The 57671-nt window shown below is 36.0% G+C and carries 48 protein-coding genes (1 of these 48 running past the window's edge); 13 read left to right on the top strand and 35 right to left on the bottom strand.

Annotated features, from left to right (window positions below; translation table 11 throughout):
* On the top strand, positions 1-297 hold the final stretch of the coding sequence (locus PFY10_00240; GenBank protein WBV56867.1) for a S8 family peptidase. The gene continues 1308 nt to the left of window position 1, outside the view; the window shows 297 of its 1605 coding nt (coding positions 1309-1605); its start codon lies beyond the left edge, outside the window; the stop codon is at positions 295-297.
* A gap of 69 nt (positions 298-366) precedes the next feature.
* On the opposite strand, the gene PFY10_00235 is transcribed toward PFY10_00240, so the two are convergent.
* Complete coding sequence (locus PFY10_00235; protein WBV56866.1) at positions 367-2901, bottom strand: phosphoenolpyruvate carboxylase; 2535 nt, start codon at positions 2899-2901, stop codon at positions 367-369.
* Positions 2902-3377: 476 nt separating this feature from the next.
* On the opposite strand from PFY10_00235, the gene PFY10_00230 reads away from it, so the two are divergent.
* The 3 genes from PFY10_00230 to PFY10_00220 are packed head-to-tail and all read left to right on the top strand — an operon-like array spanning position 3378 to position 5145.
* Complete coding sequence (locus PFY10_00230) at positions 3378-4043, top strand: hypothetical protein (protein WBV56865.1); 666 nt, start codon at positions 3378-3380, stop codon at positions 4041-4043.
* 54 nt (positions 4044-4097) lie between these two features.
* Entirely contained in the window at positions 4098-4502 is a 405-nt protein-coding gene (locus PFY10_00225; protein WBV56864.1) for a hypothetical protein, read from the top strand.
* 37 nt (positions 4503-4539) lie between these two features.
* Positions 4540-5145, top strand: a complete 606-nt coding sequence (locus tag PFY10_00220; GenBank protein WBV56863.1) for a hypothetical protein — start codon at positions 4540-4542, stop codon at positions 5143-5145.
* Between the two features lie 249 nt (positions 5146-5394).
* On the opposite strand, the gene lpdA is transcribed toward PFY10_00220, so the two are convergent.
* Positions 5395-6795: a dihydrolipoyl dehydrogenase gene (lpdA, locus tag PFY10_00215; GenBank protein WBV56862.1), complete on the bottom strand. Its 1401-nt coding sequence runs from the start codon at positions 6793-6795 to the stop codon at positions 5395-5397.
* A gap of 95 nt (positions 6796-6890) precedes the next feature.
* On the opposite strand from lpdA, the gene PFY10_00210 reads away from it, so the two are divergent.
* The 4 genes from PFY10_00210 (at position 6891) to PFY10_00195 (ending at position 9958) form a co-directional block, all read left to right on the top strand.
* The gene (locus PFY10_00210) at positions 6891-7295 is read left to right on the top strand and encodes a helix-turn-helix domain-containing protein (protein ID WBV56861.1); all 405 of its coding nucleotides are present in this window, start codon (positions 6891-6893) and stop codon (positions 7293-7295) included.
* Between the two features lie 115 nt (positions 7296-7410).
* Positions 7411-8574, top strand: a complete 1164-nt coding sequence (locus PFY10_00205) for an iron-containing alcohol dehydrogenase (GenBank protein ID WBV56860.1) — start codon at positions 7411-7413, stop codon at positions 8572-8574.
* A 195-nt stretch (positions 8575-8769) separates the two neighbouring features.
* Positions 8770-9231, top strand: coding sequence for a lipocalin family protein (locus PFY10_00200; GenBank protein ID WBV56859.1), 462 nt, complete (start codon positions 8770-8772; stop codon positions 9229-9231).
* 70 nt (positions 9232-9301) lie between these two features.
* Positions 9302-9958: a GDSL-type esterase/lipase family protein gene (locus tag PFY10_00195; GenBank protein WBV56858.1), complete on the top strand. Its 657-nt coding sequence runs from the start codon at positions 9302-9304 to the stop codon at positions 9956-9958.
* Between the two features lie 76 nt (positions 9959-10034).
* Here PFY10_00195 and PFY10_00190 read toward each other — a convergent pair whose 3' ends face one another.
* From PFY10_00190 to PFY10_00180, 3 genes are all read right to left on the bottom strand, one after another.
* Complete coding sequence (locus PFY10_00190) at positions 10035-11387, bottom strand: DEAD/DEAH box helicase (protein WBV56857.1); 1353 nt, start codon at positions 11385-11387, stop codon at positions 10035-10037.
* A 67-nt stretch (positions 11388-11454) separates the two neighbouring features.
* A complete protein-coding gene (locus tag PFY10_00185; GenBank protein ID WBV56856.1) occupies positions 11455-11964 on the bottom strand; it encodes a hypothetical protein in 510 nt (169 codons plus the stop codon).
* Between the two features lie 42 nt (positions 11965-12006).
* The gene (locus tag PFY10_00180; protein ID WBV56855.1) at positions 12007-13656 is read right to left on the bottom strand and encodes an AarF/UbiB family protein; all 1650 of its coding nucleotides are present in this window, start codon (positions 13654-13656) and stop codon (positions 12007-12009) included.
* A gap of 157 nt (positions 13657-13813) precedes the next feature.
* On the opposite strand from PFY10_00180, the gene PFY10_00175 reads away from it, so the two are divergent.
* Positions 13814-13975: a hypothetical protein gene (locus PFY10_00175; GenBank protein ID WBV56854.1), complete on the top strand. Its 162-nt coding sequence runs from the start codon at positions 13814-13816 to the stop codon at positions 13973-13975.
* A 66-nt stretch (positions 13976-14041) separates the two neighbouring features.
* Here PFY10_00175 and PFY10_00170 read toward each other — a convergent pair whose 3' ends face one another.
* From PFY10_00170 to PFY10_00125, 10 genes are all read right to left on the bottom strand, one after another.
* Positions 14042-15550: a bifunctional GNAT family N-acetyltransferase/carbon-nitrogen hydrolase family protein gene (locus PFY10_00170; GenBank protein WBV56853.1), complete on the bottom strand. Its 1509-nt coding sequence runs from the start codon at positions 15548-15550 to the stop codon at positions 14042-14044.
* An 82-nt stretch (positions 15551-15632) separates the two neighbouring features.
* Positions 15633-18608 (bottom strand): DUF6067 family protein, encoded by a 2976-nt coding sequence (locus PFY10_00165; GenBank protein WBV56852.1) that lies wholly within the window; start codon positions 18606-18608, stop codon positions 15633-15635.
* Between the two features lie 321 nt (positions 18609-18929).
* Positions 18930-20459, bottom strand: coding sequence for a glutamine-hydrolyzing GMP synthase (gene guaA, locus PFY10_00160; GenBank protein ID WBV56851.1), 1530 nt, complete (start codon positions 20457-20459; stop codon positions 18930-18932).
* Between the two features lie 160 nt (positions 20460-20619).
* A complete protein-coding gene (purD, locus tag PFY10_00155) occupies positions 20620-21858 on the bottom strand; it encodes a phosphoribosylamine--glycine ligase (GenBank protein ID WBV56850.1) in 1239 nt (412 codons plus the stop codon).
* Between the two features lie 92 nt (positions 21859-21950).
* On the bottom strand, positions 21951-23468 hold the full coding sequence (gene purH, locus PFY10_00150; GenBank protein ID WBV56849.1) for a bifunctional phosphoribosylaminoimidazolecarboxamide formyltransferase/IMP cyclohydrolase: 1518 nt from the start codon (positions 23466-23468) through the stop codon (positions 21951-21953).
* A gap of 149 nt (positions 23469-23617) precedes the next feature.
* Positions 23618-24181: a phosphoribosylglycinamide formyltransferase gene (purN, locus tag PFY10_00145; GenBank protein WBV56848.1), complete on the bottom strand. Its 564-nt coding sequence runs from the start codon at positions 24179-24181 to the stop codon at positions 23618-23620.
* A gap of 76 nt (positions 24182-24257) precedes the next feature.
* A complete protein-coding gene (purM, locus tag PFY10_00140; GenBank protein WBV56847.1) occupies positions 24258-25250 on the bottom strand; it encodes a phosphoribosylformylglycinamidine cyclo-ligase in 993 nt (330 codons plus the stop codon).
* Between the two features lie 278 nt (positions 25251-25528).
* Positions 25529-26083, bottom strand: coding sequence for an NAD(P)H-dependent oxidoreductase (locus PFY10_00135; protein WBV56846.1), 555 nt, complete (start codon positions 26081-26083; stop codon positions 25529-25531).
* Positions 26084-26119: 36 nt separating this feature from the next.
* Positions 26120-26848 (bottom strand): pirin family protein, encoded by a 729-nt coding sequence (locus PFY10_00130; GenBank protein WBV56845.1) that lies wholly within the window; start codon positions 26846-26848, stop codon positions 26120-26122.
* 261 nt (positions 26849-27109) lie between these two features.
* Positions 27110-27496 (bottom strand): helix-turn-helix domain-containing protein, encoded by a 387-nt coding sequence (locus PFY10_00125; GenBank protein WBV56844.1) that lies wholly within the window; start codon positions 27494-27496, stop codon positions 27110-27112.
* 91 nt (positions 27497-27587) lie between these two features.
* Here PFY10_00125 and PFY10_00120 point away from each other — a divergent pair, with 91 nt between their 5' ends.
* Positions 27588-28184, top strand: coding sequence for an NAD(P)H-dependent oxidoreductase (locus tag PFY10_00120; protein WBV56843.1), 597 nt, complete (start codon positions 27588-27590; stop codon positions 28182-28184).
* Between the two features lie 120 nt (positions 28185-28304).
* Here the strand turns inward: PFY10_00120 and PFY10_00115 are convergent, their stop codons facing one another.
* From PFY10_00115 to PFY10_00075, 9 genes are all read right to left on the bottom strand, one after another.
* The gene (locus PFY10_00115; protein ID WBV56842.1) at positions 28305-29471 is read right to left on the bottom strand and encodes an MFS transporter; all 1167 of its coding nucleotides are present in this window, start codon (positions 29469-29471) and stop codon (positions 28305-28307) included.
* Positions 29471-30997: a GMC family oxidoreductase gene (locus PFY10_00110; GenBank protein WBV56841.1), complete on the bottom strand. Its 1527-nt coding sequence runs from the start codon at positions 30995-30997 to the stop codon at positions 29471-29473. Before PFY10_00110 ends, PFY10_00115 begins: the two co-directional genes overlap by 1 nt.
* Positions 30998-31321: 324 nt before the next feature.
* Positions 31322-32704 (bottom strand): MFS transporter, encoded by a 1383-nt coding sequence (locus PFY10_00105; GenBank protein ID WBV56840.1) that lies wholly within the window; start codon positions 32702-32704, stop codon positions 31322-31324.
* A gap of 6 nt (positions 32705-32710) precedes the next feature.
* Entirely contained in the window at positions 32711-33226 is a 516-nt protein-coding gene (locus PFY10_00100) for a nuclear transport factor 2 family protein (GenBank protein WBV56839.1), read from the bottom strand.
* A gap of 26 nt (positions 33227-33252) precedes the next feature.
* Positions 33253-35115, bottom strand: coding sequence for a glycoside hydrolase family 13 protein (locus PFY10_00095; protein ID WBV56838.1), 1863 nt, complete (start codon positions 35113-35115; stop codon positions 33253-33255).
* Between the two features lie 74 nt (positions 35116-35189).
* On the bottom strand, positions 35190-37346 hold the full coding sequence (locus PFY10_00090) for a glycoside hydrolase family 97 protein (GenBank protein ID WBV56837.1): 2157 nt from the start codon (positions 37344-37346) through the stop codon (positions 35190-35192).
* Between the two features lie 109 nt (positions 37347-37455).
* Positions 37456-38526 carry a SusE domain-containing protein gene (locus tag PFY10_00085; GenBank protein ID WBV56836.1) on the bottom strand — a complete coding sequence of 357 codons (1071 nt, stop codon included), beginning with the start codon at positions 38524-38526 and terminating at the stop codon, positions 37456-37458.
* A gap of 19 nt (positions 38527-38545) precedes the next feature.
* Positions 38546-40138: a RagB/SusD family nutrient uptake outer membrane protein gene (locus PFY10_00080; protein WBV56835.1), complete on the bottom strand. Its 1593-nt coding sequence runs from the start codon at positions 40136-40138 to the stop codon at positions 38546-38548.
* Positions 40139-40149: 11 nt separating this feature from the next.
* Positions 40150-42870 (bottom strand): SusC/RagA family TonB-linked outer membrane protein, encoded by a 2721-nt coding sequence (locus PFY10_00075; protein WBV56834.1) that lies wholly within the window; start codon positions 42868-42870, stop codon positions 40150-40152.
* A 335-nt stretch (positions 42871-43205) separates the two neighbouring features.
* On the opposite strand from PFY10_00075, the gene metG reads away from it, so the two are divergent.
* Entirely contained in the window at positions 43206-45242 is a 2037-nt protein-coding gene (gene metG, locus PFY10_00070; protein ID WBV56833.1) for a methionine--tRNA ligase, read from the top strand.
* Between the two features lie 91 nt (positions 45243-45333).
* Here the strand turns inward: metG and PFY10_00065 are convergent, their stop codons facing one another.
* The 6 genes from PFY10_00065 to PFY10_00040 all read right to left on the bottom strand — a co-directional run bounded on the left by PFY10_00065 (position 45334) and on the right by PFY10_00040 (position 52434).
* Positions 45334-46038, bottom strand: coding sequence for a class I SAM-dependent methyltransferase (locus PFY10_00065; protein ID WBV56832.1), 705 nt, complete (start codon positions 46036-46038; stop codon positions 45334-45336).
* A gap of 252 nt (positions 46039-46290) precedes the next feature.
* On the bottom strand, positions 46291-47103 hold the full coding sequence (locus PFY10_00060) for a siderophore-interacting protein (GenBank protein ID WBV56831.1): 813 nt from the start codon (positions 47101-47103) through the stop codon (positions 46291-46293).
* 261 nt (positions 47104-47364) lie between these two features.
* Positions 47365-48957 (bottom strand): MFS transporter, encoded by a 1593-nt coding sequence (locus PFY10_00055; protein ID WBV56830.1) that lies wholly within the window; start codon positions 48955-48957, stop codon positions 47365-47367.
* Between the two features lie 91 nt (positions 48958-49048).
* Positions 49049-50164, bottom strand: coding sequence for an HlyD family secretion protein (locus PFY10_00050; protein WBV56829.1), 1116 nt, complete (start codon positions 50162-50164; stop codon positions 49049-49051).
* Positions 50165-50188: 24 nt separating this feature from the next.
* Positions 50189-51499: a TolC family protein gene (locus tag PFY10_00045; protein ID WBV56828.1), complete on the bottom strand. Its 1311-nt coding sequence runs from the start codon at positions 51497-51499 to the stop codon at positions 50189-50191.
* Positions 51500-51588: 89 nt separating this feature from the next.
* Complete coding sequence (locus PFY10_00040) at positions 51589-52434, bottom strand: AraC family transcriptional regulator (protein ID WBV56827.1); 846 nt, start codon at positions 52432-52434, stop codon at positions 51589-51591.
* A gap of 71 nt (positions 52435-52505) precedes the next feature.
* Here PFY10_00040 and PFY10_00035 point away from each other — a divergent pair, with 71 nt between their 5' ends.
* Both PFY10_00035 and PFY10_00030 read left to right on the top strand, forming a co-directional pair.
* Positions 52506-52979 (top strand): DUF962 domain-containing protein, encoded by a 474-nt coding sequence (locus tag PFY10_00035; protein WBV56826.1) that lies wholly within the window; start codon positions 52506-52508, stop codon positions 52977-52979.
* Positions 52980-53032: 53 nt separating this feature from the next.
* Positions 53033-53893, top strand: a complete 861-nt coding sequence (locus PFY10_00030) for a DUF4349 domain-containing protein (GenBank protein WBV56825.1) — start codon at positions 53033-53035, stop codon at positions 53891-53893.
* Between the two features lie 40 nt (positions 53894-53933).
* Here PFY10_00030 and PFY10_00025 read toward each other — a convergent pair whose 3' ends face one another.
* The 5 genes from PFY10_00025 to dnaA form a co-directional block, all read right to left on the bottom strand.
* Entirely contained in the window at positions 53934-54311 is a 378-nt protein-coding gene (locus tag PFY10_00025) for a hypothetical protein (GenBank protein ID WBV56824.1), read from the bottom strand.
* 149 nt (positions 54312-54460) lie between these two features.
* Positions 54461-55159 (bottom strand): SAM-dependent methyltransferase, encoded by a 699-nt coding sequence (locus PFY10_00020; protein ID WBV56823.1) that lies wholly within the window; start codon positions 55157-55159, stop codon positions 54461-54463.
* A 4-nt stretch (positions 55160-55163) separates the two neighbouring features.
* Entirely contained in the window at positions 55164-55664 is a 501-nt protein-coding gene (locus tag PFY10_00015) for a nuclear transport factor 2 family protein (GenBank protein ID WBV56822.1), read from the bottom strand.
* The gene (locus tag PFY10_00010; protein ID WBV56821.1) at positions 55665-56114 is read right to left on the bottom strand and encodes a low molecular weight phosphotyrosine protein phosphatase; all 450 of its coding nucleotides are present in this window, start codon (positions 56112-56114) and stop codon (positions 55665-55667) included.
* Positions 56115-56216: 102 nt separating this feature from the next.
* Positions 56217-57671 carry a chromosomal replication initiator protein DnaA gene (gene dnaA / locus PFY10_00005; protein ID WBV56820.1) on the bottom strand — a complete coding sequence of 485 codons (1455 nt, stop codon included), beginning with the start codon at positions 57669-57671 and terminating at the stop codon, positions 56217-56219.

Here is a 57671-nt window from a genome sequence, read left to right as displayed (position 1 = left end):
GATCAGATGGGTTATGGGGTTCTTAATTTCGGAAACTTCTATAATGGAACTTTAAACACTTCCGAAGCAGTAAAAAAGCACAAAGTTGCTATATTTCCAAATCCTGTTAAAAGCATTCTGAATGTCGCATCAGAAGCAGATGTTATTGCATTGGAAGTTTATGATAACCTGGGTAGGCTCATCATCCGGAGTAACCAGCAAAAATCGATTAAAGTTGAACATTTTCCGAAAGGTACCTATTACCTTAAGATTCAGACAAAAGATAAATCATATTATGAGAAATTTATAAAAGAATAAACAAAGGCCACTCAAATTGAGTGGCCTTTGTTATAACTAGATTAATTATTATAGTTTTGAGATCCTTTGCTAAGCTGAGTTTCTACTCGCATTAATATTTCCAAACAATGATCTTGTTACCAGCTTTTCATAAGCTTCTTTGTTCCCTTCTCCTTTCTGGATCTTCATTAAAGCATATTGCTGGATGCTTAACAAAGGTAATACAATCTTTTCGCGGATCTTTACAGATTTTCTTGACAATGGATCTTCTTCCTGAAGCATGGTAAATCCGGTAAGTTCAAGCATGATATCTTTTGAAAGGTTATATTCTTCAAAGAGCACATTCCAGAATGCTCCGAATTTCGGATTGTTTTTAATATAGTAAGTAAGCGGGAAATAAGATTTATTCATACTCATCATAGAGTTTAAAACTAAAGTTTTAAAGAAGTCCGAACCTTTGTATAATTCTCTTACTTCTTCAAACCTTCCCTGCTTTTTCATTTCCTCCATGGCAAAACCAAAACCAAAAAATCCCGGCACATTCTGCTTCAGCTGGGACCACGAACCCACAAATGGAATAGCCCTTAGGTCTTCGAATTTCAATTCGTTCCCGTTTCCTCGTTTTGATGGACGGCTTCCAATATTCGTTTTACCATAGTATTCCAATGTACTCATTTCCTGCAAGTACGGAACGAACATCGGATGTGCTTTCAGATCGGAATATTTTTTATAACTGATCTCTGCCAGCTCACTGATCAGCTTTCTTTCTTTTTCAGTAAGGTCTTTTTTAGAGTTTTTAAATACATCATTTTCCACTCCCGCGGTTAATAGCTGCTCAAAATTGTATTTTGCCTGCTCTTTATTTCCAAAAATACTGGTTATAGTTTGTCCCTGAATGGTTAGCTCAATTTTATTATTGGCAATGGTATTTCCCTGAGAAGCATAAAAATCATGGGTCTTGCCCCCTCCTCTGGCCGGAGGTCCTCCCCTTCCATCAAAAAATACTACTTTGATCCCTCTTTGTTCGGAAAGTTTAGTAAGAACTTCTTTAGCCTTGTAAATCTCCCAGTTGGCCTTCAAATACCCACCGTCCTTTGTTCCATCGGAAAAGCCCAGCATAATGGTCTGCTGATTACCTCTTTTTTCAAGATGTTTTTTATAAACCGGATTTTCGTAAAGTTCTTTCATTACCTTTTCAGCATTATCAAGCCCTTCCATGGTTTCAAACAAAGGAACAATGTCCATATTGATATTTTCTTCCTGATAACCGCAAATTTTGAAAAATGCATATACATTCATCACATCTTTCACAGCATCGGAGTTGGATATAATATAACGGTTCATTCCCCTCATACCATTCAATTGCTGAATTTCAGCAACTTCTGAAACCGTAAGCAAAGTATCCTTTACAATGCCTTCAAAATCATCAGCCTTAACTGTTTTAGAATCCTGAATTAATCGGTTGAATTTTTCATTATGATCGGCTTCCTGATCTCCATATAATTTTGCAAAAACTTCATCTATAACCTGCTGATGAATCCTGCTGTCCTGACGAATATCTAATGTGGCGAAATGGGTCCCGAAAATTTTAACCCGGTCTTTGAAATTCACGAGAAGATCTAAAAATAATGAGTTATGTTCCCGTATAAGAATATGTTCTGCTTCATCTGCCCTTTTCAGAATATCTTCAGTGGTAATTTTGTGGTTATTAAAAATAGCCGCATACAATTCATCATTAAGCTGTTGTAAAACTTCCGACACGCCTCTGAAACTTAAACGTCTTCTGATAAATTTTAAATGGCTGTAATAAGATTTTAAAATTGCAGAACGAAGTTCTTCAGCGACTCTTTTGGTAACATCAGCCGTTACAAAAGGGTTACCATCCCGGTCTCCTCCCGGCCAAAAACCAAGCTGTATGATATCTTCATGCAAATGAAAATGTCCGTTTCCGAATGTTTTTCTGATCTTGGTAAACAATTCACCGATGGTATCGTAATACACATAGCGTAAATAGGAAATGATACTCAATGCCTCATCAATAGGAGTCGGTTTTTCTTTATTAACAAAAGGAGTTTTTCCCAGCTGCTGAAGAAGCATATCAATATTGGTAACAGAATCAGTGGTAATCGCTGACCTTAAATCCTGAATGATCCTCTGTACAGAACTTGGATAAAATTGTGTAGGGTGAGCGGTGAACACAACCTTTACTGTAAAATCCCTCAACTTTTCACGAACTTTTTCAAGTTTATGATCCTGCTGGGAGCGCTCAAAAAGATTGGTTACCGTTCCATTATCGCTCTCCGAATGTAGATTCGGAAAGGCAGCATCTTCAATACTGTCAAATAAAACTACCTGCCTTTCGATATATTGTATGATTTTAAAAAGCAATTCCAGTTTCTGTTCCTCAGTATGCAGGTCGGTATGGCTTTTAAAAAACTCCTCTACGATTTCTTCAGGGGTCTTTCCGGCCTCGTAACCGTTTTTGCTTTCTTCGTATAAAAATGGGAGTAACATCCCGATATTGGTCATTTTATCATAAGGCAAACTCATAAATAATGAATTGTAGATCTGGAATTTATTTTCTACAATCTGCCTGAATTTCTCTGCGCGTTGGTCATGTATCATATAACAAATGTAAGCGATTTTGAAATTAATTTAATTGACAAATGACAAAAATTAAGACCAAAATGCAAAAAAATAATATTAATTTTATAAATACTTTTCCAGAATAAACACATAAATTAACCATGAACTATCTTTGGAAAAGATTCAACTTAATTATTCTTATTTTTTTAATTATTATTTCTTTATTAGGAACATTTTACAAACACATTTCTTTTGGTTGGGGATTGGGAGATCTAATAGGATATGCTATTTTATACTTAACAACAATTATCCATTTAATTTTTACTTTAATTTTTAGAAAAAAAAGCAATTCATTTCATGCTATTCTCACTTTGATTTTTTTAATTCAAACTATTATAATTGTTTTAAAAGCTACTATTTGGCGCGGTTCTGAATATCCTTGGAACGGAAATGTTTTTTATGAATCTCGTGTAAATTGAGTTTAAAATGTATATTCCCAAAAAATTTAACCAGAAATGAAATTCGGAATTATTTTTTATGCAATTTTAGGAAGTTTAGCTTTATTCATAGGTATTTATTTACTACAATATTTTATTCCTCTTTCTATTATTTTTTTCATTGCTTCATTCATCAATGGCGTTTTCATTTATAAAGAATATTCTTTTCATAAAAGTGATAAAATTGAATATGATGAAAATTCAGTTCCTGATGAAATTATAATCAAATATTCGCGTTCGGGTAGAATTATTGCTATTGCCACTTACGGTATATTTGTGATTCTAGGTTTGTTTTTTCTTTTAGGTTTTAAATTCAAATTTAACGGAGCTGCAATATTTATATTATGTATACTTCTTGGATTTTCCGGCTATTTTATGTTCAAAATAATTTCAGAGATCAAAAAAATATCACAAATTATCATTTCTATTAATGGAAAAGGGATTCAGGTAAAAAATAATACTAGGTATTTGTGGAGTGAAATTCAACTTGAAAAGATTATTGTAAAGCGTTTGGTGAGCCGTGAATCTAAACATGATTATAAGCCTGAAATAAATTATTTATACTTTTTCCACAACAATGAAAAAATAGAAATCAACATTGATGATTTTGATATTACAGATGGTCAGCTTGCACAAGTTTTGAAAATATTCAGAGGTCGTTTTAATAATTCGAGTATAGTATAGTTTTGATTACCAAATATTAATACCTAAATTTACTCTTCACACTATCCATCATCCATGAAAAAAATATTTACTTTTTTACTCGTAGCCCTTCTCTTCATCTCATGTGAAAAAGATTGTTATAATGCTCCTCTGCCGATTCTTTTTAAGTTTGTGGATTCTAATGATGAAAATCTTATTGCCAATGGAACATTGACAACTTATTCAGTTCAGGACGAAGATAACAATAGCGTACAACTATCCAAAACATCTGACAATATGATCATTGTAGAAAATGTAGGTGCTTATAATGGAACAAAAAAGTATAAATTCTTTTCTAATATTAAAGACTTAGATTTTTCAATACAGTCATCAGAATTTAATGGAGGGTGTGATGGCTATCAAATCAATAAATTAACGTTTACAGGTATAGATATTGATGTAACTGCTGAAAAAGGATATTATAAAATTGTATTGGAATAATTCTCTTTCTTAAATTTGCACCGGAAACACATTCTCTATGAAAGTAATCATCGCATTTTCCCTGATTCTCTCCAATCTGCTTTACAGCCAGATCAAGGTTCCTGATGATTATAAAAAAATTCCTGATATTCTCGATACGGTAGAATACCTTTACCCGTTCATTGTTCCTGATAAAGACTATGCTTACTGGCGCGTTCTGAGCAATGATATGGACTATGAAAAATCAGTACTCTATGAAAGCCAGGCTCCTGACTTTATGACCATCAATGAACCTGTTCCTGAAAAAGGTTTTTTCCAGAAATGTATTGGGAACAACTGCTTTTCATATATTCTTGCGTGCAAAAACGAAAGGTCTGTTTATTTTTCCAATGAACAGCAACTGAGAGATTTTCTCGGAACAGTAGACAATCTTCCGGAGGCTATTTTACTGGCAAAAACGTATGGGTATTCTGTGGATACAAGTAACCGATTTACCGGATCATATAAAATTGAAGACCGCCATATTTCAATGTACCTTATGCAATCAAAGGGTTGTCCGGCTGTGAAAGAATCTTTTTGGGTTAAAATCAATAGAAAAACCGGAAAACTGGAGGCAAAAAGCAATGGAGTATACGCGAAGGATGAAAACTGTACTTCTTTGTAACTGAATTTTAAAAAACGCCAAGTCGCAAACTAATTTAACAAGATACAGCTTTAAGGCGCGAGGATTTTATCTTCGATAAAATTTATAAACTGCTATTTTAAACCATTAAGATTTTTTAAGTTGATGAGGATAGTTAAGGGAATAGCTAAAGCTATTTTTTTGCAAGATGCTTTTTTTCATCTAAGATGAATCTTAATTATTCTTATGCCCTTCACAGATCTTAATGGTTAAAATTTTAGCATGATTACTTTATATATTAATTGCTCCTTGTCCTGAAGCAATCAGGTAAGCCTCTTTTAAAGTTTCAGAATAGGTAGGATGTGCATAGGAAATACGGAACATATCCTCTGCTGTCACTTCATATTCCTGGGCTATAACCCCCTGGGCAATTAAATCCGCAGCCCTTGCTCCAATAATGTGAACTCCTAAGATCTCACCATATTTAGGATCTACCAGTACTTTTGCAAAACCTTCCGTATCCATTGATGCTCTGGCCCTGGCACTGGCCGAGAAAGGAAACGATCCTGACCTGTATTCGATCTGATTTTTTTTAAGGTATTCTTCTGTAAATCCAACAGATGCCACTTCCGGCCAGGTATACACCACTGAAGGAATACGGTCATAATGGATATGGCGATTCTGGCCATTGATTGTTTCTGCAACAAGAACACCTTCTTCCTCCGCTTTGTGGGCCAACATTGCACCACCGATAACATCACCTATTGCATAAATAGTAGAAACTGCTGTGCGGCATTTTTCATCTACTTCAATAAAACCACGGTTATTAACCTGCACCCCTGTATTTTCAAGTCCTAACCCTTCTGTATAAGGTCTTCTTCCCACCGCCATCAATACATAATCTCCTTCCAGCTCATTTTCTTTTCCGCCTTGATCACGAAAAAAAACTTTTGCCGAAGCTCCCAAATTTTCCGCTTTATAAACAGACTGGTTAAGATGTATTTCAATTCCTTCTTTTTTAAGAATCTTTTGAAGGCTCCTGCCCAGCCCGTGATCCATTGTGGAAATAAGATGATCTGCGTATTCAAGAATGGTAACTTTAGTCCCTATTCTGCTAAAAATAGAGGCCATTTCAACACCGATTACCCCACCACCGATGATTATCATCGTTTTAGGCTTTTCCTGAAGAGAAAGAGCTTCGGTAGAAGTGATTATTCTTTTCTTATCAATTTCAATCCCGGAAATAGTTGAAGGCTTGGAACCTGTTGCAATGATATAATGTTTAGCCACAACAGTTTGTTCACCATCTTTTCCGCTGATCTGTATAGTGGAATCATTAATAAATCGGGCCATCCCTTGAATATGGGTGATTTTATTTTTATTCATTAAAAATTCAAGCCCGGAAGTATTTTTAGTTACGACCTCCGATTTCCTTTTATACATCTGGCTAAAATCAAGATTAATTTCATTGAGCATAATTCCATGGCTACCAAACCCGTGCTGTGCTTCTGCGTAGTGATGCGTACTATCCAGTAATGCTTTTGTAGGAATACAGCCAACGTTTGTACATGTACCTCCCAATGTTGTATATTTTTCTATGATTACAGTTTTATAACCCAGTTGTGCACTTCTGATTGCAGCTACATATCCACCAGGGCCAGAGCCTATTACAGCAACGTCATAATTTTCCATTGATTTATTAATTTATTTATAATTAAATTTGCTTGCAAAATAAAAGTAAAATTAAACAAAAACTTTCATTTTGCAAGTATTTTTTAATTAAAATTATGAGTAAAAAAAGATCCGACTGCCCTATCAGCTCTTCCCTTGAAATATGGGGAGATAAATGGTCCCTGCTTATCATCCGTGACCTTATGCTTCATAAAGAATGTACTTACGGAGCTTTTTTGAAAGCAGAGGAAAAAATAGCCACCAATATATTAGCCTCGAGGTTACAACATTTACTGGAAAACGGTATTATTGATAAAAAAGATCATCCTGAAAATAAATTAAAAGTCATTTATTCTCTCACTGAGAAAGGAATTGACCTCGTCCCTATCATCGTAGAGATCAATCTTTGGGGTGATAAATATTTATCAACACCTCCTGATAAAGTAGAGATGCTGAAAAGAATAAAAAAAGATAAAGAAAAGTTTATAGAAACTGCCAAAGCGTACCTGAAGGGAAAATGATACAATTCCCCTACACTAATAGTTTTCATAAAACAGAATCATAATAATTTTAAAACTCCATTAACTCAGTTTTCACTTTGTATTCCGTAAATTTGGGTAAAATAAATTTACACTAATGCTCAATTTCGAATTTAAAAATCCAACCAAAATACTTTTTGGAAAAGGTGAAATCACTAAAATTTCAAAAGAAATTCCTGCTGATGCCAAAATATTAATGATTTACGGAGGTGGAAGCATTAAAAGTAACGGCGTTTATGATCAAGTAAAAGAAGCTTTAAAAGATTATGAAGTGCATGAATTCGGGGGTGTTCCAGCTAATCCGGAATACGAGGTACTTATCAATGCACTGCAGGTGATCAAAGAGAAAGGAATTACTTTTCTCCTGGCAGTAGGTGGCGGTTCGGTTATTGACGGAACGAAATTTCTTTCCGCGGCAGCCAACTACCATGGTGAGCCTTGGGAAATCCTCACCAAACCGGTGAGAACCTTTGAAGGAGAAGGGATGCCTTTCGGAAGTATTCTGACTCTTCCTGCAACAGGTTCCGAAATGAACTCAGGATATGTTATTTCAAGAAGAGAAACTAACGAAAAATTATCCACAGGAGGTCCCGGTCTTTTCCCGCAATTTTCAGTTTTAGATCCGGAGGTTGTACGATCGATCCCTAAAAGACAAATCGTTAATGGAATTACCGATGCATACACGCACGTTCTTGAACAATATATGACGGCTCCATCTTCTGCAGACCTGCAGGAAAGAATTGCAGAAAGTATTTTGATCAGTCTTCAGGAAACGGCTCCAAAAGTAATGGCCGACAATTTTGATTATGATGCTGCCGGAAACTTTATGTGGTGCTGTACAATGGCCCTGAATGGTCTGATCCAGAAAGGAGTGATCACAGACTGGGCTGTTCATGCTATGGGTCATGAATTAACAGCTTATTATGGCATTGATCACGCGAGAACTTTAGCCATTATTGCCCCTTCTCATTACCGATATAATTTTGATTCCAAAAAAGGAAAACTGGCACAATATGCTGAAAGAGTTTGGGGAATTAAAGAAGGAAGTATTGAGGAAAAAGCAGAAGCTGGTATTAAGAAGCTGGAAGAATTTTTCCACAGCTTAGATATCCAGACTAAACTCTCAGAATATACCCAAGAATTTAAAGGTACTGCTGAAAGAGTGGAAAAAGCTTTTACAGACAGGAACTGGCTAGGTCTGGGAGAATACAAAAAGTTAACTCCTCAGGATGCTTATAAGATCGTAGAAATGAGTTACTAAACAGATTTGAGGCTGGAAGTCAGATAATAGAAGTTATTTGAATGATCAATTACTTCATTTTAAAATATATAAATTCTGACTTCCAACTTTTAATATAAAATTATTTTATTTGTAAACATTTGTTTAAAAAACCTTAATTTCATTATCTATATTTCAAATTTATTTATATTTTAGCATATTCTTAAATTTGTGAAAATGAAAAAACAACTACTTTTATTTGCCTTTTCAGCGCTAGCGCTTACTTCGTGTGAAGATGACAACATGCAGGCTTATGAACTGGATATGATGAAAGGAGAATGGAAGACAAGTAAAACAGAAATTATCTCCGGAAAAGACAATAAAACTGTACTTGCCTCTGATACTCCCAGCGGATGTAGTACCAAAAATACTACCGTGTTCAGAACCGATTATTTTACTTCATATACTTCTTACGCCGGAGTTGGTGCAGATTGTCAGCAGAATGGATTAAGTGAAGGAACCTTTAAATATGATACAGACTCTAAAGACCTTACCATAACATATGGAAATAGTGGGGAACTAAAATACAGAGTTGCGATTTTAAATAGTACGGAACTTAAGCTCCAACAGCTTTTTGGCAATATAGATATTAATGGAGACCAGGTTGTAGATATCGCCTACATTACCTACAAAAGATAAAACCACACTCCCGAAAAGTTCGGGAGTTTTTTTTGAGATGGGTTTTCAATAACTAAAAATTATTAAAAAAATGAAGAAGATTTTATCAGCATTCTTATTGCTGTCATTTGCCATTTTCTTTTCACAGGAAAAAAAACCGATGTTCTGGCAGGACATTCAAAATTTCAAAAAATTAGATAAGGAAACTCCACCCCCCAAAGATGCTATTCTTTTAATCGGCAGCTCATCTTTTACAAGATGGACAGATGTGGCGAGTTATTTTCCTGGTAAGGTAATCATCAACAGAGGATTTGGTGGCTCAAGGTTAACAGACCTGAATGCCTATGCTGATGATCTTCTCGCTCCTTATCAACCCAAACAAATCATCATTTATTGCGGGGATAATGATTTTGCAGACAATCACGATTTAAAAGCAGATGTGGTTGTCAAGCGTTTTAAAACTTTCTATAAAAAGATTCGTCAAAGGTTTCCTAACATAGAAGTCGATTACATTTCAATTAAATTTTCGCCAAGCCGGGAAATTCTCTGGCCACAAATGAGAGAAACCAACAAACAGATTGCCGCCTTTTTGAAAAAGGAAAAAAATGCTGAATATATTGATATCACTAAGGCAATGGAAGATGCGAATGGAAATGTAAGAAGAGATATTTTCCTTGAAGATATGCTTCATTTAACTCCGGAAGGAAATAAGATCTGGGCACATGTGATAAGACCTTATATGAAATAGCAGTTGTTAACAGAAGATACCTTCTCCACATCCGCAAACAAAAAGCTTCATCTTAACCGATGAAGCTTTTTGTTTATTATTTCTTTCTTTTTGATTTCGAAATTGCTTTCTGCTGTGCCCTGTTAGCCCCAAATTTCTTTGGTGCTTTTCTTTTAGAAGGTCCACCCCAGTTTTCCTTTTTATTCTTATCTTTTTTCTCATGGAAAGCTCCACCTCCTTCGTAAAGCTTCACCTGTGCCGGATTCTTCATTATAATCTGATCTTCTTCAGATGCAATCTTCTTAGGGTTGATTTTTACTTCTTCAGGGAAATCTATAAATTTCAGCTCTTTATCCATCAAAAGCTCGATATCCAGTACCAACGGTTCTTCTTTTTTAGTAACAAAAGTAACAGCTTTACCGTTTTTATCCGCTCTACCTGTTCTACCAATTCTATGGATATACTGTTCAGGAACTTCAGGAGTCTCAAAGTTGATGACATGGGTAATATCTGAGATATCAAGCCCCCTTGCCATAACGTCTGTAGTGATCAGGCCTCTGATTTCTTCATTTTCAAAGCGTTTCATCGCTTTCAATCTATAGTTTTGAGATTTATTGGAGTGGATAACATCAAATTGTCCGGGGAAAAGTTCCTCAATCTTTGTAAATAACAAATCGGAGTTCTTCTTATTATTGGTAAAGATCAGAACTTTAGAGATTTCGGCGTCATTTTTAAGTAAATGCTCCAGTAGATTGATCTTCGTATTGAAATTTTCAACTTTATATCCTGTCTGTTCTATCTTTTCCAGAGGAGTTCCGGACTTTGCTAATGAAATTTCTATAGGATGGGCAAAATATTCATCCAGCATTTCATCTACAGCTTCCGTCATTGTAGCAGAGAAAAGAATATTCTGTCTTTTCTCTTTCATCATTTCAAAAATATGAGTCAGTTGTGGTCTGAAACCTAAATTAAGCATTTCATCAAACTCATCAATGATCAGCTTCTGAACTTCTTTAAGAGAAATTGCGTTATCAATTGCCAGATCCATTACCCTTCCCGGAGTTCCTACCAAAATATCACATCCGTTATCAAATAAAAGCTTCTGTGTATTGATATTTTTTCCTCCGTAAATTCCGATAACTCTTGCGGTAATATTGGCGGTTAACTTTTCAAGAATTTCAGTTACCTGTACCACCAGCTCCCTGGTAGGAACCAATACCAATACCGTTGGATTTCCACTTTTGTTATACTTCCAGGTCTTAAGAACCGGTAAAAGATATGCTAAAGTTTTTCCTGTTCCGGTTTGGGCAATTCCCATTACATCCCTACCCGAAAGTATCGGGCTGATACTCTTTTCCTGAATAGGAGTAGGTTCAAACAGTTCCAAATCTGCTAAAACATCAAGAATTTTTACCGGCAGGCCAAAATCTGCAAAAGTGAGTTTTTCCATTTTGCAAAGATAGGTATTAAAATGTACAATGTGAAATGATAGTTGAATGGTTGATGAATAGCAGGTTTTAATTTACTTTAACGCTTTGACTCACTATCCTAATATCATCATCTTTCCATTGGCTTGACGTAATAATTACATGTCCTTTCTTTCGAGGATCTTTTTTGATCGGAAATTTATCGGCTTCCCATTGCGAGCAATGGGTTGAAATAGGTTTAACTAAAGGCTTCCAATCTGTTTTACTGTTGGTATATACATAAAACGGAGCCCAGCAGCTTGTACACCAAAGCGTATAAGCCCCGATATCATCTTTTCCATCACCATTAAGGTCTCCGAGGTTGTACAGTTCAACACCATTTGCTTTTGAAACGGTAAAAGATTTTATTTTTTTGTCACTAAAATAAATTACCGTTTCGCACGCTCCATCACATTCTTCAGTGCAGTCATTTATTTTAAAATAAGCATACTCCTTTGTTCCATTTCCATCGTAATCACCCAGGATTCCTTTTTCTTCTTTATTTTGAGCTGACAGGACAGAACCTCCGAATGTCAGAACAGCTAAAATCATTAGTTTCATATGGTTATTTTTTATTTTAAATGAATATTTCTTCTAAAAAAATTACTTTCTGGTTATCCTCAGTAACAGAATCAAAACCAATATCACTGAAAAGATAAACCCCAATACCGCTATCAGTGACATTTCTCCGATCCTCGGAGGAGCCTCTGACACAAAAACAATTGCCGTTGCAATCATGTTTGCTCCCAATATGAGCGCTAAAATCATATTAACCGCACTGGATTTGATGATCTGATTCGTTTTGTCAATATTTTTAATTTCACTGGAAATGCTAAACTTATTTTCATCCAGCTTTTGTAAAACAGAACGGAGTTCTCTGGGAATTTCATCTACATTATCCGTGAAATTCATCATTTTATCCATTCCGGTTTTAAGTATATTTTTCGGACTTATTTTTTTGGCAAATATCTTTTTGGTATAAGGATTAAGACTTTTAACAATGTCCAGATCCGGATTAATATTCCTTCCTACTCCCTCTATAAGGCTGATTCCTTTAAACAACAGATAAAAATAGTCCGGCATATGAAGGCGGTTATCTTTCAAAATGTCTTTCATTTTATTGATTACCGTCTGAACATTGATATCCTGTAAAGAAGAACTATGAACAAAATTCAGAATATCATTTACATCATTTTCAAATCTTCTTTCGTCCGGAATTTCATAACTGACAGCCATCTTCTTCAGATACCTCACTATTTTGTGTGAGTTTTTCGCTACAAAACTTACAATAAGATCCTCAAGGATTTCTTTATCATTAGGCTGAATCTGCCCTACTGCTCCAAAGTCAATAAAAACAACTTTTCCATCCTTCTTTACCAGGATATTTCCGGCATGCGGATCTGCGTGAAAGAAACCATAGTCGAGGATCTGAGATACAAACAACCTTAATCCCACTTCAGAAACCTTTACAGGATCAATATTATGAGCTAAAAGTCCTGCTTTATCTGTGACCTTTATTCCATCAATAAATTCCATACAGAGAATGTTATTATTGGAAAATTCCTCATAGACTTTTGGAACGTAGGTTTCCTTATTATTTTTAAAGTTCCGCGTAAACTGTAAAATGTTATCTTTTTCATTGATCAGAGAAACTTCCTCAAGCAACGATTTCTCAAATGTGTATATAGCCTGTTTTAAGTTCAGCTTCTCTCCAATTTCAGAATAAGAAGAAACAAGCCTTTCCAGATCTTTGATCAAAAGCAAATCATCCTCAATAACGGTCTGTACATCGGCTTTTTTTATCTTTAGGATTACACTGGTCCCATCTGCTAAAGTAGCCTTATACACCTGTGCAATGGATGCGGTTGCTAAGGGTTGGGATTGAATTTCCAGAAAATGATCCTTCACTGAAATATTGAATTCATTTTCCAGGATTTCAGTTACATTCATTTCTACAGTATCCACCTTATCCTGTAGTTTCTGTAATTCCTGAATCAGTTCCGGGGGAAGTAAATCTTCCCTGTTGCTAAATGTTTGTCCCAATTTCACGAATGTTGGTCCCAACTCTTCCAAAACCAATCTGATCCTTTCGTAAACAGTTCCTTTTGAAATAATTTCATCAGAACGTTCAGAATCCTCCTCTTCCTGCTTATTCCCATTCATCCGGGCCAGCATATCTTTAAAACCATATTTGCTTAATACGGAAATCAGCCTGGCAGATCTTTTCAGTTTTCTCTGTTGCTTATCAAACATAATTGTGAATAATAAGTGCAAATTACTCCAAAAACCATTCCTAATACAATATCCAAAGAACTATAGAAGAAAAAAAATCCATCTTTATTGTTATTTGCAGGATTTTTTTATCTTTATAGGGTACAAAAATTATTACTAACCCGTAAAATATTACAAAATGAAAAATTTACCGATCAAAAAATTATCAAGAGAAGAATTAAGAACTGTTTCAGGAGCTGGAATTATCGTAGGATGCTCAAATCAATGTTGTCCTACAGACGGAAGACCTAGATGTCCAAAATTGATTTGCCCGGCTGTAGTTTGTCCACAGCTTCAATAAGATAGAGGTAACAAAAATTATTTATAAAAAAACAGAATGCTTTTGCATTCTGTTTTTATTTGTTAACTATTTAAGATAAGTTTCATAGAGATCATTTCTCCTGTCTTTTAGAATCTGAACAGAACCATTGTAGTGAAGGTCTTTTAAAAGATTTAGATCTACATCCACAATCAAGGTCATCTCCGTATTAGGGGTAGCTTCCCCTTTTACGGCATTAGATGGGAAAGCAAAATCAGAAGGGGTAAATACAGCTGCCTGGCCGAATTGAATATCCATATTATTCACCCCCGGTAAATTCCCCACACAGCCAGCTATGGCAACATAACATTCATTTTCAATGGCTCTTGCTGCTGCACAATGGCGAACCCTCATATAAGCGTTTTGAGTATCTGTAAGGTAAGGGACAAAAAGGACCTTCATTCCCTGGTCTGCCAGAATTCTAGGCAGTTCCGGAAACTCTACATCATAGCAAATTACAAGACCTATTTTTCCGCAATCGGTATCGAATACTTTAATTTCACTCCCACCTTTCATTCCGTAGTATTTTCTTTCATTAGGCGTAATATGAATTTTCCTGTATTCATCAATGCGTCCGTCACGGTGCAACAGATAGCTGACGTTATAAAGGTCATTATTTTCAGGATCAAAAACCGGCATGCTTCCTGAAATAATATTCACATTATAACTAATAGCCAATTCCGAGATTCTCTCTTTGATCTGGTCAGTTAATTTTGCCAACTCAATCATGCTATCTCTTTCCGATAGTTTGTTAAAGGGTGCCAGCAAAGGAGTATTGAATAGTTCCGGAAACAAAACGAAATCAGATTTATAATCTCCCATTACATTAACAAAAAACTCCACCTGCTCATAAAAGGCATCAATATTCTTAAAGTGCCTCATTTGCCATTGTACAAGGCCAAGCCGGATAATACTATCCTGCATCGTGTTTGGCTTTTTACTGTAATAGATATTATTCCATTGCAGCAAAACTGCATTTTCCTTTGAAGATTCATCTTCCGGAAGATATTTTTTTAAAACACGGATGGGTAAAAAGTTATTGGAAAGCTGAAAAGATAAAACAGGATCATAAATTTCCTTATCCCTCACTTTCCGTATATAATCCCTCGTCGATAATTCGTCACTGTATTTGTGGTAATTCGGAATTCTTCCACCCAACACAATCGATTTCAGATTCAATTGTTCGCATAATTCTTTTCTTGCATCATACAATCTTCTTCCCAATCTCAGTTCACGGTATTCCGGATCTACAAAAACTTCGATCCCATACAGTACATTTCCTGTTGACGAATGGGTATTGAAAGTATAATTTCCGGTAATATCACTATAAGTATGATCATCTCCGAATTCATCATAATTTACGATGATGGAAAGCGCCACAGCAGCTAATTTGCCATCTACTGTAATACAGATCTGTCCCTTTGGGAATATTTTCGTTAATTTTTCGATGCTTTTTTTAGACCATACATATTCTGACATCTGAGGGTAGGCACGCCTCATTGTTTCTACCAGTTCATCATAATCCTGTACACTTAAGGTCCTTGTATCTACTTGCATTTTATATAAATTTTATTAAATTTAAGTAAAATAAATCAGATTATGTGCCAGATTTCCTTGTATCCGGGGCGAGTTCTTTAATCTATTGAATAATTATTAAACATCCTTTGTTTTTCTCCACACTAATTTCATCATTGATATTAAATGTCTTTGCTTCCTGAAAATCTTTAATTGCAGGAGTACTTATTTTCACATTCTTCGGGTCTATGCCTAAACCTTTCCAATCTATTTTCAGCTTCACTCGAATATCCTGAGGAGCCCAGCTTGCAAGGGAAACCATGATCTTTTTTTCCTGTTTATAAATTGTAGCCAGTACTGCTGGATTATCTGTTTTCACAGGATTGTCAGGAACCCAATAGCCAATCATCTTTGAGCCTTTAATTCCGAAATCATCCCAGGCTTTCCACAGATGAGTTGGATTACTTTTTGCCGACCATCCCAGACGACTTGTCATGCCATAAAGCATTCCCCGCCAAGGATTGCCATCATCCTGAAGCATTTCTCCCATTAGCCCGAAAGGAATACCACTCACCTCAGTTAATAAAAATTCAGGATTATTGTTGTTATAATCAAAATATTCCCCAAACCATAAACGGTTGATATAAGGAAAATGCTCAAGATAAAGATTGGCACTGTTATTAAAACCATCCTTATCATTATACTGATTTGCAGAATGCAGATCAATGATACCGGGATGTCCATTCTGGGTCATTACTCTTTTAATCCTCTTCATGGTTACCCTGTCAAATGCTACATCGTCGAGATAAATTCCGTCAATCCCTAAATTATTGACCAGCCAATTCATCCCTTCCACATAATAATTATGCCAACGGTTCATCCCACTATTAATAATTGCAGCATCTTTAAATTCCGGCACATACCAGGCTGCGATATAGTGATCATGAAGATGCTCCTGCAGCCATGAATAGCCTCCACCCTTTCCTGCGGAAAAAACTTCCTGACCCAAACTTTTCACGGGGTACAGCTCATACATCCGGTTAGAAACTTCCCTGATCGTATTGTAAATTTTCACCTTTAAACCTTTCTCGTGCGCTTTCATAATGTAGTCCTTCATCTCTTTCGTCGCTACAAACGGATAATTGATATAAGGATTGATCTCATTTCCGTGATGAATGTTGATTACATTAGCTCCACTGGCTTTTATCGTATCAACCGGCTTATAAGCATGATAAAAACGGTTATTCCATTGTTCCTCTGTATTGATCGGATGGAACGGAGTAATCAACAGATGAAAGTTATAATATAGTTCATCTCCTTTTTTCATGCTGCGGGCCCCACTAAAATTATTGACAACAATTTTTCCTCCGGCTTCTTTTATCGTGATCCCTCCTTTATTTTCATTACCCCATGAAGATGGCAGAATCAATGGTTTTTGAAGGTAAAAATTGGTATTAAGCGGACGTGAATAATTCTGGTCCCTTAAAGAAAATTGTATTCCGGCATTTACGTTGCCCAACCATGCTCCATCCTGGTTTTTTTTGGCAACATTCCATTTCCAGTTAAAATGATCCGGTCTGTAACCTCCTTTCTGTCCTAATCCCATCATATAGGTTGCTTTATCTTTCTCAAAAGGAATCTGCAAGGCAATATCATCAATCTGCATATCTTTTAATGCAGTAATCTTCACACTGTATTCCATAAATCCGTCAAATTCTATGGAACCTTCTACCTTCATTTGTAAGTTCCCTGAAGTATTTGTGCTTATCCAGGATATTTTACCTTCTTCTTTTCCTATAAACTTAATTCCTGAATTTTTGAAGTTCTCAGGTTTTGCCCCTGGTCCTTTTACTACAAAATGTATAGGTTCACTTAGTATTGAATTGGCCCTTTCTCCGATTGATGTCATTTCCGGAGTAAAAAAAGTCTGAATCTGCTTAGGAAATCCTGAAGCATCTAATTGTACCTTCCTTCCCAGTAAGGAAATTTCCTGTCCTTTGAGCTGTAATGGTGTATATGGTTTGATTACGGTATTAGCCTGCGCCAAGGTAGAATTAAGCCATGGCAACCTGGTCATTTTCCAGGGTTCATCAAAACCTTTATTAACAGGTTTTTCCCCACTTATGTTTAATACAATTTTCACTGTTTGTACAGCAGCATTTTCTGGACGAATGGTAATTGTCCCTTCATAGATTCCCGGAGAAGTATTTTCAGGGATATCAAAGCCACACCAGAAAGCCTGTAAATCATCTTTTTTTACATTTGCGTTTAACTCCAGCTTTTCTCCTTTATAATCTGTACCGTTTGTATTGATACAATTAAAATATCGGGAATCTATTGTCGCTCCTGAAGTACTTTTTAATGAAGAAGCTGTTATTTTTACTTTTTCAAGATTAATTTTTACTGGTAAAACCCCAATCTGAAAAGCATAAAATAGGCCTCTTTCAGTATTTCCATGAAGAACAGATGAGTCCTTTTTATCATCCACCCAACGTTGAGGGATTATATTCATTTTAACAGGGGTTTCTCTAGTTTCCGGGAATACAAAATAAGACTGACCTTCATGTTTTTTCATGTATTCTGCAATCTCTTTTTTAGTCGCAATTACTTCCATCGGATCATTGGAGTTGAACTTATCCACCGACTCTATTCTTATCACACTGGCCAATGGTACGGCTCCAACATCTTTAGCAGTCGCTGTATTGGTCCTCTTAAGGTAAGTCGCTTTGGGATAATTCGTTCTTTCATCCAACTTATAGGAAAGAAAATAGACATAGTAAATTCCCTTTCCTGAAACCGGATTAAAAACAAATGAACCTTCTTCTTCATTCATACTCAGGTACGCATCCGGCTCATACTGTTTTTGAGTAAGGCTGTCTATAATTATGACCTTCTGATCAGCTTTTACATTTATATTTCGCCAGGGAATGACGGCCTTCGCCTGCTTTGAAGATTCATTCCACTGCAATACTGCCCGTTGATTACCCAATTCATCGGCATTCCATTTCTGGATTTGAGGAGGATAGACATGTTGTGCATTACTAAAATTTGGAATAAGGCTTCCTGTCAGAATCAGTGGGAAAAGTTTTTTTAAAAGCATATTAAATGAGATAAAGTGGTCAATGATTTACTATTTTTCAAATTTAAGATAAATCACAATACATAGAAAATATTAAATAACTCTTAACACATTACAGGCAAATAAAGAAAGAATATCTCCTCAGAAATAAAAAAACCTCCCATAAGGGAGGTTCAAAAACACAAATGATGAAAAAAAAATTATTATATCTATTAGAATATAAATCATGTAATTCTTATACAAATGTACGGCCTAAAAATAAAATAAATCATGAGCTTAATCATAAAATACAAAATCCTACTAAAAAAGTAGGATTCTCTATTTTTATGTTTATAAGTAAGATTATTCCCACTCAATAGTTGCAGGTGGTTTACTTGAAATATCATAAGCTACCCTGTTAATTCCTCTTACTTCATTAATGATCCTGCTGGAAACAGTATCTAAAAATTCATAAGGAAGTCTGCTCCAGGTTGCCGTCATAAAGTCGATTGTATTGGCAGAACGAACTACCGCAGTGTATTCATAGGTTCTTTCGTCTCCCATTACTCCAACAGACTTAACCGGAAGCAATACTACAAAAGCCTGAGAAACTTTTTCGTAAAGATCATTTTTGTATAATTCTTCAATAAAGATGTCATCAGCTTCCTGAAGAATTCTTACTTTTTCTGCATCTACAGCTCCTAAAATTCTGATTCCTAAACCAGGACCAGGGAAAGGGTGTCTGTATACCAAATGATGAGGAATCCCCAACTCTTCCCCTACTTTCCTTACTTCGTCTTTGAAAAGCTCTCTAAGAGGCTCTAAAAGCTCAAATTCCATTTCCTCAGGAAGCCCTCCTACATTGTGGTGAGATTTGATCACTGCTGATGGTCCGTTTACAGACTGACTTTCGATTACATCAGGATAAATTGTTCCTTGTGCTAAAAACTTAGCTCCTTCAATTTTATGAGATTCTTCATCAAAAACATGGATAAATTCGTTTCCGATGATCTTTCTTTTTTGTTCAGGATCATCTACTCCAGCCAATTTTGATAAAAATCTTTCTGAAGCATCAACCAATTTAATGTTCATATGGAAGTGCTCTCCATAATTCTCCATCACTTTTACATCTTCATTTTTTCTCAAAAGACCAGTATCCACAAAGATACAAGTCAGCTGATCGCCAATTGCCTTATGAATCAAAACTGCAGCAACAGAAGAGTCAACACCTCCTGAAAGCCCAAGGATTACTTTATTATCTCCTACTTTTTCTTTGATATCAGCAACTGTTCTTTCAATATAATTGGTAAGCTTCCAATTTTTCTCAGCATTACAGATCGAGAAAACAAAGTTTTCAAGCATTTTACCACCTTCTTCTGTATGAGAAACTTCTGGGTGGAACTGAACGCAATAGATTTTTCTTTCAGAATTTGAAATAGCAGCGATAACTCCCGATTTTGCATTTAATTCAAAACCTGCCGGCAAATCACCTACTTCATCAAAGTGGCTCATCCAAACCACAGAATTCTGACTCACCCCTTCTAATAGAGCATTTTCTTTAATAATATCAAGGTGAGCCTTTCCGTACTCCCCTTTTTCTCCTTTATTTACTTTTCCTCCTAAAACATGTGCCGTAAGCTGCATTCCGTAGCAAATACCCAGTACAGGAATTCCCTGTTCGTATAATGCTTTCTCAACCAGGTGAGCATTTTCTGCATTTACAGAACTTGGCCCTCCAGAAAGGATAATTCCTTTAGGCTGGCGCTCAAGAATTTCTTGTAATGGTGTATTGTAAGGTAAGATTTCCGAATATACTCCCATTTCACGGATTCTTCTTCCGATAAGCTGGTTGTACTGAGATCCGAAATCTAATATGATAATACCGTTGTTCATTTTATAATTGATTTGTTTGAAAGATATCAGATTTCAGACATCAGATTTCAGATTTTTAGGTCTGAAGTCTTGAATCTAGCATCTGACTTCTTATTTCTAATATTAACTGTTTTACAAAAAAAGACTTGGAAACGTTCCAAATCTTTTTTTATGATTTTTATTAAAACTTTCCGATGTCTTCTCTGTAGAAACTGTAATCGAAGTGAACCGGAAGTGCATCTTCGTATACTTTCTTGCGAGCTTCTTCATAAGTAGCACCCGTTGCAACCAGGTTAAGAACTCTACCCCCGTTGGAAACCACTTTGTCTCCTTTTCGGATCGCTCCGGCGTGTAGCAACTGACTGTGTTTTACTTTATCTTCTCCTTTGATCTCGAAGCCTATTTCTATATTTCTCGGGTAACCTCCTGAACACATTACCAGACATACGGCTTTCTCGTCTTTAAACTTAAGCTCGATGTCTTTTCCGCTCATACAGTCATTGATTACATCCAAAAGATTGTTTTCCATAAGAGCCATCAATACCTGAGTTTCAGGATCTCCGAATCTCATGTTGTACTCAAGCAGGTAAGTCCCGTTTTTAGTAACCATTAATCCGAAGAAGATAATCCCTTTAAAGCTGAATCCTTCTTCTTTAAGACCGCGAACAGTAGGCTCCAAAATATTTTTTTCAAAATCAGCCTGATGTTCAGCAGTAAATTCCGGGCTTGGTGCCACAGATCCCATACCACCTGTATTAGGTCCTGTATCTCCGTTTCCGGCTTTTTTATAATCTTTAGCAGCAATACAAGGGAATAGTTTTTCTCCGTTTGAGAAAGCAATGATTGAAGCTTCAAAACCCTGTAAAAATTCTTCGATAACCAAACGGATACCTGCATCTCCATAAATTCTGCGAATCATGAAATCGTGGATTGTAGCTTCAGCTTCTTCCAGAGTATCACAAATTACAACCCCTTTTCCGCCTGCTAAACCACTTGCTTTGATCACTAAAGGGTATTCCTGAGTCTGAACGTATTCTTTAGCTTCGTTATATGAATCAAATACTACAGCTTTTGCTGTTTTAATATCATAGGTCTGCATAAATTTCTTAGAGAAAGCCTTGCTTCCTTCAAGACTTGCCACTTTCTGGTTCGGACCAAAAACTTTAAGATCATGTTTCTTAAACTCATCTTTCAAACCAGCTACAAGTGGAGCTTCAGGACCTACAATCGTTAGATCCACCTTTTCCTTGATAGCAAAGTCTCTAAGTTCTTTAATTTCTGATAAATGAACATTTTTCCCTATTACATCCGTACTTGCATTTCCATTAGCAAAAAACATTTTAGTAACTCTGGAGTCTTTATGAAGTTTCGCTGCCAATGCAGACTCTCTTCCACCTTCACCTATGATTAAGATTCTCATACTTTATTTAATTATCTAGTCTATATTATACAAATATATAATTTTGAAAGCGATAAATGCCACCTCAAAACTACTTTTTAATTCTAATTTAATTAATGTAAAAAATGTCTAACTCCTGTAAACATCATCGGAATTCCGTGCTCATTTGCAGCTTCGATGCTTTCCTGATCTTTTACACTTCCTCCCGGTTGGATGATCGCTTTGATACCTTCCTTAGCGCAGAAATCTACAACATCACGGAAAGGGAAAAAAGCGTCTGAAGCTAATACAAGATTTCCGGAGAATTTCTCTTTAGCTCTTTCGATTGCCTGCTGAGTTGCCCAGATTCTGTTAACCTGGCCTCCTCCGATTCCAAAAGCCTGAATACCGTTAGAAACTACTATCGCATTAGATTTTACATATTTTACAACCCTTTGAGAGAAAAGCAATGCTTTTTTCTGCTCTTCAGTAGGTTGTACATCGGTAACTACTTTAATATCTTCAGAGAAATAAGTATCGTTATCCTGAACCAGCATTCCTCCATCAATTTTCACCCATGTCTGCTTATCGGAAACCGGATTTACGATCTTTATAATTCTTAGGTTTTTCTTTTTTCTTAAAATTTCAAGAGCCTCCTCATCAAAATCAGGAGCCATAACAATTTCAAGGAAAGTTTTGTTTAATTCTTCAGCAGTAGCCGCATCGATCTTATAGTTCATTGCAACAATTCCGCCAAAAATTGAAATAGGATCACATTCAAAAGTTTTTTGATACGTTTCCAATGCTGAAGTCCCGATCGCCACGCCACAAGGTGTAGAGTGTTTCACTGCACAACAAGCCATCTCTTCTTTAAATTCAGTAACCACTTTCCAGCAAAGATCCATATCACGAAGATTGTTGAAGGAAAGTTCTTTTCCTCCAAGTTGTTCGAAATCTTTCATCGCTCCGTTTTCGAAAGTGGAAACATAGTAAGCAGCAGTCTGATGAGGGTTTTCACCGTATCTCAGATCAGCAGCTTTTTTATAAGATGCACTTAAATAAGTAGGATATTCCTCTTCTAAAAGCATTCTTGAAATAGCAGCATCGTAAGCAGAAGTAAGATTGAACACTTTACCGGCCAACTTTTTACGGGTTTCGATATACGTGTCTCCATTCTGTTCCATTTCAATTTTTACGGTTGTATAATCTTCAACATCAGTAATTACAGTAACAGAGTCAAAATTTTTGGCTGCTGAACGAAGCATTGAAGGACCACCGATATCGATAAATTCTACCTTTTCATGTAGAGAAATATCTTTGTTTACGTTTTCAAAGAAAGGATAAAGGTTTACAATAACCATATCGATCAAACCAATTCCGTGTTCCTGAACCGTCTTCATGTGTTCTTCATTGGAACGGACAGCAAGGAGCCCGCCATGAACTTTTGGATGCAGGGTTTTTACTCTGCCATCCAGCATCTCAGGGAAATTGGTCACCTCATCAATCTGAATCGGATTCAGACCGGCTTCCTTCAAATGTTTGAAGGTACCTCCGGTAGAAATCAATTCGTAGTTTTGAGCTTCCAAAAACTGAGCGAATTCTATTAATCCACTTTTGTCAGAAACACTAATTAAAACTCTCTTTTTACTCATCTTACTTTCAATTTTTTACTTTTCACAGCTATCTCAAACTGTATTCCCGGTCTTTCACCCCCGGATTTACTTTTATTTTACTTAGATTTTTTTTAATTGTAACAATGTCCCTTTCCAGCAATGTAATATTATCAAACAGGTATATTGTATTAATTCCCTAATACTTTATTGATCGCTATCGGAAAAATTTCGTACTCAATCTTGTGTACTTTTTCAGCCAATGTTTCCGGAGTATCATTTTCTGCAACGTCAAATGCTTTCTGAAGGATAGCCTGGCCTTCGTCAATTCCCGGAGTTACAAAATGAACTGTTGCCCCACTTTCTTTTTCTTTAGCTTCAATAACGGCATTATGAACATTCATTCCCCACATTCCTTTTCCACCAAATTTGGGGAGCAAAGCAGGATGAATATTAATTATTTTACCATTCCAGTTTTCGCAGAATTCAGGTTTCAGAATAGATAAGAACCCTGCCAATACAATTAAATCAGTATTTTCAGGAATTACTTTGCTCAATTCACTGCTGAAATTTTTCCCTCTTGGAATGAGTATATTTTTTATATGATGATTTTTTGCTCTTTCCAGCCCGTAGCATTCTCTGTCTGCAACAACCAAGGACACTCTTGCATTTTGGATTTCTCCACTTTCAATGGTATCTAAGATTCTCTGAAGATTGGTCCCGGAACCAGAAACGAGTACAACGATGTTTTTCATTAATTTAGATACTAGATGTCGGATATCAGATTTCAGACTATTCCGTCTTGTATCTGATATCTGACATTTGAGTCTTTTAAAATGTTAATTTTATTTTCTCACTTCCTTCCGTGATTTCTCCTATTTCGTAAGCATCATCCAGCAGGTGTAAAACTTTCTCGGCATGTTCAGCATCTACAACAACGATCATTCCCACTCCCATATTGAAAGTTCCGAACATTTCTTCGCGCGCTACTCCACCTCTTTTTTCAAGTTCAAGCATTATGCTTGGGATCTGTATTTTTGAAGCATCGATAGAAGCACACAAACCTTCAGGAATAATTCTTGGGATATTTTCATACAACCCACCTCCCGTGATGTGAGCGATTCCTGCAACTTTTACTTCTCCGATTACTTTATGAATATCTTTATAGTACAATCTTGTAGGAACCAATAATGTTTCATACAAAGGTTTTCCTTCAAATTCTTCTTCAAAATTCGGGAATACTTTTCTTACCAGTGAAAATCCATTGGAATGGAATCCTGAACTCGGTAATGCAATGATCTTATTTCCCGGTTTTATTTTAGAACCATCAATAATCTGATCTTTTTCAACAATTCCTACACAGAATCCTGCAACATCATAGTCTCCAGGCTGATACATCCCCGGCATTTCAGCGGTCTCACCACCTATCAATGCACAGTTGTTATCTTTACAGGCTTCTACCATTCCTAAAACAATTTCTGCTGCAATTTCAGAGTCTAATTTTCCACAAGCCAGATAATCCAGGAAGAACAATGGCTTGGCACCGTGACATAAAATATCATTGGCACACATTGCGAAGCAATCTACACCGATAGAGTCATATTTTTTAGAATCTAAAGCTACTTTAAGCTTAGTTCCTACTCCATCCGTACCGGAAACCAGTACCGGATTTTTATATCCACCGATTTCATAGAAAGCCCCAAAACTTCCCAAATGGTTCAGTACATTGGAATTGTGGGTCTCACCAACCGCTTTTTTGATCTTATCAACGGTTTTGTATCCTTCTTCTTTGTCTACTCCTGCAGATTTGTAAGTATTGCTCATGTTATTATTTAGATTTTAGATGCCAGATTTCAGATTGCAGACTATTGAAAATCTAATATCTTACATCTGAAGTATTCCTACCTTTTTATTATAATTTTATTTAAAATTTAGAAAATAAAAAAGCCGACAATCTTAGTAGATTATCGGCCAGTATTTTATCTGAGAATTTTAGAGCCCACAGTTTTCCCTTTTATGGAAAAACATTCTTTGAAAGTGGACTGAATTTTCATCTCTTTTTCTTTTTGCAAAAATAGTAATTTTAAATTAAAATTCAAATTCTATTTTTCAAGGATTGTTTCAATGGCAGAAATCTTAATAATTTTCTCTCTCAACTCATTATCTTTTTCTTCATTAGAAATCTTTTCAGCTGTTTTATCAAAATTATCGTTGAAGAAAGGAAGAGAGAATGTTTCTACAATATTTCCTCCGTGGAAAGGGAAACGTTTTGTTGCAGCTTCCAAAACCCCGGCTCCACCTCTCCCTCCCGGTGATGTAGACATTAAAAGCATTGGTATTTCATTCCACACTGTTCTGTCCTTGATTCTTGAAACCCAATCAAATACATTTTTAAAAGCTGTTGAATATGTTCCGTTATGTTCAGGTAAAGAAACCAAGAGTACATTAGCGCCATCAATTTTTGCTGCAAAATCTTTTGCTTCCTGAGGTACTCCTCCTGCCAATTCTCTCTCATGCTTATAAATAGGCATTTCGAAAGGGTTAAGGTCTACTACTTCTACTTCTGCTTTTCCCGCAAACAAAGAAGCTGCGTAGGATACCAAATGCTTATTCATTGATGCTTCGGAATTACTTCCTGCTATTGCTAAAACTTTCATTCTGTTTAATTTTTTTAATGTCTACAAATTTAATTTTTATTTTAGATAAGATGGTAATTCCATTGGCACTTCCATCAATAATATTTCTGTGTCCTCAATTGCTTCAATATTAAAGCTTTGGGTATCCCAGATTCCTAATCCGTCTCTCTCATTTAAGATTCTGTCGCCTACTTTTGCACTTCCTTTTAGAACAAATGCATACACCCCATTTCCTTTTTTGTTAAACACATAGTTTTTACCATTCCCTTTTGTAAAGTTAGCCAGGTTAAACCATGCATCCTGATGAATCCACACTCCATCATCATTTTTGTTGGGTGAAAGAATCTGCTGGAAACCATTAATTTTCTCTCCTTCTTTGATGCTTTTCTGATCATATCGGGGCTCTACATTCAGCTCTCTTGGAAACACCCAGATCTGAAGAAATTTCACCTCCTCATCCTTGTTTTTATTGTATTCGCTATGCTGAACACCTGTCCCGGCACTCATTACCTGAATCTCTCCTTTTTTGATAACCGCCGTTGTACCCATTGAATCTTTATGCTCCAGATCTCCTTCTAATGGAATAGAAATGATTTCCATATCTCTGTGAGGATGTGTTCCGAATCCCATTCCCTGAGAGACGATATCGTCATTCAACACTCTTAAAACTCCGAAGTTTGTTCTTTCAGGATTTTGATAGTTTGCAAAACTGAAAGTATGGTAGCTGTTTAACCAACCATGATTAGCATGGCCTCTTGAATCTGATTTATGATATACTGTTTTCATATTGTGATTAATTATGGTACAAATGTACAGAGCGTAGACGGAGTGGATATTGATGTAGGGTAAGAAAGGAAAAAAAGGAGAAATCGTTGAAAGGTGAAAAGGCAAAATCGCTGAATTGCGGAACTGCAAAATCGCCATCTTTGTCGATGAACAACTTTCACCCTTTGATAAAAACTTTTTTCAACAAACATTCCTAGCGATTAAACGATTTAACTGTTCTGACTTTTCGCCTTTCGGCATTTTTGCCATTTTGCTTTTCATCTATTCAGCCACATCGTCATTCTTCGCCTCTTCTTCAATTGTTGTCCCAAAGATATGCTGACGGTGATTTTTACCCCAATTTCCCAATGATTCTACCACAGGATGAAGTGTTTTTGTATATTCCGTCGGTAAGTATTCAATAGAAACAGGATATGTATCCTTCACAACCCTTTCAAGCAAACCATTTTGTTCTAATTCCTTTAATTCTTTGGCTAAAACTTTCGAAGTAAGCTTGGGAATGCTACGTTCAATCTCTGTGAAACGCTTATTTCCGGCATTCAAAGAAATGATGATCTGTAATTTCCATTTCCCATTAATGACATCCAATGTATCCTGAACAGGTTTAAGAGCCTTTGTACAATCTTTATGATTATGTTGTTTTTCCATTATTCCACTTTCCTTTAGGTAACCACTATACTTTTGAAAGTAAATTTACAATAATTTTGACATTAATAAAAACAAAAAAAATTTAAACAAAATGGCTAACATTTTAAATATCAAAACAAGTATTGTAGGAGAAAATTCTATAAGCAATCATTTATCTCAGACTGTTATCAATCAATTGCTGGATAAAAATCCCGGGAGCACGGTTGTTGTCCGTGATCTTGGTTTAAATCCTATCCCCCATCTGGAGATTCATCATTTTAGTGCTTCAAGAATTCCGGATGAGGAAAAGAATGATGAACAGAAAGAAGCTTCAAAATATTCTAACGAAGCATTAAAAGAAGTTCAGGATTCAGATATTATTGTTATAGGAGTTCCTTTTTATAATTTCAGTTTTCCGTCAACTTTAAAATCCTGGATCGATAGCATATCTGTTGCAGGTAAAACATTTTCTTATATTGACGGGGTTCCAACAGGTCTTCTGCAAAATAAAAAAATATACCTGAATTTCGCATCTGGAGGTGTGTATGAAAATGGACTTATTGAAAATATGGAAACCTACTTAAAAACCTTATTCGGTTTCATCGGTATTACGGATATCAAAGTTTTCAAATCTCAGGGAACCATGGTTCCACAGTTGAAAGAAACAAATTTATCAAAAGTAATTGCTGAGATTGAAGAACTGGTATAATTCAATTGAGCTAATAAAAATGTAAGTTTTGGCTAAGCCGTTTTTATACTCTTATTGTTGAGGTGGGTTTAAACCCACCTTTTTCATTACAGGAGGATTAGTATATTTTTGGTAAAAAGATTAAAAAGCCTCCTTAATTTTGGAATTTCGTTTAAGATAGAAAAGTAAAGCGAAAATAATCAGCATAAGCGCAATCAGAGATTCTAAAATTGCAGAAGTATAATTGGAAAAACTGCCCAAAACATTCGTTACAACCCCTGTCCCTATTTGATTGGCCGCCATCAAAAAGCCAGATACCAAAACCGAAAACATCGGAAACTCTACTGTTCCCCAACCTATAGATCCGGGAAAGATACTTCCCATAAAAAGACCAATGAAAAACATCAGCAATAAAAGGATATTTATATCAGGATCAACTACCATCAGGGTAAGAAATCCGGCAACAAACAATGGTGATATCAGAAAGACATATGATATATTAAATTTCTTTGAGAAAATCCCAAACAGCAGGCGGTTTATAGCAATGCCACCCCAAAATAAAGAAAGCCCAAGACTGGCTTTGCTGTTATCCAATCCTTGATTTTTGAGTATTATTCCTCCAAAGCTCCCAAATGTTCCTTCGATACAGCCGTACAAAATAATGGTGATAAAAAAGATCCATAATTTTCCAGGGATTTTAAAATGATTAGGAAGCTGGAACAATGTTCCTTTTTGTATTTTTAAAAATAAAAACATAACAAAGGCAACGGATACCATTATAAATATACTTCCGGGAACATATTTCCAGTTTTTCACATCACCTATCAGATTCATCATTAAAGGAGAAGTAGATGTCCCCAACCCTACCAGAAACTGTAAAATTAAAATTGCAGAAGACCTGTTATCATCAAACAGGCTTGCAGCCAATGGATTCAAAGTGGTAATAGAAAGTCCGAATCCGGCTCCCATAAAGGCTACTAAAACCATCAATACCGGAAACACCAGAGTTTTATTCGCCATAAAATAATGGAGCATCCACAAACAACCTGTAGATATAATCATCAGCAAAAGCCCACAAACCAGAACCGGCTTAGGTCCTGTTTTATTAATCAGGAACGGTGCTCCGAAGCAGGCAACTATAATACATATAACCTGAGGGATAAAAAGATTTCCAAATTGTGATGAAGTAAGTGTAAATAATGAAGGGTCTGTAAAAACAGTTCCCAATGCTGGAAACACCACAAAATTAACTCCCGTTAAAAATGCTAAAATATAAACGACAATGATGGTGACTGTTTTAGAATTCATTACATTAATTTAGCCTTTATATGATCCCCAACACGTAAAGCCATCGCAATAATAGTAAGAGCCGGATTTACAGCACCACTGGAAACAAAAAATCCTCCGTCTACGATATACAGATTTTCTAAATCGTGACTTTTGCAGTAGATATCTACAACCGACGTCCCCGGATCGGTTCCCATTTTTGTCGTTCCGTTCTGATGAGCCGGAGAAGCAATGTCCATCCCTTTACTAAAATAGAAACCTTTGAATAAAAAGCTCTCAAATTTACCTGATGCTTTTAAAGCTTTGATCAGCTCAGCCTTTAAAAATTCGTGTCCCTTTTGATTGTTTTCAGAATAGGCAATCCTGATTTGTCCGTTTTCTACAGTAACCCTATTTTCAGGATCCGGCAAATCTTCTGAAGTCAGCCAAAAATCTACGGCGTGTCTGGCCATCAATTCAAACGTAAAACCGGGAGCTGCAACAGGACTATCGGCTCTGATCTGATACTCATCTGATTTTCCCAACATCTGAATATGTCCAAGAGGAAACTCATATCCACGGTTAGCATGGTAGAAGTCATTCACACCGAATGTTTTACCGAATTTTGTAGGATTAGGTTCTGTGTACAACGCAACAAGAGCTGTATTCTGGTGGAACATGTAGTTTCTTCCGACCTGATCCGAAGTATTGGCGAGCCCTGTAGGAAATCGTTCACTTTTACTTTCAAGCAATATAGCCGCAGAATTGATAGCTCCTGCTGAAAGAATAACAAGATCTGATGTAAGGGTTTTTATCTGTCCATTTTGTTCTATAACAACTTCTGAAATCCTGGTTCCGGTATTATTGGTATTCAATCTAATGACTTTTGTATTCGTCATCAATTCCACGTTGGGATACTCAAGCGCTTTTGACAATGAACATAAGTGCGCATCTCCTTTTCTTTCGGCGGCATCAGGAAAACCATCAAAACGGTCCAGCACATAAGGCGTATTAGCTGTTTTATGAGGTTCAAAGTTAACTCCTATGGGTAATTCAAAAGGATGCAGTCCATAATCGGTGAGTTCATCAACAATTTCCTGTATCCTTGGCTCATGGGGCAAAGGCGGGTATGGATAAGGTTCTGCATCATAAGGTTCCGTAGGATCAGATCCTCTTTTACCATGAACATGGAAAAGCTTTTCAGCTTCCAGATAGTAATCCTTTAAATCTTCATATTGAATAGGCCAAGCTGGTGAAGTTCCGCCATAATGTTTTATTTCTTTAAAATCTTCCTCCCTTAAACGAAATAAAGCAGCTCCATAAAATTTGGTATTTCCACCTACATTATAATGCATACCGGGACGAAATGGCTTCCCATGTTTATCCAGCCATAAATCGGTTGTTGTATATCTGTTCTTTTCAAAAACCTCTATGGAATCCCAATTCTCTTTTTCAACGGGCACATAATCTCCTCTTTCAATAACCACAATTTTTTTGCCGCTATCGGCCAATCGGTAAGCCATTGTTGCACCTCCGGCTCCACTTCCTATAATGATGATATCGTACATTATTACTATTTTAATCAATCTAAATTAAAAATTTAAAGCCATGACTAGCTTAATAAAAGTTTAAATTCCGATTGATTGTATAAATAAAGAACGATGACTCGTTCTGAATATGGATATATTAAATAATCTCATCAATTTTATGGAACAGTTGCAAACTTCATTTTATGATGGATAAATCTGTAATTTAAACTATGTTTTGGCTAAAGCCATTTGTATAAATTAGAAAAGCGGGCTAAAGCCCGCTTCTGTTGATATATTTTTCGACATAATTGTATTTCTGCCTTCTAACTTCTAATATCTGATATATTATTTATTGATATAAAATTAAAAATGGACCTGTTGAATTTCTTCTTCAATTTCTTTAGGTGTTTCATCTTCTGATTTAATAAAAATCATTGTAAGGACGGCTCCAAGCAACATACAAACACCTCCTACAACAACATACCCAATTGCATAATTCCCAAAGAATCCGCTTACAATAGGCCCACCAAAAAGACCGTTGATAATCTGAGGAATTACAATAAAGAAATTAAAGATTCCCATGTATACTCCCATCTTTCTTTGAGGAATCACTTCTATTAACATGGCATAAGGCATCGCTAAAATACTCGCCCAAGCAAAACCTAATCCAACCATTGATATCCATAGATGATTTGTATCCTTAATAAGGTACATGGAGATTAATCCTAATCCTCCACAAGTTAGAGCCAAAGCATGCGTTTGTTTCTTTCCAATCCATTTTGCAATGGGAGTCAGTAAAAAAGCAAAAGGAATAGCACAAAAGTTATATACTGCAAACAATTCATTTTGCAAATCACCAGCATTATTAAATTCCTTGGAATGTGTATTTTCTGGAGAAAGTCCAAAATGATGAGTAGCTATGGCACTTGTTGTAAACACCCACATTGTAAAAAGAGCAAACCAAGAAAAAAACTGAACAATCCCTAATCTCTTCATTTGCTTTGGGATACTAGCAAAGTCTTTAAAAATATCACTAAACTTAGATGATTCTTCCACGACTTCCTTTCCATCTGCAAATTCTGCAAACTCTTTTGGAGAATACTCCTTAGTTGTTAAAATTGTATAAAGTATCGTTATCAACAATAATATTGCCCCTACATAAAAAGAGTAAATAACATTATTACCCACAAAGCCAGTAGGAGCCTCATTAGATACCCCTAGTTTAGTAAGTAAACTTGGCAAATAAGAACCAATAACTGCTCCAATACCTATCAATATTGTTTGAACTGAAAATCCAATTGTTCCCTGATGTTTTGGAAGCATATCCCCTACCAACGCACGGAACGGTTCCATTGCAACATTGATGGATGCATCCATCATGGCCAAAAATATCACAGCTAATAATAAGACATTTGCTGCCATCATATGGGTTGCGGAAGCAGCATTGGGAAGTAGTACCAGGCCTATTGCGCACAAAATGGCTCCTATTAAGAAGTAAGGCTTCCTTCTTCCCAATGGGCTCCAGGTATTATCCCCCATGTGACCGATAATAGGCTGAACAATCAATCCGGTAACGGGAGCGACCAACCAAAACCAGGAAAGCTCGTGAACATCTGCTCCAAAGTTGGCAAGAATCCGGCTGGCATTTCCGTTTTGTAAACCAAAAGCCATCTGAATCCCTAAAAATCCCATACTCATATTGATGATCTGAGCCATGGAAAGATTCGGTTTTACTTTTTTAGCCATTGTCTGTTATTTGGTTTTCAATTGCTGCAAAAGCACATCCTCAATCGGTGCCTTTTCAGCCACCACTTTATCTATTACATCATTTGGAACCGTTACGGAAAGGACATATTGTTTTACTTTCCAGCTTCCGTTTATTTTTTCCACTACACCGGAACCACGACAGATTTTCATCTGGGTATCCAGTAATTCATCGAACCAGGCTAGTTTACCGTCTTTACTGAAATACACATTTCTTTTCAAAGCAGTAAAATTCCAGGTCTTCTTTTTATCAAAATACGGCTTAGCCCAAATCATAAAAGCTTTCTTATCCCAAACTTCTGTAGCATCAGTCCCGATGAATGTAGACTCATCAGCAAAATAATTAAAATATGCAGTATAATCTGCTTTGGCAGCAGCAACATTGAATCCGTCGAGCATGGTTCCGATCTCAGCTTTATCTTTCTCGAATTTAGACTGCGCTGAAGAATAGTTGATAGCAAACACCAGGAGTACCAGCGTATAAATTATTGTTATTTTTTTCATATTCTAATTTAATATATTTGATGTCATTATTTTTGCAATTCAATCACCAGCGATGTTTTTGCAGGTATGGTGATGGTGTTCTGTAATGAAAATTCCTTCCCTGAAATGATATCTTTTCCCTTTTTAATGGTGCCTATAGATTCAGCAAATCGTTTTAAATCCAAAACCTGCTCTTTTTTATTATTATTTAAAACAACCATAACACTGTCTTTTTCATTATACCTGAAATATACGAAAACATTGTCTTGGGGAATATAATTTTTGGTTTTTCCCGTATGAATAACCTCTTTCCCTTTTCTCCAGTTCAGAAGTTTTTGGGTAAAAGTGTAGAATTCCTTTTGCTTTTCCGTTTGAGTTGAAGGATTAAAAGCATTTTGACTGTCTGATTTCCATCCTCCCGGAAAGTCTCTTCGAATATCAGCATCTCCTCCTTTCTTTTTATCCCCCCTCATTCCTATTTCAGAACCATAATATATTTGCGGAATTCCCCGGACAGTTGAAATTACTGTTAAAGCCATTTTGTATGCATCCGGGTCAGCATTAAAAATTTCATTCCATCTCTCGGTATCATGATTTTCGAAAAAGACCATCACATTATCAATATCAGGATACAGGAAATCACTGGTAAATACGTTATACAATTTAATCAGCCCGCTATCCCAACCATTTTTTTCAGTAAATGCTTTAGATAGATCACCATACAGCATAAAATCCATTACAGAAGGTAAATTGGAATTATAGTGAGCAGCTTCTCCTGTTTTTGAATCTTTCTGCCAGGCCGAAATCTGACCGGCTGTATATAACCACGTTTCACCAACAATATTAAATTTCGGATATTCATCAGTAATGGCTTTTGCCCATTTTGCCATCGCTTCTTTATCGTTATAAGGATAGGTATCCACACGAAAACCTCCCAGCTCGGCATATTCGATCCACCAGATTGCATTCTGGATTAGATATTTCAGAACCAAAGGATTTTTTTGGTTGATGTCGGGCATTGTTTTATCAAACCATCCATCCAAAGCATATTTTGTATCAATATCAGATGCATTGGTATCAAACTGAGTCGTTGTTTTATAATTCGAACGATAGAAGCCTTTTTCTCCTTGATCAAACCAATGGATCCAATCTTTGGTTGGCAGATCCCTGATCATCCAGTGTGAAACTCCCCAGTGGTTGGTAACATAATCCAAAACAAGTTTCATATTCCGCTTATTAAGTTCACGGGACAGTTCACGGTAATCTTCGTTGGTACCATAACGTCCATCGATTTTATAAAGATCTGTTTGTGCATATCCATGATAAGAATATACTTTTTCATTATCTTCAGTAACCGGAGTTAGCCATACGGATGTAGCACCTAAATTCTGGATATAATCAAGATTATTGATAATACCGCGGAGGTCGCCACCATGCCTTCCGTTGGGAAGCTTTCTGTTTGCTTTTTCAGTAAGATCAGGCTGAGAATCGTTCTTCTCATCACCATTAGCAAAACGATCCGGCATGATCAGATACATCACATCTTTAGAGGTAAAGGACTCCCTGTTGGCTGAATTGGGATTTCTTTGTCTGAGTTCATAAGAATAAGAAGCTATATTTTCAGTTCCTCTTTTTATGTTGATTTTAAACTCAGAAGCATTAATTTCATCCGTATTAATGGTAACGAAGAGATAGTTTGGGTTCTCAACTTTCCGGATATCTTTAATTCTAATACCATTGGACAGCTCAATCCCATAATCTGCGATGTTCTTTCCATAAATCAATAACTGAAGCTCAGGATTTTTCATCCCTTTCCACCAAAATGCAGGCTCTACTCTTTCTAATGTTTTCAACTGGGAAAAAGCAAGGCAACCTGTCAAAAGAGCTAATATTATATATAGTTTTTTCATAATGGACTGGTTTAAAAAAACCTTACAGGAATCATATACCTGTAAGGTTTAAGTTTTAAGTTGGTTCTTAAAATTTATTTTATGGGCTTAATGGAGATTGCAAAACCACCACTTCTTACCATTTTAAAATTGATTTTAGACTTGCTTGTAATCTGTTTTTTGTAGATGTTATAGCTCTGAGGATTATTAATATAATCAGCGTCTTTACCGTCTTCATAAATTGTTGCCTCATATTTCTGACCTTTATCCAGGAAAGAGAAGTCTACTGTATATTCACGTTTGTTCTCATCTGTAATTCCACCCACGAACCAATTGTCGGTTCCTTTAGCTTTTCTGGCTGTAATTACGTAATCTCCAGGCTCTGCTGCCAGGATTTTTGTATCGTCCCAATCCGCTGCTACATCTTTGATAAACTGGAAAGCATCCATATGCTTCTTGTAATTCTCAGGTAGATCGGCAGCCATCTGAAGCGGCATATACATGGTAACATATAATGCCAGCTGTTTTACCAAAGTAGTCTTTACAAATCGTTTATCACCTGGGAAGTAATAATCCAGTTTAGTCTGGAAAATTCCCGGAGTATAATCCATTGAGCCTCCCATCCATCTTGTAAATGGTAAAATGGTTTGATGATCTGCATTATTTCCTCCAAACGCCTCATATTCCGTTCCACGGGCTGCTTCTGCGGAAATGTAATTCGGATAGGTACGGCTTTCTCCTGTCGGACGTACAGATTCATGAGAATTAACCATGATCTTATATTCATTCGCTTTCTCTGCAATTCTGTAAAAATGATTGATCGTCCACTGAGAATAATGATGTTCTCCTCTTGGAATAATATCTCCTACATATCCTGTTTTTACAGCATCGTATCCATATTTATTCATTAACTGGAAAGCTTTATCGGACCATCTTTCATAATTGGTTGCCGAACCTGAAGTTTCATGATGCATGATCAATTTGATCCCTTTGGAGTGGGCATAATCATTCAGCATTTTGATATCAAAATCCGGATAAGGTGTAATGAAGTCAAAAACAAATTCCTTTGAATGTCCAAACCAGTCTTCCCAACCTATATTCCAACCTTCGATCAGAAGTCCCTGAAATCCGTTTTCAGCAGCAAAGTCGATATACTCTTTAACTTTAGTATTGTTCGCAGCATGCTTTCCGTTTGGAGTTAATTTGGTAAAATCGGTTTTACCTAAATGAACATTTTCTGCCGTAGAATAAGCCCATTGGGATTTTCCGATGATCATTTCCCACCAAACACCCATATATTTTGTAGGGTGAATATAAGAAGTATCGGTATATTTAGTCGGCTCATTAAGATTAAATATCATTTTTGAGTCCATTACCTCTTCTGCTTTTGGAGATACTATAATCGTTCTCCATGGCGTAACAGAAGGAGTTTGAATATATCCTTTCGCTCCTTGCCTGTCGGCTGTAAGATGCGTTTTAAATTTAAAATTCTGAGCATCCACTTCCAGATGCGAAGCAGGATAATCCAAAACCGCTGCTTCAGCTACATTAACGTATAAAGGACTTTTACCTTCTTTCTTTAACATTAAAGGAGACTGAACTGCATTTTTAACCAATGACTGAGAAGCATTGGCATCAAACGCTTTGTCCCATCGACCCGGGATTTCGGAAATTTTTGTTTCCTGATATTGGTACTCCTGAGAATCATAATCAGCCACAATCCACCATGCTTTCATATCTGTCGGAAAATCAATTTCAGAATCTTCCTCTCTGATCACAAAATAATTAAGGTTCTTCTGTTGTGGGAATTCATATCGGAAACCTAATCCGTCATTAAACAACCTGAATTTTACCACAATGCTTCTGTCTGTGGAAGCCTGATTAAGCGTAACAGCTAATTCATTATAGTTATTGATATAGTTTTTCTTTTCTCCAAGTACAGGCTGCCAGGTTTCATTTTTAGAATCCCTTTTCTCATCTGTCTTGGTAAACCCGTTATTCAGGTCAAATTTAGCGTCTTCTGCTTTTGCAATTTCAGAGGCAAATTTAATAGCTGTGTCTTTAAATAATCTCAATCCCAATTTAGAATCTTCAACAACTACTGCCCCATTATATTTTAAGTTATAATAAGGTACTCCCTGCTTTAGCTGAAAGTCCATTTCGAACTTTCCGTCCGGCGATTTTAAAGTTTGTGCATTAACACCCGCAAACATCATTGAGAACAATAAAGCTCCAACTGTAATTTTCTTCATAATGACTATTTATATGTTTAAAAAATAAATAAAGTGTTACTAAAAAGCAACACCTTACTTTTTAAATTCTATGTAATTTAATATTTGATATAGTATTTTTCAGGATATTTTAAAATACAGGAATTACAGAATATTCACCTGTTATATCATTAAAATATACATCATAATGGAATGCTGTAGCTAAAGGAATGTTGGCTCCTCCTACGGCTGCTACTCCAAAGAATTCCTGTGCTACTCCCCAACTTGTTCCCCAATCATGATTAGCTCTGAACTTAAATTCACCGGAATTCATTGCAACATTCTTCTTCACCCAAATATGAGGATCAAAAGTTGATTTCTGAAGATCAAGATCCGTATTCCAGTCCCCTGATGCTGTTCCAATCATTGAAATAGTTGTATAAGTTGTTGACGGAGCAGGTACAGATACTAAAGTATAAGTCAAAGCGGTTGTATTAATACTGAGCTTATAATACCCAGCAGCTGCAACAGGAATATTCCCTGATCCACCACTTGTACTTAATGTTCCTGGAGAACCTAATCCATATTGCGGATCCCATGATCCAGGAGTTTTAATCATTTTAAATTCTCCCTGTGCAAAATACCCAGTATAAGAATAGATCCCGGCAGTAGCCGTTTTTTGCAATGGAAGGAAATTAGTATTAGCTGTTGTATTTGTCCATCCGGCTGATGTGGCATCCCCTATTAGATATAAATCTGTATAGTTATAAACAGGTCCTAAAAGATATGGAGTGATTGTTAAAGTAATAACATTCGAATAAAATGGTCCTGCCCCAACTAAAGTTTTTAATCGCACCTCAATTTCAGTAACAACATTAGGAGTTGCACCCAAACTTAGTGCAATACTATTAAGTTGTTTGTGTGTAAATACCAATGGAGAATTTGTTGCATCCACAGTAGATGAACCTTCGAAATTCTTCCCTTTCTTTCCGAACTCCAATTGTTGAGTAAAAACAACAGGTAAATCGAATACCGACTTACTCCAAGTAACATTTAATGCCACATTATCTGGATTATCTTTATCTAAAACAAGAGTTGTTTTATCTGTTGTAATCTTACTCTTTGTGGTTTCAGTAATAACTGCCTGATCTTCGTCTTTTTCGCAAGAAATAACTAAAAATCCAATAAATGCTATTGTTAATATTTTAATAAGATGTTTCATTTTTAGATTCTGTTTAAAATTAGTACCCAGGATTTTGAACCAAATTAGGATTAGCACTTAAATCTGTATTTGGAATTGGATAAAGCGATCTGTAAGCCTCCACACCTTTACCATTCTTAACTCCACCCTTGAAAGGCCACAAATAAGAAGCAGAAGTAAATTTTCCAAATCTGATCAGGTCTGTTCTTCTTGTAGCTTCCCAAGCTAGTTCTCTTGCACGTTCATCCAAAATAAAATCTAGATTAATAGAACTAACACTTCCAGAAGTGTTTCCGTAAGCTCTTTGTCTTAACAAATTAACATATTGCACAGCAGTAGCCGTAGATCCGCCGCCACCTCTTAAGACAGCTTCAGCATAAATCAAATAAGCCTCCCCCAGTCTAAATAAAGGGAAATCAGTATCTGCAAAATCTCCAGCATTATCAGATCCCTGAGTACCATCCTTTCTAATATTTTTAAATTTTATCAAAGGATAACCATCCGTAAATTCAGTTTGATTATTTATTTCCAGATTCTGTCCATCGGAATGAAACCTTCCTCTTTTATCTAAAGTACCATTTGAATCCGGGAATAAATTAACAATATTTTTTGTTGATCTTAAACCTCCCCATCCACTGTTGATTCCAAATTGAGCAGGTTTCATAGTTCCGCCTACACCCGCATGGATAATGTAAGTTGTACCACCAAAAGTTCTTGTGTGCTGCCCATCAAAATTAATTGAAAAAATAACTTCATTATTGCCAACATTATTATCTGCTAAAAATAATTCTTCGTAATTAGATTTTAATGAATATCCAGCATTAATTACTTTTTCGGCATATATCCTTGCATCAGAATATCTCGATTGTCCTGTATATACTTCAGCATTCAGATAAAGTTTGGATAAAAGCATCCAAACAGCAGCTTTGTCCGCTCTTCCATAATCGTTTGTTCTAGGATCTTTTAGAATATTCTCAAGATCTTTAAGTTCGCTTTCTATATAGGAAAACAAATTCTTTCTCTCTATTCTAGGTGGAGGTGTTATTCCTACTTCAGTTGTTTCAGTTACAAAAGGACCATTACCAAAAAGATCAATTGCATGATAATAGCTTAATGCCCTCATAAATCTAGCTTCATTTCTATATAATCTTGCAGTTTCTGCATCCTGCCCTGTTATATTTCTTGAGGACAATTTTTCATCTGTTGTTTCCCTGATAAATTCATTCGAAATAGCAATCTGATAATATACTCTATAATACATTGCTCTGATAAATTCATTATTTGCCGACCAGGTCATATTATGCATGTCAGGTAACGAAGCATCATTCCATGCAATCACAGCCTCATCTGTAGGAAGCTCTTGCATCTGGAAATATTGTCTTAAATAGTTAGAAGTTCCTCCGTCAATACCTCCTATATCAGGATTTCCATCTCCTCCCTCCTGGCCACTCACTGCTAAACCTGCATATATTTTGGCCAAAACTCCTTTATAGTTTGAAAAATTTGCGTAAACAGATGCCGAAGTAATTTCTGACTCTGGCATTCTGTCTAAATCTTTCTCACAAGAAGAAAGAAACAATACTGCAGTTATACCGGCAGTAAAGATTGTTTTATTAATATATTTAAAAGTCATGATATCCTTAGTTAAAATTGAAAGTTAAATCCTAATGAATAAATTCTTGGTCTCTGATAAAGGTTATTATCAATACCATTAAATACCTCCGGATCCAGCCCACTGTATTTAGTAATCACAAATGCATTTTGAACGGAACCGAAAACTCTTATCTTAGAGTTTTCATTGATAAAGCTTGGAAAATTATATCCTACATTAATATTATCCATCCTTAAAAAAGATGCATTTTCTACGTAATAATCCGATAAGTATTGTGCTCTTGAGAAACCAGTTTCTAAATAACTTGAGTGAATATTCTGTAAAAAGCCGTTATTTGCAATTCCTTGCAAATTACCATATTGAGAAGCCACATTATTATAAACATAATTCCCAATACTAGCCCTCATAGTAAAGCCTAGATCAAAATTTTTATAAGTAAATTTTGAAGAAAAGCCAAGTAAAACATCTGGAGCTGGAGATTTATATTGATATAAATCGGAATTATTAATAACCCCGTCTCCATTTCTGTCAACATAGGCTCCTTCAATTGGTCTTCCTGCATTATCATATACTTGTTGGTATACATAGAATGCATTGGGTTGATATCCCTGAGACTGTACCTGAATGGTATTACCAACACCCCCTCCAATACCGCCTACTAAGACCTGAGTAGAGGCCAAGTTGGTAATTTCAGATTTGTAATGAGTGGCATTAACACTAAACTCCCAGGTAAAATCTTTATTTGTAATAGCTTTTACGTTGACGTTAGCTTCAATACCTCGGTTTCTCATATCGCCAATATTGGTAAGAAGAAGATTGGTAAGATTGGCTCCGGCAGGTACAGGTACAACACTTAAAAGATCTTTTGATTCTTTTTCATAAACTTCAATTGAGCCGTTTATTCTCTCTTTCAGAAATCCGAAGTCTACTCCAATATTCTTTGTTGTTGTAGTTTCCCATTTTATGTTTTTATCATACCCTTGCGCTCTCAGTGTATTAAAAAAGTCATCCCCTATCTGGTACATTGCCCCACTATTTGACATGACATACCTCGCTAAGTATGGATAATCATTATTCTGTATATCCTGTTGTCCGGTTTGTCCCCATCCCGCTCTTAACTTCAAGGAAGAAATAACTTTTGAATCTTTCAAGAAATTCTCTTGATCAATTTTCCAGGCTAATGCTACAGATGGAAAATATCCAACTCTGTTATCTTTACTAAATCTTGAAGAACCATCTCTTCTTAACGTTGCTGTTAATAAGTATTTATTATTAAATGTATAATTGAAACGTCCAAAATAAGATAAAATAGTATTTTGAGTAAAAAGATCCACTCCTTGGTTAGGAACTCTAGTTCCGTCACCATTTATTGTTGGCGCGAATGGTTCAGATCTTGTCCAATCCTGGTATGAATATCCCAACGTAAGATCAAAAGTAGATTTAATAGATTCAATAGTTTTAAGATAATTAAAATAAAAGTCTAAAACTTTATTCTTCTTCTCTTGTGTATATCGTCTGTATGTTCCTTTTTGATAAAAAGCCATTGCAGCAGTTGGCAAAACTGTAGTATCTCCATTAGAATCACTATAATCATACCCTAAATTTAAGTTAGCTCTTAATTCAGGTAAAAAATGGAATTTATAGTCAAACTGAACATTTCCCAAAACTCTTCTTACATAAGAAAGATCCCATCTCTGATTAAGCATAGAAACAGGATTCTTTGTACCATTTGTATTAGGTAACCCATTAGATGCATTTAACCATTCCCAATATCCACCATAGTTACCGAAGGCCGAATCATAAACTGGTTTTGTAGGATCAAAAACAACAGCAGCTCCAATAGAACCATCATCTTTGAACCTGTTTTCAACATAAGTTCCTTTAACATTGAAATTAATTTCCAAATGTTTATCAAAGAATTTAGGATTTAAATTCAATGACATTGTTGTTCTTTCAATATTATTGGTTCTGATAATACCATCTTGATTTAGATACCCTAAAGATAATCTATAAGGCAGCCCTTTAATTCCTCCTGAAATAGAAACAGAATTATCAAATCCTAGTGCTGTTTGATAAATCTGATTTTGCCAGTTAGTATTTGCATTTCCTAGTAAAGCTTGATAAGAAGGTAAAGCTTTACTCATTACAACATTTCTAAACTGATCAGTAGACAGCATATCTATATTTCCCATCTTTTCATAGATAGAGGTTGTTGCCGTATAATTAAGCCTTAGCCTACCTGATGTTCCTTTTTTTGTTGTAATAATAATAACTCCATTAGATGCTCTACTTCCGTAGATGGCAGTCGCTGAAGCATCTTTTAAGATATTGAAGCTTTCAATATCATTTGGATTAATTAGCGCTAAAGGATTTGAAGCACCACTAATTCCATTACTATCAACAGGAACGCCATCAATAACAATTAAAGGATCATTACTTGCATTCAATGATGCCCCTCCTCTGATTCTAATGGTAGAACCTGCACCAGGGGCTCCACTGTTATTGGTAATTTGAATACCTGAAGCTTTCCCCTGAATTAATTGTTCAGGAGAGTTAATACTTCCTTCATTAAAGTCCTTAGCTGAAATTGCCGTAACAGAACCTGTAAGATCTGATTTTTTCTTTGCACCATATCCAATCAGCACTACTTCCTCTATTTTCTTTTCTTTAGTCACAGAGTCTTGTGCATAAACCATTGAACTGGCCAATAAAAAAGCAGGTGCTATTTTTAATACCGTTGTAAAATTTCTCACAATATTTTTTTTATATAGTTTCGTTTTTGTAGTAATAATGGCGTGAAAACCACGCTTGCAATTTAGAAAAAAATTAGAATTATCATAAATTTAATAAAACTTTAGATAATTTTATGTAAATTAAACGCGGTCCAAAGATTAGATTTCTGCTTTTCATCAATTTACAAGATCTTATGCATTGCATAATATTATCACAGGATTAACAAAAAGTTAAACAAACGTTTAACAAAATGTAATATTTATTTCCCAATAATCGCTTATTGTTGCTAATATTAAGGGCCATCAAGAATTTTCGGGAGATAATCCGTATATTTGTAGTTAAATTATTACTATAAATGTCAAACAGAAAGATGATTACGGCAGCTTTGCCTTATGCAAACGGACCGGTTCATATAGGACATTTGGCAGGTGTTTATATTCCTGCGGATGTTTACGCAAGATTTCAAAGAAGGTCAGGAAAAGATGTAGCGTTTATCTGTGGTTCGGATGAGCACGGGATCCCTATTACCATAAGAGCCAAAAAGGAAGGAGTTACTCCTCAGGATATTGTGGATAAATATCATGAGATCATTAAAAAATCTTTTTCAGATCTTGGAATTTCATTCGATGAATATTCCAGAACCACTTCTAAAAAACATTATGAAACCAGCCAGGATTTCTTTAAAACATTATATGAAAAGGGAAAATTTACTGAGGAAGTTTCTGAACAATATTTTGATGAGCAAGCTAACGAGTTTTTAGCAGACCGCTATATTGTAGGAACATGTCCTAATTGTGGGAATGAAAATGCTTACGGAGATCAGTGTGAGAAATGTGGTACTACCCTTTCTCCTTCAGAACTGATCAATCCGAAATCAATGTTAAGTGGAAATGTTCCGATCCTTAAAGAAACCAAAAACTGGTATTTACCTTTAAATGAATATGAAGATTTCTTAAACGAATGGATCATTGAAGGCCATAAAGACGACTGGAAACCCAATGTATACGGTCAGGTAAAATCATGGTTAAATGACGGATTAAAACCACGTGCAATGACCAGGGACCTCAACTGGGGAGTTCCGGTTCCTCTTCCTAATGCAGAAGGAAAAGTATTGTATGTTTGGTTCGATGCTCCTATCGGATATATTTCATTCACTCAGGAATGGGCAGAGAAAAACGGAAAAAACTGGAAGGACTACTGGCAAAGTGAAGACAGTGACCTGATTCACTTTATCGGAAAAGATAATATTGTATTCCATTGTATCATTTTCCCGGCAATGATGAAGGCACACGGAGATTATATAATGCCTAAAAATGTTCCGGCATTTGAGTTCCTGAACCTTGAAAACGATAAAATCTCAACTTCAAGAAACTGGGCGGTATGGGCACATGAGTATGTTGAAGATTTCCCGGGACAACAGGATGTTTTGAGATATGCTCTTCTTTCTTCTGCTCCTGAAACAAAGGATAATAATTTTACGTGGAAAGATTTTCAGACAAAAAATAACTCGGAACTAGTAAATAAGTTTGGAAACTTTATAAACAGAGTTATTTCGTTTACAAATAAAAACTTCGAAGGAAAAGTTCCAAATGGTATCTTAGATGAAGAGACTAAAAATGCAATTAAAATTGCATTAGATGAGGTAAGTAATTATCTAGAAAAATATGAATTTAGAAATGCACTAAATTCATTTATGGCTCTAGTAGATTATGGTAATTTATATCTTCAAAATGCCGCTCCTTGGAAAGCGATAGCTGAAAACAAGGATGCAGCGGGTCAAACGATGTTTGTTGGAGCACAAATTGCAGCAGTTGTTGCTCAATTATGTGAACCTTTTATGCCTTTTACTGCTGAAAAGCTATTTGGATACTTTAATATTGACAAAAAGAATTGGAACGAGATAAAAAATTCTGAAATCCAAATTGAAGCTGGTCATAAAATTGAGAATGCACCATTGCTTTTTAATAAGATTGAAGATGACGTTATAGAAGCACAGATTCAAAAACTGGAGAATACAAAACAGAATAATAAAAAAACAAATCCTAACGCAAAACCGATGAAAGAGGAAATTACTTTTGATGATTTTACTAAAATAGACTTAAGAACGGCTACTATTATAGAGGCTGAAAAAGTAGAAAAAGCCGATAAGCTATTAAAGTTTACGGTTGACACAGGAGTTGATGTAAGAACAGTAGTTTCAGGAGTTGCTGAGAGTTTTACTCCGGAAGAATTGATTGGAAAACAGGTGATGATCTTATTAAACCTGGCTCCAAGAAAAATTCGTGGAATAGAATCTCAGGGTATGTTATTATTAACCACAAAGCCGGATGGAAAACTATCTTTTGTTACTCCGGATGACAGCAATGTTGAAAACGGTATTGAAATAGGCTAAATATTTAAATGCATAGTAAAAAAATCCCCTAAGGTTTTACCTTAGGGGATTTTTATTTTTATACAATTGTCCTCGCAGGGATACTCATATTCTATTTCTTCATTAGTTTTGCCAAATAAGCATCTTCATCCTGCATCACCTTTTCAATATTGAAACCATTATTTTCTGCAGCATTCTTTAAAGTCTCAAAATCCAGGTATAACCACTTGATAGGATCTTCGGACTCTCCTTTATAGTGTACGATATAATCCAATTCTCCATAATAACCTTCTGCCGGGATATATACTCCGCCATCTTCATCCCGGTCAAACATGTATAAAATATCTGTACTGTCGATTAAAACCTGTCCGTTATCATTGAGCAATAAATGCAGTTTTTGGAGGTAATTATCTATTTCAGCCAGGCTTCCAAAAATCCCGGTTCCATTCATTAACAACAATATGGTATCAAAAGTTTCGCCAGAGAAATCAAGCATATTCTCGCAGACAGCTTTTTTAATTCCTCTTATCTGACACACCTGAATCGATTTTGGGGAAATATCCAATGCCACAACATCCAGATTCCTGATATCCTGAAGATATAAAGAATGAGAACCAGCTCCGGCTCCGATATCTAAAATCTTTCCATAAGATGATTCCAGAGCTTTTTGTTCCAAGGCATTCATCTCTTCAAAGGTTCTGAAAAGATAATCTACAGGAAGTTCATCCAGTTCGGAAATTGAAGTTTCAGTCTGCAAATCTTCAGGATCTTCATTATGATGGTAATCCCAGATTGCTTTTCCCATTAAATCTTTCATAATAACTTTTAATCAAGCAAAGATAAGATTTTTGCCTTGAAAAGCTATCGCGGTAATTGATAGAACAAAAGATAGTCTAATCCAATTAGCGGAGATTAATTTGTTACCGGTAGTAACAGATAGCCCCGATAGGAACGGTTACCCCACAGCAAGAATCGGGAAAGCAAGGCGCGAGGAGTATGAGTGGATAGCGGGAAAAAGCTTCAAAATATACCTATCAAAAGAAACCCGAACGATTTGTCGGGACCATTCTTATTCATTCGCATGCAATTCTCTCCTCCTTTCTGCCTGTGACTCATCCTGCGCAGCACCGGCTTTCCAGTATGAATATGCATATAGCTCAGACTGATTCCAGCTCTTTTCTTTTCTGAAATAATTGCGAACCTCTTTCATGGTGGAGAGTTCACAGGCAATATATCCAAATTTTGAAGTTTCCGGGATCTCCACCCTTCGCACCACCTCAGCAAGCTTGTTTCCTAAGTGAGCATCAGGATTATGAACCCATATGAATTCAATATCGGCCTTGGTTTCCAATTCCTGCTCGTCTTCTCTCCCATGGACTTCGATGACACAAACTCCTTTTGCCGTTTCGGGAAGGGTTTCTAAAATGGCACTCAAAACCGGAATTGCAGTACCATCACCAATAAGAAAATACCAATCTGCCTGAGGATAAAGTTCCTTGGCCTCTGTACGCATCATCACGCCTAGCTTTGAGCCCTTTTTCGCATCTCTAGCCCATTTTGAAGCAGGACCACTATCACCGTGATCAATAAAGTCAATAACCAGTTCATTGGCTTCAAAATCAATTCCCCGATGCGTATACGTACGGATAAAGGGAGCGACTTCCTTTGATGGATGGATCCATTCATGATTTTCATTTAAAGTAGGAAAATAGATCTCGTTCAGCCCATGGGGAGGAATCGCAATTTTATTGTTATCACCGATCGTTGTATTTCTGAACATCGAAACATCTTCGGCCTTAAGATAAACTCTGATAAAATGAGGAGTTATGTATTGTTTTTTGATTACTTCGGCAACGATCTGCCCTGCTTGCATTGTAGCCATACCTTTTTTTTTTAATTAATATGCTATACACCAATCATCCTTTGAAGCCTTTGATAATAGGACATAAGGATAAAGAACATTCTTCATAAAGAATGATACAAATGTAGTTAATTATTTTTATTACGTCTAAATAAAAATAATATTATTGAAATAAATTACATTTTATCGGGTTCATTTTCATACCATAAGATACCAAACAAGAAAACGTAAACCCCAGACTCAAAATAAATCCGGGGTTTACAAGTGAAAAACAAGGTATCTTTACAAAGCGGGACCAGCCGCATCTTTTATTTCTTCTAACAATTTTTTACGTTCTCTCAATCTCCTTCTGGCAATCACGGATTTACCACCCAGCATTCTGATAAATCTACCATACTGAAACCGTTCTTTACCGAAATGATGGGTTAAAACGTAAGCCAATACCCCTAAACCTACTATTATAATGTAACCAAATATCTTTTTGGAGGCGATAATGATCGCATTCAGCTGAACGAGTTTCATGTTACCGGAAAGTGTTTGAGGAGTCACAGTCATTCCATCAATATAAACAGCCAGATCTCCTACCGCCACCACCTGAAAGTGGTATTGAAACCATGAATAGATTGCTGAAAATATACCTACCGCTAAGAATGTTCTCCAAACCAGCACCAAGCCGATTGCAGCAAGCATATCATCAAGCTCCAGTTTATCAAGCGTATAATACCATACTGAGATAAACAATGAACACATCCCATAACCTTTTAAAAACATAGGCAGATACCAACCTTCATAATTGAATTCCAATACCATTGAAAAGTACATGATCATAGCATATCCTATCATCGCAGAAAATCCTGAAAAAATGAACATCTTTAAAGGTTTTTCATTTTTAAACCAGAAAATAGCTGTAATCCCAGCCAAAATAATTCCCGGAATCATCAGGATGCTGAGCCTTGCATTGGTCAATTGATCATATCCCAATACTCCCACCGCAAACGTATTTTGCAAAGTTGTTGTCCCTAAAAACATTCCCAGCCAGAACAACATGAACAATCCATTCTGGACATTGTTTCTTTTGAATATGGAAAATGACAGATAAGGTCTTTTTAATGTTAATTGTCGTGTTGCCAATAACGCAAAACTTATAAAAGCACCAATGCTGGCCTTCACTATTTTCGAAGAATTCCACCAATCCTGCTGCTTTCCAAAAGAATATACATATGCCGAAAACATGAATGAGGAAATAAAAAGCAGAATACTCAGCCAATCAATATAATGCAAAGGAACTTTAAGGGCAAAATATTTATCATGCATAAAGATCCAATGAATCATTGCCAGTACAAAACATAAAACGGACACAATAATGTAAAAATGCTGCCAGTTGTAAAGAACAGACACTTCTACAGCATAATAACTTGCCACCTGATTCATCATAAGGACGAACGTATAAAATGCTCCGTAGAACATCCCCCTGTTTCCTATCATTGCCATTAATGGTAAGAACAGTTCAATAGTAACCATCATTTTCAGAAAACCGATGACTAGTGCTGTTATTACGATTACCATTGGCTGCAGCGTGGTAGCATTAACATAGCTTAATAGTCCTAAAAGAACAAGAATTAAAGTGATCTTATCCCGTACTTTAAATCTCATCTTCATTCTTAGAACTACGGGCATACAGGCTCCCATTCCTATTGTCGTTGCATAATTTGCCCATAGAAAATATTCTGACAGAGCCCCCGTTCCTCCTACAAGATAACTTATATTACCTGTATACACTCCCCCCAACGGCATTACCACGGCAAGAAGTAATACGATCAGTAAAAGCTGAACCGGCTTTGGAACCCAATCATGATATAAGCCTTTGTTATACATTTTTTAATTTTTTTAGATGTTACAGACAATTGAAAAAGTTGAAAAAGATATCTTACGGACAAATTTTTCAATTTTTCAATTTTTCAATCTTTCAATCTTTCTTGTTAACATTCACATTCATATTCATCCCAGCACTCAGTTTATTGATATCCTCTTTTTTATTAGCGGCAGTAAATTCTATTCTTACGGGAATTCTCTGCTGTACTTTAATGAAGTTACCGGTAGAGTTGTCTGTCGGAACACTGGAATATCTCGATCCTGTAGCTGCAGAAATAGCTGTAACAATTCCTTCAAATTGTTGTCCGCCGAGCGCATCCGCCGTCATTATCATCTTCTCTCCAATTTTAACATTCGGCATCTGGCTTTCCAGAAAATTGGCAGTTACCCATTTCTGACCATTCAGTACAATCGTAGCTACCTGCTGCCCCGGCTGGATCAGCTGGCCTTCGGAAATCGTTCTTCTCCCCATAACGCCGTCATAGGGTGCTGTAATTACGGTATAAGAAAGATTGATTCTTGCCATATCCAATGCCGATTTTGTTCTTTTGATCTCGGCATCATTGATCCCAAGCTTGCTTTTAACTTCTGTCGTAGAAAGGTTGGCTGATTGCTTTTGATTAACTAATGTTTCGTAAGCTGCTTTTTGTGCATCATATTCTGTTTTCACCTGGTCATATTGTTGTCTGGTAACAGCTTCTGAAGCCAATAGGTTTTTGTACCTGTTCAGGTTTTGTTCAGCATTCCATAATCTGGCTTTTGCCCCTGCTATGTTAGACTCCATCACGTTAACATTATTAGAAACCGTATTTACGGATGATGATGTAGCAGAGCGCTGTGCCAAAGCATTTTGATACGCTGCTTCGGCCTGGCCTAGCTGGGTTAAAATTTCATTTTTATCTAAAATGACCAAAGTATCTCCTTTTTTTACCTGCTGGTGCTCAATAAATTTAATTTCTTTGATATAGGCTGAAACCCTGGTATTGATTGGATTGATAAATTCTTCAACCTGGGCTGCTTCTGTATAAGTCTTATCTCCGATATGAAAATATTCCCTAACCAGCCAGAATAAGCCAAAACCAATAGCCAGAAATACAATAATATTGGAAATAATTGCTCTAATTTTATTTTTCCTGGCTTCCTTCTTTTTAGCTACTGCGCTTGAAACCGCAGGTGCCTGTTCTATATTTTGTTGTTCCTTGTTTTCCATTATCTTGATTTTCAGTTTTAAAAATTAAAGTGTTCCCGTAGATTTTAAAAGATTATAATATTGATACAGAACATTGATCTCTGCATTGGCAAAGTCCAGTTCAGACTGTAATTTCTGATTTTGAGCATCAATCATTTCGGCTTGTACAGCCAGCTGATTAAGATATTTAGCCTCTGTAATCTTGTAATTCTCTTCGGCCAGTTTTTTGGCGTCATTAAGAATATCAGCCTGCTGAATAGATTCCTGGTATTTAACATAAGCCGCATTAACGCCCATGTCTACATTTTGCTGAACTAAAGTCATTGCATCTCCGGCTTGCGTTTTTTGTATTTCTCCAAGTTTAATTTTCTCTTTCGTTTTATAAAGATTGTCGATATTATAACTTAGAGAAACTCCTGCCTGCCATCCTCCGGAATACATATCCACAACAGGATTTCTTGTCGTAATCGGGCGCTGTAAAGTATAACCTCCAAAACCGGATAACGTAGGAAGCTGATCGGTTTTTATAATCTCTATATTTTTATTTGCAACATCAATATTCGTTTTGGCAGACTTTAGCTGTGGATTACTGTTATGAGCCAGATCCATATAATACTCCATTCCGATACCCGCTTCCTTATTGTCTAAACTTTCGACAGGAATAATTTCTGTTTCAGAAGGTAACCCTAATGCAATATTCATATTATAATTAAGGATCTTCCGGTTATTAACGAGCGTTAAGATTCCCTGATCGAGATTCTTTATTGCCAACTCTCCACGGATCACTTCATTGCGGGTAACCATTCCTTGCTGATAAAATTTCTGGATGTTTTTCAGGCGTTCCTGGGCCAGCTTCTTATTGTTCTGAAAAACGGATTCCTGATTAAGAATTTTGTAGATATCCAGATAATTGGATATAACTAAGAGCTTAACGTCCTGTTTATTCTTTTCAAGATCCAATTCAGAAAGCTGTTCCCTTAATCCTGCTAATTCTATAGATTTATTCACCAATCCTCCTTTGAAGATCAGCTGAGTAGCCTGTACTGCATAAGAGCTTCCATAGTGAGGCATAGGAATAGTGGTAGAACCCGAAAAATCTTTGTCAATTGCTACTGCATCTCCCAAGTAAAACTGACTTGTTGATGCTGTTATATTAGGCAACTTCTGGAGTTTTGCGACACCTGTCTGTTGTTTTGCAATATTGATATTTTGAGCGGTAACTTTTAGCTGCTGATGATTCTGAAGAGCCAGTTCAGCGACCTCATTCGCTGTCATCTGTCTGACTTCCTGAGAAAAAAACAGCGCAGGGAATATAGCTATCAAAACTGATAGTGCTGTTTTTATGTAATGTATCATTTTACCTTGTTTTTACATAGGCAAAGTTACGGCAGCACAGAAATCAAACAAATGTTTGATAACTGGAAAAAGATGTTCAAATGTAGGATTTACCTGTCAAACTGATTTCTGTATTGTGTGGGACTGATATCTAAATGCTTCTTAAAAAAGTGAGAAAATGAATACTGATCACTAAACCCAAGCATGGAAGAAATCTCTGAAACAGGCTTTTTGGAAGAGTTTAGAAGTACTTTGGCTTCGTTGACCACTATAGCCGCTATGATCTGACTGGCCGACTTTCCGGTAATAGATTTCACGACGGACGAAAGATGTCTGGTTGTAATGGACTGTCTTTCGGCATAGAACTCAACAGCTCTTTCCGTATGGTGATGTTCTGCGAGATCTGTCAAGAAGATAAAAACAATTTCTTCCTGTCTAGACATCTGCCCCATGGCGTTGCTATCCTCCTTGGAAATAATCCCAGCCATCTGGTAGCAAAAAACGGAAAATAAGTGTTCCACTATCTCCTTTTTATACATCATTTCCGTTTCCGAATCCAGTATATATTTAAGGAAATTAACACTTTTCCACACCAGCTCCATTTCATCCTGCTGAAAAGGAACTCCTTTATTCATTTGTTGCCTGAAATAACGGTATCCGATAAGACGGTTAAATTTCAGGGATAAAGCAGAAATAAACTCCCTTTTATAAGAAACCATTCTGGATTGAAAGTCATCACTTACCGATACCATTTCATAAACAGTCTGGGGATCGGTTACCATAAACATATTGGGCATAAGTTCAAGGTCCCTGAAATGCTGACGAAGCTTTATAGTCCCGGTTTTAACAAATATAAACGCAGGATTATCTGGACGAAAGGGTTTTTCGACAGAAATTCTTTCAAAGATATTATGCTGTGTAAAGATCTCTACACCGAATTTTTCAAGGACAGACATACCACAAATGTATTCAATCTCTTGGACGATTGCAAAATTTTATTAATTTCGTATTAACCAAATTCCAAATTATGAGAAAGATAGATTTATTTTTCGCAGAATATTGTAAAAACCACAGAAATAAAACCAATAAGCTCATTCATTGGATGTGTGTTCCTCTCACTTTTTGGAGCATATTAGGCTTTATCTCCTTACTTCCTTCACCGCATATTTGCTCTCCTTACTTTGGTTGTGCCAGCATCATAAGCATGGTTGCAGTTGCATTCATTACACTATTTTATCTTAGACTATCCTTCCTGATCAGCATGATGATGCTTATTATCATGATATTGATGGAGGGTTCAATATATATGGTTAATATACGATTCTTGAAAAACGCATGGATTATTTATTTTTCAATATTCGTGGTTACCTGGATCTTAAGACTTTTCGGACACAGGATCGAAGGTAAAAAGCCTCCCTTCTTAAAAGATCTTCAATTCCTTCTAATGGGGCCTATTTGGTTATTAACCTTTATTTTCAAAAAGACAGGAATAAAATATTAACAGTCTTTCTTTTGGATTATGCATCATTTTTGATAAGATTCATAAAAAGAATCATGAAGAACCTAATTTTACCCTTATTGCTTATAATATGCATTCATTGCAGTAAATCTGACGGTGTCGCCAGCCCAAGGGCTAGTGCTGATCTTGTAGAAGTAATACCGGATGATAAAACAGCTAATTTCCCAAAAAAACAGCTGGTTCCTTTGCCTCAAGAGGAAGCGCGAGAAAATACACCAAAAAAAATCGATACCATTTCTAAAAAAATCATTAAAAATGGAGAAATGCGTATCCAGGTTTCAGATATTAAAAAATCCCTGGATCAGGTAAATGAAGCCTTAAAAAAAAGTAATGCTTATATACAAACAGAAGATTTTCAAAACTCAGATGAAGATGAAAACCTGAGCCTTACGATCCGTGTGCCTCATAAAAATTTTGATGCTTTAATCAATTCTTTTTCTAATGGGATAGGTTCTGTTTTATCTAAAAACATTTCCTCTGAAGATGTTACGGAAGAGTATACAGATGTAAGCATCAAACTAGCCAACAAAAAGATTTATCTTGAAAAATACCGGGATTTGCTTAGGAGAGCCTCCAATACGAAGGATATGCTTGAAATCCAGGAAAAAATCCGTGGTCTGGAAGATGAAATAGATGTTGCAGAAGGAAAACTTCGTTTTATTGATGACCGTGTGAACTACAGCACACTCAATTTGAGTTTATATAAAGAAAAAATAAGAAGTTCAGCTACATCAAAAATAGGTTTTGGAAGCCGGTTCGGAGACTCCATTACCCAAGGCTGGAATAGTTTTATAAGTTTCATACTAGGACTCATCTCTTTTTGGCCATTCTTTTTAGCCATCCCGCTTATTGTTTTCCTTTGGAGAAAATGGAAAGGAAGAAGAAAACAAAAATAGATCTGAATATCTATATCCGGATCTATTTTTGTTTTTAAAACTATGCATTAAAATGCTTCTTTACCATTTCCAGCACTTTCTCGTCTGACATTTGCTGGGACGTGTCTAATGTAATTTTCAGATCCTTGAACTGAGCAGTATCATGCAGATAGTGCTTTAATTCTTCCTGAATTTTTCCCGGACCGGTAATATATACTTCCTGAGAATTTATTAATAAATGTTCAACTTCTTTAAAAAACTTAATCCGATTCGTCCTTTCCGCATTATTACCTGCATTTTCACTTGAATTACCATGCTGAATCTCAGCTTTTACAGGATTACAAAGAAAAAATTTAAAGGCATTTTGTGCATCGTGATTTTTTGCAACGATAGCTTTTTCGGTATCTATCCAGATTCCTGCTAATTTTTTGTCTGACATAATCTTGTATTTTAATGTTACCCTATATAGAACAACAATGGTGCAAAGACGACGTTAATGCATGTTAAAAATAATTGCACTAAAAAAATTAAACAACAATGAAACAAGACCTGTTATACGAAAACTCTTTATAAGAAAGATCTACATGATTATTTACCAAGCACAAATACAGCGGGGATTTTATGAAGTTCCGGTTTTTTCTTTTGCCATTCTTTAATGGTTTTCGTCTGAATAAATTCATGCTCAGGATCGTTGATATTAGCAGCGATACACAATTTTGTATTGGGAGATAAAAATTTACACAGATCTTCTATAAGGGGATTATTCCGATAGGGCGTTTCCATAAAAATCTGAGAATATCCTGTTTTCTGTACCAGGCTTTCCAACTGTAGAATTTGTTTTTTCTTTTCTCCTTTATCAATAGGAAGGTATCCGTTAAACGAAAACTCCTGACCGTTAAACCCACTTGAAATCAGAGCCAGGATAATAGAAGATGGTCCTGAAACAGGTATTACTCTTATATTTTTTTCATGGCACCATTTCACAATCAGATTTCCCGGATCAGCAATGCAGGGAAGTCCAGCTTCAGAAAGCAATCCAAAATCCTGACCTTTTAACATGAGTTCCTGAGCATCTTTAATGTCCGCATTCTCGGTGTATTTATCCAGTAAAAAAAGCTTGAGATCGGATTGTTTTTTTTCAGGAGCAAAGAATTTAATGACCTTTCGGGCAGTTTTTTCATTTTCCACAAAGAAATAATCGGTTTGCATGATATAATCATTCATCACCGGTGAAAAATGATTGATAGGAGTATTTTCTGATAAATAGGCTGGAAGTAAAAAAAGCATTTTTTTATTTTTGGGTTCTTTCTTTTAATGAGGGTTGTTGAAAATATTGGGTCAGATCCATTGAGAACGTTACTGAGGTGATTTTCCATGTCCCGCTGATCTTCATTAAGGTCCATATTTCTTTTCCCCAGTTACTCATTTTTCCGTCATACCAAAAGCTATAATCGAAATTAGCGGAAGCTATGGAACCGTCTTCAATGATCATGATATTATCAAACTTTTCTTCTGATTTATCGTCTTTAAAAGCCTTAATAAAGGTTTTATAATCATCGGTAAAGTGGCTTTCTGCTTTTGGATTTTTTTCAAGACGTTTCAATTGAGTCCTTTCACTATAAGTTCCCGTCCATAAAACCGGTTCCTGAAAAAGGGAAAGAAATTTACTTTCATCCTTGGTTTTGATGCTTGTCATAAAATCATCCATTACTTTCCTAATAGCAATCTCGTCGTTTGTCTGGGCAAATAGAAAGTTGGCAATTAAAACAAAAAAGAAAATCAAGTATTTCATTTAATTTAAAATTTGGTTACGGATTGCATTGCATGCTTCATCCAAAAGTTGATAAACATCTTCAAAGTCATCCATATTTCCCCAGTAAGGATCAGGAACTTCAGCATTTTCGTGGTTTCCTGCCGCTTCTAGAAATAGAAATATTTTCTGTCTTTGTTCCTCATTTTTTGCTTTTGAAATTACATCCCCATAAATATCAATATCCATACAGTAGATTTTATCAAAATTTTCCAGATCCGCTTTTGTGATGGGTCTGGATCTTTGTTTGGAAATATCAATCCCATGATTAGCTGCCGTTTTTATCGCCCGTTTATCCGGATGTTCACCTTCATGCATTGAAATCGTTCCCGCAGAATCCACTACGAAGCCGGGAGGGAGCTTTTCTTTCATAATTCCTTCTGCTAAAGGGCTCCTGCAAATATTCCCTAAGCACACCATTAATATTTTCATGTTACAATTCTATGAATTAAGGACTAGCATATCTATCAAAATTAAACAAAAAATGAAGAATAATTCCTATCCTTCATTTTCTTTATATCAAATTAAATTATTCTAGTGTTTGATTCTTTCCGTAAGCTCTTTTACGTACTTTTTCACTTCTTTGTCTATCTTGGAAACATCTTTAATAGTTTCACAAGCATACATTACCGTTGAATGATCTTTACCTCCCATTTCTTCACCGATTTTAGTAAATGTAGCATTGGTAAATTCCTTTGCAAAATACATGGCCAGCTGTCTTGGAAGTGCAATTTCCCTTTTTCTTGTTTTCGAAAGTAACTGCTCTCTTTTAATACCAAAATAATCACATACGATCTCCTGAATATAAGGAATGTTGATGATTTTTTTCTGATTGGCTGCAATCTTATTGATGGTATCTTTCAATAACTCAAGACTAAGATCGGATTTATAAATTGTGGAGTAAGCAATTACAGAATTGATCACCCCTATAAGTTCTCTTACGTTGGTCTTTGCTTCAGCCGCTAAGAAGTCGAGCATATCTTCCGTCAGTACAATACCATCTCTGCTTAACTTATCAACGATAATTTTTCTTCTGGTTTCCAGATCCGGAGATTTGATCTCTGCAGAAAGTCCCCATTTGAAACGGGAAACGATTCTGTCCTGAATATCCATGATATCTACAGGAGCCTTATCAGAAGTCAGAATGATCTGCTTTCCATTCTGATGCAGATAATCGAAAATGTGGAAGAAACTATCCTGTGTCGCCGATTTACCGGACAAGAACTGAATATCATCAATGATCAAAACATCCACCATCTGGTAGAAGTTAGCAAACTCGGTTTGCTTATGTGCCTTTGCTGCTGAAATGAATTGCTGTATGAATTTTTCAGAAGACAAATAAAGGACTACTTTATCCGGAAACTGGCTTTTAACTTCCAATCCTACCGCTTGTCCCAAGTGTGTTTTACCCACTCCATATCCTCCATATAAAAACAATGGATTAAAGGCAGTAGCACCAGGTCTTTTTGCTATAGATCTTGCTACTGTTGCAGCAAATTTATTGCTTTCTCCCTCTACATAGTTATCAAAAGAAAAATCAGATTTCAGATTGGAATCGATATTTACTTTTTTAATTCCAGGTACAACAAAAGGATTAACAATATTGGATGAAAAACCTTGAGGCATTGTTTCCTGCACTTTCGGTGTAGGAACACTTTTCCCTTTCATGTTCATGGTAACTGGTTTTTCTAAGCCATTAGGCTTATTTTCCATTACAGAATACCATAATTTTACTCCTTTACCTATATTTTTCTTCAGGGCCGCAGAAAGTAGAGATAAGTAATTATCCTCAATATATTCCTTGTAAAAATCACTAGGTACCATTAATGTAAGATTGTTGTCAACCAAAGAGATTGGCTGCACCTTATCGAACAATAAGTCGAAGGATTTTTCAAGTTTTTTCAAATCAGAATTATCTTCAGCTGCGTTAAGATTGTCACGCATAAACTGAAGGCACTTCTGCCATATCATCATTAAATTTTCATCCAT

Origin of the sequence: Chryseobacterium daecheongense (assembly GCA_027920525.1) — a bacterium.
GTDB classification, from domain to species: Bacteria; Bacteroidota; Bacteroidia; order Flavobacteriales; family Weeksellaceae; genus Chryseobacterium; species Chryseobacterium proteolyticum.
Note: the sequence above shows the minus strand (reverse complement) of the source record. Positions and strands in the feature narration are given on the sequence as shown.

Bases quoted from the DNA above. Each gene is read 5' to 3' on its own strand.
- PFY10_00040 (WBV56827.1), bottom strand. From the start codon at position 52,434: ATGTCTGTCCTTGAAAAATTCGGTGTAGAGATCTTTACACAGCATAAT.
- PFY10_00030 (WBV56825.1), top strand. From the start codon at position 53,033: ATGAAGAACCTAATTTTACCCTTATTGCTTATAATATGCATTCATTGC.
- PFY10_00185 (WBV56856.1), bottom strand. From the start codon at position 11,964: ATGAAACTAATGATTTTAGCTGTTCTGACATTCGGAGGTTCTGTCCTG.
- lpdA (WBV56862.1), bottom strand. From the start codon at position 6,795: ATGGAAAATTATGACGTTGCTGTAATAGGCTCTGGCCCTGGTGGATAT.
- PFY10_00100 (WBV56839.1), bottom strand. From the start codon at position 33,226: ATGAAAAAAATAACAATAATTTATACGCTGGTACTCCTGGTGTTTGCT.
- PFY10_00055 (WBV56830.1), bottom strand. From the start codon at position 48,957: ATGTATAACAAAGGCTTATATCATGATTGGGTTCCAAAGCCGGTTCAG.
- guaA (WBV56851.1), bottom strand. From the start codon at position 20,459: ATGAACAACGGTATTATCATATTAGATTTCGGATCTCAGTACAACCAG.
- PFY10_00045 (WBV56828.1), bottom strand. From the start codon at position 51,499: ATGATACATTACATAAAAACAGCACTATCAGTTTTGATAGCTATATTC.
- PFY10_00095 (WBV56838.1), bottom strand. From the start codon at position 35,115: ATGAAAAAACTATATATAATATTAGCTCTTTTGACAGGTTGCCTTGCT.
- PFY10_00175 (WBV56854.1), top strand. From the start codon at position 13,814: ATGAAAAATTTACCGATCAAAAAATTATCAAGAGAAGAATTAAGAACT.
- purH (WBV56849.1), bottom strand. From the start codon at position 23,468: ATGAGTAAAAAGAGAGTTTTAATTAGTGTTTCTGACAAAAGTGGATTA.
- PFY10_00135 (WBV56846.1), bottom strand. From the start codon at position 26,083: ATGAAAGTTTTAGCAATAGCAGGAAGTAATTCCGAAGCATCAATGAAT.
- PFY10_00125 (WBV56844.1), bottom strand. From the start codon at position 27,496: ATGGAAAAACAACATAATCATAAAGATTGTACAAAGGCTCTTAAACCT.
- PFY10_00105 (WBV56840.1), bottom strand. From the start codon at position 32,704: ATGGCTAAAAAAGTAAAACCGAATCTTTCCATGGCTCAGATCATCAAT.
- PFY10_00010 (WBV56821.1), bottom strand. From the start codon at position 56,114: ATGAAAATATTAATGGTGTGCTTAGGGAATATTTGCAGGAGCCCTTTA.
- PFY10_00195 (WBV56858.1), top strand. From the start codon at position 9,302: ATGAAGAAGATTTTATCAGCATTCTTATTGCTGTCATTTGCCATTTTC.
- PFY10_00085 (WBV56836.1), bottom strand. From the start codon at position 38,526: ATGAAACATCTTATTAAAATATTAACAATAGCATTTATTGGATTTTTA.
- PFY10_00065 (WBV56832.1), bottom strand. From the start codon at position 46,038: ATGAAAGATTTAATGGGAAAAGCAATCTGGGATTACCATCATAATGAA.
- PFY10_00080 (WBV56835.1), bottom strand. From the start codon at position 40,138: ATGACTTTTAAATATATTAATAAAACAATCTTTACTGCCGGTATAACT.
- PFY10_00225 (WBV56864.1), top strand. From the start codon at position 4,098: ATGAAAAAAATATTTACTTTTTTACTCGTAGCCCTTCTCTTCATCTCA.
- dnaA (WBV56820.1), bottom strand. From the start codon at position 57,671: ATGGATGAAAATTTAATGATGATATGGCAGAAGTGCCTTCAGTTTATG.
- PFY10_00165 (WBV56852.1), bottom strand. From the start codon at position 18,608: ATGCTTTTAAAAAAACTTTTCCCACTGATTCTGACAGGAAGCCTTATT.
- PFY10_00050 (WBV56829.1), bottom strand. From the start codon at position 50,164: ATGGAAAACAAGGAACAACAAAATATAGAACAGGCACCTGCGGTTTCA.
- PFY10_00180 (WBV56855.1), bottom strand. From the start codon at position 13,656: ATGTTTGATAAGCAACAGAGAAAACTGAAAAGATCTGCCAGGCTGATT.
- PFY10_00090 (WBV56837.1), bottom strand. From the start codon at position 37,346: ATGAAGAAAATTACAGTTGGAGCTTTATTGTTCTCAATGATGTTTGCG.
- PFY10_00235 (WBV56866.1), bottom strand. From the start codon at position 2,901: ATGATACATGACCAACGCGCAGAGAAATTCAGGCAGATTGTAGAAAAT.
- PFY10_00115 (WBV56842.1), bottom strand. From the start codon at position 29,471: ATGAATTCTAAAACAGTCACCATCATTGTCGTTTATATTTTAGCATTT.
- PFY10_00205 (WBV56860.1), top strand. From the start codon at position 7,411: ATGCTCAATTTCGAATTTAAAAATCCAACCAAAATACTTTTTGGAAAA.
- purM (WBV56847.1), bottom strand. From the start codon at position 25,250: ATGAGCAATACTTACAAATCTGCAGGAGTAGACAAAGAAGAAGGATAC.
- PFY10_00200 (WBV56859.1), top strand. From the start codon at position 8,770: ATGAAAAAACAACTACTTTTATTTGCCTTTTCAGCGCTAGCGCTTACT.
- PFY10_00060 (WBV56831.1), bottom strand. From the start codon at position 47,103: ATGGCTACAATGCAAGCAGGGCAGATCGTTGCCGAAGTAATCAAAAAA.
- PFY10_00130 (WBV56845.1), bottom strand. From the start codon at position 26,848: ATGAAAACAGTATATCATAAATCAGATTCAAGAGGCCATGCTAATCAT.
- PFY10_00230 (WBV56865.1), top strand. From the start codon at position 3,378: ATGAAATTCGGAATTATTTTTTATGCAATTTTAGGAAGTTTAGCTTTA.
- purN (WBV56848.1), bottom strand. From the start codon at position 24,181: ATGAAAAACATCGTTGTACTCGTTTCTGGTTCCGGGACCAATCTTCAG.
- PFY10_00170 (WBV56853.1), bottom strand. From the start codon at position 15,550: ATGCAAGTAGATACAAGGACCTTAAGTGTACAGGATTATGATGAACTG.
- PFY10_00210 (WBV56861.1), top strand. From the start codon at position 6,891: ATGAGTAAAAAAAGATCCGACTGCCCTATCAGCTCTTCCCTTGAAATA.
- PFY10_00110 (WBV56841.1), bottom strand. From the start codon at position 30,997: ATGTACGATATCATCATTATAGGAAGTGGAGCCGGAGGTGCAACAATG.
- PFY10_00120 (WBV56843.1), top strand. From the start codon at position 27,588: ATGGCTAACATTTTAAATATCAAAACAAGTATTGTAGGAGAAAATTCT.
- purD (WBV56850.1), bottom strand. From the start codon at position 21,858: ATGAGAATCTTAATCATAGGTGAAGGTGGAAGAGAGTCTGCATTGGCA.
- PFY10_00020 (WBV56823.1), bottom strand. From the start codon at position 55,159: ATGCTTTTTTTACTTCCAGCCTATTTATCAGAAAATACTCCTATCAAT.
- PFY10_00035 (WBV56826.1), top strand. From the start codon at position 52,506: ATGAGAAAGATAGATTTATTTTTCGCAGAATATTGTAAAAACCACAGA.
- PFY10_00025 (WBV56824.1), bottom strand. From the start codon at position 54,311: ATGTCAGACAAAAAATTAGCAGGAATCTGGATAGATACCGAAAAAGCT.
- metG (WBV56833.1), top strand. From the start codon at position 43,206: ATGTCAAACAGAAAGATGATTACGGCAGCTTTGCCTTATGCAAACGGA.
- PFY10_00015 (WBV56822.1), bottom strand. From the start codon at position 55,664: ATGAAATACTTGATTTTCTTTTTTGTTTTAATTGCCAACTTTCTATTT.
- PFY10_00220 (WBV56863.1), top strand. From the start codon at position 4,540: ATGAAAGTAATCATCGCATTTTCCCTGATTCTCTCCAATCTGCTTTAC.
- PFY10_00190 (WBV56857.1), bottom strand. From the start codon at position 11,387: ATGGAAAAACTCACTTTTGCAGATTTTGGCCTGCCGGTAAAAATTCTT.